Source organism: Anaerococcus sp. mt242, assembly GCF_016798225.1.
Classification (GTDB): domain Bacteria; phylum Bacillota; class Clostridia; order Tissierellales; family Peptoniphilaceae; genus Anaerococcus.
This window is the reverse complement of sequence record NZ_JAEUYX010000009.1, coordinates 1-56,828: the sequence shown is the minus strand read 5'-3', so window position 1 is coordinate 56,828 and position 56,828 is coordinate 1. Positions and strand designations below refer to the sequence as shown.

At 33.3% G+C, this 56,828-nt stretch carries 63 protein-coding genes and 1 other annotated feature (1 of these 64 running past the window's edge); of the genes, 12 read left to right on the top strand and 51 right to left on the bottom strand.

The window, feature by feature from the left end:
* The 3 genes in view from feoB to JNO63_RS05430 are tightly spaced (each overlapping or abutting the next) and all read right to left on the bottom strand, a layout consistent with a single transcriptional unit that may run on beyond the window.
* Positions 1–384, bottom strand: partial view of a ferrous iron transport protein B gene (feoB, locus tag JNO63_RS05440; protein WP_203127489.1) — the 5' portion only. Its footprint begins 1,773 nt before the window's first position; only the first 384 of its 2,157 coding nucleotides appear in the window; it begins with the start codon at positions 382–384; the stop codon falls past the left edge of the window.
* Positions 381–608, bottom strand: a complete 228-nt coding sequence (locus JNO63_RS05435; protein ID WP_203127488.1) for a FeoA family protein — start codon at positions 606–608, stop codon at positions 381–383. Before JNO63_RS05435 ends, feoB begins: the two co-directional genes overlap by 4 nt.
* Positions 608–829 carry a FeoA family protein gene (locus JNO63_RS05430; protein WP_115594801.1) on the bottom strand — a complete coding sequence of 74 codons (222 nt, stop codon included), beginning with the start codon at positions 827–829 and terminating at the stop codon, positions 608–610. Before JNO63_RS05430 ends, JNO63_RS05435 begins: the two co-directional genes overlap by 1 nt.
* Positions 830–1,157: 328 nt before the next feature.
* Between JNO63_RS05430 and JNO63_RS05425 the strand changes: the two genes are divergently transcribed.
* From JNO63_RS05425 to JNO63_RS05415, 3 genes are read left to right on the top strand one after another with little or no spacing between them, the layout of a single operon-like run.
* Positions 1,158–1,541 carry a hypothetical protein gene (locus tag JNO63_RS05425; protein ID WP_203127487.1) on the top strand — a complete coding sequence of 128 codons (384 nt, stop codon included), beginning with the start codon at positions 1,158–1,160 and terminating at the stop codon, positions 1,539–1,541.
* The gene (locus JNO63_RS05420) at positions 1,531–3,339 is read left to right on the top strand and encodes an acyltransferase family protein (RefSeq protein ID WP_203127486.1); all 1,809 of its coding nucleotides are present in this window, start codon (positions 1,531–1,533) and stop codon (positions 3,337–3,339) included. The genes JNO63_RS05425 and JNO63_RS05420 overlap by 11 nt, the downstream gene beginning before the upstream one ends.
* 1 nt (position 3,340) lies before the next feature.
* A complete protein-coding gene (locus JNO63_RS05415) occupies positions 3,341–4,354 on the top strand; it encodes a threonine aldolase family protein (RefSeq protein ID WP_203127485.1) in 1,014 nt (337 codons plus the stop codon).
* A 36-nt stretch (positions 4,355–4,390) separates the two neighbouring features.
* Here the strand turns inward: JNO63_RS05415 and JNO63_RS05410 are convergent, their stop codons facing one another.
* The 3 genes from JNO63_RS05410 to JNO63_RS05400 form a co-directional block, all read right to left on the bottom strand.
* On the bottom strand, positions 4,391–4,843 hold the full coding sequence (locus tag JNO63_RS05410) for a YtxH domain-containing protein (RefSeq protein WP_203127484.1): 453 nt from the start codon (positions 4,841–4,843) through the stop codon (positions 4,391–4,393).
* Between the two features lie 36 nt (positions 4,844–4,879).
* Positions 4,880–5,089: a hypothetical protein gene (locus JNO63_RS05405; protein WP_203127483.1), complete on the bottom strand. Its 210-nt coding sequence runs from the start codon at positions 5,087–5,089 to the stop codon at positions 4,880–4,882.
* Positions 5,090–5,183: 94 nt separating this feature from the next.
* Positions 5,184–5,642: a GyrI-like domain-containing protein gene (locus JNO63_RS05400; protein ID WP_203127482.1), complete on the bottom strand. Its 459-nt coding sequence runs from the start codon at positions 5,640–5,642 to the stop codon at positions 5,184–5,186.
* Positions 5,643–5,805: 163 nt separating this feature from the next.
* Between JNO63_RS05400 and JNO63_RS05395 the strand changes: the two genes are divergently transcribed.
* Complete coding sequence (locus tag JNO63_RS05395; RefSeq protein ID WP_203127481.1) at positions 5,806–7,032, top strand: peptidoglycan-binding protein; 1,227 nt, start codon at positions 5,806–5,808, stop codon at positions 7,030–7,032.
* 43 nt (positions 7,033–7,075) lie between these two features.
* Here JNO63_RS05395 and JNO63_RS05390 read toward each other — a convergent pair whose 3' ends face one another.
* The 6 genes from JNO63_RS05390 to JNO63_RS05365 form a co-directional block, all read right to left on the bottom strand.
* On the bottom strand, positions 7,076–7,405 hold the full coding sequence (locus tag JNO63_RS05390; RefSeq protein ID WP_203127480.1) for a hypothetical protein: 330 nt from the start codon (positions 7,403–7,405) through the stop codon (positions 7,076–7,078).
* Positions 7,406–7,492: 87 nt separating this feature from the next.
* A complete protein-coding gene (locus JNO63_RS05385; protein ID WP_203127479.1) occupies positions 7,493–7,927 on the bottom strand; it encodes an SH3 domain-containing protein in 435 nt (144 codons plus the stop codon).
* Complete coding sequence (locus JNO63_RS05380; protein ID WP_203127478.1) at positions 7,920–8,585, bottom strand: CpsD/CapB family tyrosine-protein kinase; 666 nt, start codon at positions 8,583–8,585, stop codon at positions 7,920–7,922. The genes JNO63_RS05385 and JNO63_RS05380 overlap by 8 nt, the downstream gene beginning before the upstream one ends.
* Complete coding sequence (locus JNO63_RS05375; RefSeq protein ID WP_203127477.1) at positions 8,578–9,402, bottom strand: chain-length determining protein; 825 nt, start codon at positions 9,400–9,402, stop codon at positions 8,578–8,580. The genes JNO63_RS05380 and JNO63_RS05375 overlap by 8 nt, the downstream gene beginning before the upstream one ends.
* The gene (locus JNO63_RS05370; protein WP_203127476.1) at positions 9,392–10,183 is read right to left on the bottom strand and encodes a glycosyltransferase family A protein; all 792 of its coding nucleotides are present in this window, start codon (positions 10,181–10,183) and stop codon (positions 9,392–9,394) included. The genes JNO63_RS05375 and JNO63_RS05370 overlap by 11 nt, the downstream gene beginning before the upstream one ends.
* A 1-nt stretch (position 10,184) precedes the next feature.
* Positions 10,185–11,333 (bottom strand): glycosyltransferase, encoded by a 1,149-nt coding sequence (locus JNO63_RS05365; RefSeq protein ID WP_203127475.1) that lies wholly within the window; start codon positions 11,331–11,333, stop codon positions 10,185–10,187.
* A gap of 97 nt (positions 11,334–11,430) precedes the next feature.
* Here JNO63_RS05365 and JNO63_RS05360 point away from each other — a divergent pair, with 97 nt between their 5' ends.
* On the top strand, positions 11,431–12,609 hold the full coding sequence (locus JNO63_RS05360; protein WP_203127474.1) for a sodium/glutamate symporter: 1,179 nt from the start codon (positions 11,431–11,433) through the stop codon (positions 12,607–12,609).
* An 87-nt stretch (positions 12,610–12,696) separates the two neighbouring features.
* Here JNO63_RS05360 and JNO63_RS05355 read toward each other — a convergent pair whose 3' ends face one another.
* From JNO63_RS05355 to JNO63_RS05345, 3 genes are read right to left on the bottom strand one after another with little or no spacing between them, the layout of a single operon-like run.
* Positions 12,697–13,413, bottom strand: a complete 717-nt coding sequence (locus JNO63_RS05355; protein WP_203127473.1) for an ABC transporter permease — start codon at positions 13,411–13,413, stop codon at positions 12,697–12,699.
* Between the two features lie 11 nt (positions 13,414–13,424).
* Entirely contained in the window at positions 13,425–14,180 is a 756-nt protein-coding gene (locus JNO63_RS05350; RefSeq protein WP_203127472.1) for a hypothetical protein, read from the bottom strand.
* 9 nt (positions 14,181–14,189) lie between these two features.
* The gene (locus JNO63_RS05345; RefSeq protein ID WP_203127471.1) at positions 14,190–15,080 is read right to left on the bottom strand and encodes an ABC transporter ATP-binding protein; all 891 of its coding nucleotides are present in this window, start codon (positions 15,078–15,080) and stop codon (positions 14,190–14,192) included.
* A gap of 135 nt (positions 15,081–15,215) precedes the next feature.
* Here JNO63_RS05345 and JNO63_RS05340 point away from each other — a divergent pair, with 135 nt between their 5' ends.
* Positions 15,216–15,911 (top strand): response regulator transcription factor, encoded by a 696-nt coding sequence (locus JNO63_RS05340; RefSeq protein WP_203127470.1) that lies wholly within the window; start codon positions 15,216–15,218, stop codon positions 15,909–15,911.
* Positions 15,908–17,203, top strand: a complete 1,296-nt coding sequence (locus JNO63_RS05335) for a HAMP domain-containing sensor histidine kinase (protein ID WP_203127469.1) — start codon at positions 15,908–15,910, stop codon at positions 17,201–17,203. Before JNO63_RS05340 ends, JNO63_RS05335 begins: the two co-directional genes overlap by 4 nt.
* 32 nt (positions 17,204–17,235) lie before the next feature.
* Here the strand turns inward: JNO63_RS05335 and JNO63_RS05330 are convergent, their stop codons facing one another.
* The 10 genes from JNO63_RS05330 to JNO63_RS05285 form a co-directional block, all read right to left on the bottom strand.
* Positions 17,236–18,117: an undecaprenyl-diphosphate phosphatase gene (locus tag JNO63_RS05330; protein WP_203127468.1), complete on the bottom strand. Its 882-nt coding sequence runs from the start codon at positions 18,115–18,117 to the stop codon at positions 17,236–17,238.
* Entirely contained in the window at positions 18,110–18,922 is an 813-nt protein-coding gene (locus JNO63_RS05325) for a tRNA 2-thiocytidine biosynthesis TtcA family protein (RefSeq protein ID WP_203127467.1), read from the bottom strand. The genes JNO63_RS05330 and JNO63_RS05325 overlap by 8 nt, the downstream gene beginning before the upstream one ends.
* Before the next feature lie 10 nt (positions 18,923–18,932).
* Positions 18,933–19,724, bottom strand: coding sequence for an MBL fold metallo-hydrolase (locus tag JNO63_RS05320; protein WP_203127466.1), 792 nt, complete (start codon positions 19,722–19,724; stop codon positions 18,933–18,935).
* Positions 19,725–19,732: 8 nt separating this feature from the next.
* The gene (locus tag JNO63_RS05315; protein WP_203127465.1) at positions 19,733–20,545 is read right to left on the bottom strand and encodes a Cof-type HAD-IIB family hydrolase; all 813 of its coding nucleotides are present in this window, start codon (positions 20,543–20,545) and stop codon (positions 19,733–19,735) included.
* Between the two features lie 102 nt (positions 20,546–20,647).
* Positions 20,648–21,799: an NAD(P)-dependent malic enzyme gene (locus JNO63_RS05310; protein WP_203127464.1), complete on the bottom strand. Its 1,152-nt coding sequence runs from the start codon at positions 21,797–21,799 to the stop codon at positions 20,648–20,650.
* 85 nt (positions 21,800–21,884) lie between these two features.
* On the bottom strand, positions 21,885–22,766 hold the full coding sequence (gene pepI, locus JNO63_RS05305; protein WP_203127463.1) for a proline iminopeptidase: 882 nt from the start codon (positions 22,764–22,766) through the stop codon (positions 21,885–21,887).
* Entirely contained in the window at positions 22,759–23,844 is a 1,086-nt protein-coding gene (locus tag JNO63_RS05300; protein WP_203127462.1) for a M24 family metallopeptidase, read from the bottom strand. The genes pepI and JNO63_RS05300 overlap by 8 nt, the downstream gene beginning before the upstream one ends.
* A gap of 11 nt (positions 23,845–23,855) precedes the next feature.
* Positions 23,856–25,298 carry a peptide MFS transporter gene (locus JNO63_RS05295; protein WP_203127461.1) on the bottom strand — a complete coding sequence of 481 codons (1,443 nt, stop codon included), beginning with the start codon at positions 25,296–25,298 and terminating at the stop codon, positions 23,856–23,858.
* Positions 25,299–25,867: 569 nt separating this feature from the next.
* A complete protein-coding gene (groL, locus tag JNO63_RS05290) occupies positions 25,868–27,481 on the bottom strand; it encodes a chaperonin GroEL (RefSeq protein WP_203127460.1) in 1,614 nt (537 codons plus the stop codon).
* A 21-nt stretch (positions 27,482–27,502) separates the two neighbouring features.
* Entirely contained in the window at positions 27,503–27,784 is a 282-nt protein-coding gene (locus tag JNO63_RS05285; protein WP_203127459.1) for a co-chaperone GroES, read from the bottom strand.
* A gap of 135 nt (positions 27,785–27,919) precedes the next feature.
* Here JNO63_RS05285 and msrB point away from each other — a divergent pair, with 135 nt between their 5' ends.
* Positions 27,920–28,360, top strand: a complete 441-nt coding sequence (gene msrB / locus JNO63_RS05280) for a peptide-methionine (R)-S-oxide reductase MsrB (RefSeq protein WP_203127458.1) — start codon at positions 27,920–27,922, stop codon at positions 28,358–28,360.
* 111 nt (positions 28,361–28,471) lie between these two features.
* Here msrB and JNO63_RS05275 read toward each other — a convergent pair whose 3' ends face one another.
* The 5 genes from JNO63_RS05275 to dinB form a co-directional block, all read right to left on the bottom strand.
* Positions 28,472–28,933, bottom strand: coding sequence for a flavodoxin (locus JNO63_RS05275; protein ID WP_203127457.1), 462 nt, complete (start codon positions 28,931–28,933; stop codon positions 28,472–28,474).
* Between the two features lie 404 nt (positions 28,934–29,337).
* Positions 29,338–29,820 (bottom strand): 23S rRNA (pseudouridine(1915)-N(3))-methyltransferase RlmH, encoded by a 483-nt coding sequence (gene rlmH / locus JNO63_RS05270; RefSeq protein ID WP_203127456.1) that lies wholly within the window; start codon positions 29,818–29,820, stop codon positions 29,338–29,340.
* Positions 29,821–29,856: 36 nt separating this feature from the next.
* Positions 29,857–30,264, bottom strand: coding sequence for an ATP cone domain-containing protein (locus JNO63_RS05265; protein ID WP_203127455.1), 408 nt, complete (start codon positions 30,262–30,264; stop codon positions 29,857–29,859).
* Positions 30,261–30,689, bottom strand: coding sequence for a DUF2188 domain-containing protein (locus JNO63_RS05260; protein ID WP_203127454.1), 429 nt, complete (start codon positions 30,687–30,689; stop codon positions 30,261–30,263). The genes JNO63_RS05265 and JNO63_RS05260 overlap by 4 nt, the downstream gene beginning before the upstream one ends.
* A gap of 41 nt (positions 30,690–30,730) precedes the next feature.
* The gene (dinB, locus tag JNO63_RS05255) at positions 30,731–31,972 is read right to left on the bottom strand and encodes a DNA polymerase IV (protein ID WP_203127453.1); all 1,242 of its coding nucleotides are present in this window, start codon (positions 31,970–31,972) and stop codon (positions 30,731–30,733) included.
* A 141-nt stretch (positions 31,973–32,113) separates the two neighbouring features.
* On the opposite strand from dinB, the gene JNO63_RS05250 reads away from it, so the two are divergent.
* From JNO63_RS05250 to JNO63_RS05240, 3 genes are read left to right on the top strand one after another with little or no spacing between them, the layout of a single operon-like run.
* The gene (locus JNO63_RS05250) at positions 32,114–32,515 is read left to right on the top strand and encodes a helix-turn-helix domain-containing protein (RefSeq protein WP_203127452.1); all 402 of its coding nucleotides are present in this window, start codon (positions 32,114–32,116) and stop codon (positions 32,513–32,515) included.
* Positions 32,515–33,063, top strand: a complete 549-nt coding sequence (locus JNO63_RS05245; protein WP_203127451.1) for an ImmA/IrrE family metallo-endopeptidase — start codon at positions 32,515–32,517, stop codon at positions 33,061–33,063. Before JNO63_RS05250 ends, JNO63_RS05245 begins: the two co-directional genes overlap by 1 nt.
* Complete coding sequence (locus JNO63_RS05240) at positions 33,060–33,605, top strand: tRNA (mnm(5)s(2)U34)-methyltransferase (protein ID WP_203127450.1); 546 nt, start codon at positions 33,060–33,062, stop codon at positions 33,603–33,605. Before JNO63_RS05245 ends, JNO63_RS05240 begins: the two co-directional genes overlap by 4 nt.
* Before the next feature lie 13 nt (positions 33,606–33,618).
* Here the strand turns inward: JNO63_RS05240 and JNO63_RS08700 are convergent, their stop codons facing one another.
* The 19 genes from JNO63_RS08700 to JNO63_RS05150 all read right to left on the bottom strand — a co-directional run bounded on the left by JNO63_RS08700 (position 33,619) and on the right by JNO63_RS05150 (position 54,628).
* Positions 33,619–33,744, bottom strand: coding sequence for a hypothetical protein (locus JNO63_RS08700; protein ID WP_274379864.1), 126 nt, complete (start codon positions 33,742–33,744; stop codon positions 33,619–33,621).
* 633 nt (positions 33,745–34,377) lie between these two features.
* The gene (locus JNO63_RS05235) at positions 34,378–35,607 is read right to left on the bottom strand and encodes a hypothetical protein (protein ID WP_203127449.1); all 1,230 of its coding nucleotides are present in this window, start codon (positions 35,605–35,607) and stop codon (positions 34,378–34,380) included.
* Positions 35,608–35,618: 11 nt separating this feature from the next.
* Positions 35,619–37,013 carry an ABC transporter permease gene (locus JNO63_RS05230; RefSeq protein ID WP_203127448.1) on the bottom strand — a complete coding sequence of 465 codons (1,395 nt, stop codon included), beginning with the start codon at positions 37,011–37,013 and terminating at the stop codon, positions 35,619–35,621.
* On the bottom strand, positions 37,000–38,034 hold the full coding sequence (locus JNO63_RS05225; RefSeq protein ID WP_203127447.1) for a COG1361 S-layer family protein: 1,035 nt from the start codon (positions 38,032–38,034) through the stop codon (positions 37,000–37,002). The genes JNO63_RS05230 and JNO63_RS05225 overlap by 14 nt, the downstream gene beginning before the upstream one ends.
* The gene (locus tag JNO63_RS05220) at positions 38,012–38,740 is read right to left on the bottom strand and encodes an ABC transporter ATP-binding protein (RefSeq protein WP_203127446.1); all 729 of its coding nucleotides are present in this window, start codon (positions 38,738–38,740) and stop codon (positions 38,012–38,014) included. Before JNO63_RS05220 ends, JNO63_RS05225 begins: the two co-directional genes overlap by 23 nt.
* Positions 38,741–38,927: 187 nt before the next feature.
* Positions 38,928–39,374 (bottom strand): 8-oxo-dGTP diphosphatase, encoded by a 447-nt coding sequence (locus JNO63_RS05215; protein WP_203127445.1) that lies wholly within the window; start codon positions 39,372–39,374, stop codon positions 38,928–38,930.
* Between the two features lie 66 nt (positions 39,375–39,440).
* Positions 39,441–42,554, bottom strand: a complete 3,114-nt coding sequence (ileS, locus tag JNO63_RS05210) for an isoleucine--tRNA ligase (RefSeq protein ID WP_203127444.1) — start codon at positions 42,552–42,554, stop codon at positions 39,441–39,443.
* A 251-nt stretch (positions 42,555–42,805) separates the two neighbouring features.
* Complete coding sequence (locus JNO63_RS05205) at positions 42,806–43,291, bottom strand: hypothetical protein (RefSeq protein WP_203127443.1); 486 nt, start codon at positions 43,289–43,291, stop codon at positions 42,806–42,808.
* Between the two features lies 1 nt (position 43,292).
* Positions 43,293–43,775, bottom strand: a complete 483-nt coding sequence (locus JNO63_RS05200) for a glutathione peroxidase (RefSeq protein WP_203127442.1) — start codon at positions 43,773–43,775, stop codon at positions 43,293–43,295.
* A 149-nt stretch (positions 43,776–43,924) separates the two neighbouring features.
* Entirely contained in the window at positions 43,925–44,809 is an 885-nt protein-coding gene (locus JNO63_RS05195; protein ID WP_203127441.1) for a MetQ/NlpA family ABC transporter substrate-binding protein, read from the bottom strand.
* A 27-nt stretch (positions 44,810–44,836) separates the two neighbouring features.
* On the bottom strand, positions 44,837–45,694 hold the full coding sequence (locus JNO63_RS05190; protein ID WP_203127440.1) for a MetQ/NlpA family ABC transporter substrate-binding protein: 858 nt from the start codon (positions 45,692–45,694) through the stop codon (positions 44,837–44,839).
* A 10-nt stretch (positions 45,695–45,704) separates the two neighbouring features.
* Positions 45,705–46,370, bottom strand: a complete 666-nt coding sequence (locus JNO63_RS05185) for a methionine ABC transporter permease (RefSeq protein WP_203127439.1) — start codon at positions 46,368–46,370, stop codon at positions 45,705–45,707.
* On the bottom strand, positions 46,357–47,385 hold the full coding sequence (locus tag JNO63_RS05180) for a methionine ABC transporter ATP-binding protein (RefSeq protein WP_203127438.1): 1,029 nt from the start codon (positions 47,383–47,385) through the stop codon (positions 46,357–46,359). The genes JNO63_RS05185 and JNO63_RS05180 overlap by 14 nt, the downstream gene beginning before the upstream one ends.
* Positions 47,378–48,583 carry a M20 metallopeptidase family protein gene (locus JNO63_RS05175; RefSeq protein WP_203127437.1) on the bottom strand — a complete coding sequence of 402 codons (1,206 nt, stop codon included), beginning with the start codon at positions 48,581–48,583 and terminating at the stop codon, positions 47,378–47,380. The genes JNO63_RS05180 and JNO63_RS05175 overlap by 8 nt, the downstream gene beginning before the upstream one ends.
* A 58-nt stretch (positions 48,584–48,641) precedes the next feature.
* Positions 48,642–48,875 (bottom strand) — a binding site (T-box leader).
* A gap of 190 nt (positions 48,876–49,065) precedes the next feature.
* On the bottom strand, positions 49,066–49,707 hold the full coding sequence (locus tag JNO63_RS05170) for an HD domain-containing protein (RefSeq protein WP_203127436.1): 642 nt from the start codon (positions 49,705–49,707) through the stop codon (positions 49,066–49,068).
* A complete protein-coding gene (locus JNO63_RS05165; protein WP_203127435.1) occupies positions 49,700–50,398 on the bottom strand; it encodes an acyl-[acyl-carrier-protein] thioesterase in 699 nt (232 codons plus the stop codon). Before JNO63_RS05165 ends, JNO63_RS05170 begins: the two co-directional genes overlap by 8 nt.
* 266 nt (positions 50,399–50,664) lie before the next feature.
* Positions 50,665–52,029 (bottom strand): magnesium transporter, encoded by a 1,365-nt coding sequence (mgtE, locus tag JNO63_RS05160; protein ID WP_203127434.1) that lies wholly within the window; start codon positions 52,027–52,029, stop codon positions 50,665–50,667.
* Positions 52,030–52,046: 17 nt separating this feature from the next.
* Positions 52,047–53,417 carry a magnesium transporter gene (gene mgtE, locus JNO63_RS05155; protein ID WP_203127433.1) on the bottom strand — a complete coding sequence of 457 codons (1,371 nt, stop codon included), beginning with the start codon at positions 53,415–53,417 and terminating at the stop codon, positions 52,047–52,049.
* 11 nt (positions 53,418–53,428) lie between these two features.
* Complete coding sequence (locus JNO63_RS05150) at positions 53,429–54,628, bottom strand: S41 family peptidase (RefSeq protein WP_203127432.1); 1,200 nt, start codon at positions 54,626–54,628, stop codon at positions 53,429–53,431.
* A gap of 259 nt (positions 54,629–54,887) precedes the next feature.
* On the opposite strand from JNO63_RS05150, the gene JNO63_RS05145 reads away from it, so the two are divergent.
* Complete coding sequence (locus JNO63_RS05145) at positions 54,888–55,400, top strand: sigma-70 family RNA polymerase sigma factor (protein WP_203127431.1); 513 nt, start codon at positions 54,888–54,890, stop codon at positions 55,398–55,400.
* 52 nt (positions 55,401–55,452) lie between these two features.
* On the opposite strand, the gene JNO63_RS05140 is transcribed toward JNO63_RS05145, so the two are convergent.
* Both JNO63_RS05140 and JNO63_RS05135 read right to left on the bottom strand, forming a co-directional pair.
* Positions 55,453–55,674, bottom strand: a complete 222-nt coding sequence (locus JNO63_RS05140; protein ID WP_203127430.1) for a DUF2922 domain-containing protein — start codon at positions 55,672–55,674, stop codon at positions 55,453–55,455.
* An 11-nt stretch (positions 55,675–55,685) separates the two neighbouring features.
* Positions 55,686–55,871, bottom strand: a complete 186-nt coding sequence (locus JNO63_RS05135; protein WP_203127429.1) for a DUF1659 domain-containing protein — start codon at positions 55,869–55,871, stop codon at positions 55,686–55,688.
* Positions 55,872–56,828: the final 957 nt, after the last annotated feature.

Sequence of the window (56,828 nt, the reverse complement as noted above, 5' to 3'; positions counted from 1 at the left end):
TTTATCTATTTCATCTCCCCTATCTCTTACAATATCCATCATATTTATAGCTAGAATTGTCGGAATACCTAGTTCTATTAATTGACTTGTTAAATATAAATTTCTAATTAAATTTGATCCATCTACTAAATTCACCAGTAAGTCTGGTCTCTCGTCTACTAGATAAGTTCTAGCAACTTTCTCCTCTAAAGTATAAGGAGAAAGTGAATATATTCCAGGCAAGTCCTGAAGGACAATATCATTATGTCCTTTTAAATTTCCTTCTTTTTTATCAACCGTTACCCCAGGCCAGTTTCCCACTCTTTGATTTGAGCCTGTCAGAGCATTAAAAAGTGTTGTTTTACCACTATTGGGGTTGCCCGCTAAAGCTACTTTAAAGCTCATACTTCCTCCACCATTATATTTTCAGCATCATGTTTTCTAATTGTAAGTTCATAACCCCTTAAATTTATTTGAATAGGATCACCAAGTGGAGCTACTTTTCTAACCAAAATTTCTGTACCTTTGGTAATACCCATATCCATAATTCTTCTCTTGGTTGGACCATCACCTAATATTTTTGCAATCCTTAAAGTTTCTCCAACTTCTGCATTTCTTAAAGTTTTCACTATGCAATCTCCTCTACCATTATTCTTTTTGCTATATCTTTTGATAATGCAAGCCTATTGCCATCTACTAAAAATATATAATTATTTCCATCAAATCTTTGGACAATCATTTCTCTACCTTTAGTAATACCGAGGTTAGACAAGTGTTTTCTTACCTCATCATTCCCTTTTAAGCTTATAACGCGGACTTTATCTCCTTGATTAAAAAAAGTAATTGGCATATAAACTCCTTTTCTAATGAATATTAAACATTCTTTTTTATAGTTTATTTTAATATTTCTACAAAACAAGTGTTTAATAACTGTAATATTAGTATAACATATTAAGTAATGATAATCAATATCAAATTTTATAATTTTTTTCGTCTTTAAAGGTCTAATTTTCAACCTTTTAAGATAAATCAACTAATAGTAATTATTATTTTTTCAATGTTTTATATCAAATTTAATTATGGAAGTAAAATTTTCAAGTAAATATTAATGATAAATCTGTCTATTTTTGAATAATATTTTGTTATAATTGTTATATATAGTTATATAGGAGATTAAAATGGATAATAAAAAGTTTACTTCTTATATGGGCATAGGCATTGCCATTTTAATGGTCATATCTTTAATTTATTTTATTTCAAATAGCAAAAGTAAAGATGTAGTAGATTATAAAATAGATGAAAATACCTATTACACAGGAACTATTTCTAAAAATAAATTAGAAGGTCAAGGCATCTTAAAAAGTCCATATGGAATTTATAAGGGAAATTTTAAAAAATCTCGTTTTGACGGACCAGGTGATTTTTCTAACGAAGATTTTACCTATAGTGCAAATTTTAATAATGAGTCTGGTAATAGTCAGATAAAAATAAAATTAAAAAACGGAAAAATTTATAAAAAAAATAGTAATGGTTTTGTTGAGGTAGAAGAAAATGAAAATTAAAGGTTTAGATTTTTTAAGGGTTTTTGCCATACTTTTAGTCTTAATCTACCACTATCTTCCAGCTATGATGCCTGCAGGATTTTTAGGTGTTAATATTCTTTTTGTCCTTTCTGGATTTTTGATAAGTTTTCATCTAATTGATGAATTGTTTAATAATAAAAAAATCGACTATCGAAAGTTTTTCACAAAGCGTTTTGTAAGAATTTTTCCAGGTCTATTGTTGATGCTTTTTTTGACTACTTTATTTGTTTTAACCATAAATCCTGATTATAGTGTAGGGTTTTTTGACCAGTTTTTAGCTGCAATAAGTTTTAATTATAATTTCTTTGAAATCCTACGCGGCGGATCATATGAGGGTCAATTTATAAGAGGGATTTTCATGCATACTTGGACCCTGGCTCTTGAAATCCATTTTTATTTGATCTGGCCATGGATTATGGGTTTTATTTACAAAAAATCACTTAAAAAAAGAGCCGTAAAGCGTAGATTTACTGATTTATTTTTGATGACTACTTTCTATCTTGCAATAATTGGTTTTGTTTTGATGCTAGTGCTTACAATTATAAAAAGTGTTGATACTGGTTTTGTCTACTTTTTTGATCTAACTCGTATGGGTGCCTTTATGCTAGGAAGTTTTTTGGCAGCCTTTGTAAAAAGATTTTCCTTTAAGAAAATTCCTTACAATAAGCCGACACTAGCAGGACTTGGTCTGATTTTACTAATGGCTTTTACTATGTCATATGATAGCAAAGTCACATATTTTGTAGGATTTTTGCTTACTGACTTGATAACAGGATTTTTAATCTTAGTTGCCTACTCCAATAAAAACTTAATGGAAGATAAGTTTACATCTAGGCTATCTGATTATTCCTATGGTTTTTATTTATTCCACTGGCCAGTTTGGGTAATTGTAAGCAATTTTGACAAAACTGCTAAGGGACTAATTTTAGCAATACTCATTACCATTGGCCTAGTCTTATTTAATTACCACGTTTTCGAGCCGATTTTTAGAGGAAAAAACATCCTGTCTTTAAAAGAAAATACTGCTAAATATAAGATAGACTATGAGAAAAACAGATTGATTTTTAGGTCAGTATTTATATTTATGATTATAACAAGCTTTAGCCTATCCTTTGCAATCTCAGAAAATGCTGGATCTATGATGAGCCTAGAAAAAGAAATTTTAAAAGAATCAGTAAATCAAGATATAGAAAAAATAAAACTTGATAAAAATAACCTTGACCAAACAATAAATAAAAATAATAGCGAATATATAAAATCATCTAAAAAAGAAAAATCTCTCACCCTTATCGGTGATAGCGTAATGTTGGGACCACGTGAGTATCTGACAAGTAATATAGAAAATTTATATATAAATGCTGAAGGCAATAGGCCTCTTGAAGATGGGGCTGGTATTATATCGCAAATGAATCAGACAAGTAACCTTGCTGATATAGTAATCATTGCCTTGGGAACAAATGCAGAAAAAATTCCAGGACCAAGCCTTGAAGAAATCGTAAAAGCTCTTCCAGATGGAAAAAGACTCATACTTGTAACCTGCTATGATAATAGATTTGACCAACCCCACCGAGTAAGTGTAGCAATGAAAGATATAGCTAAAAAATATGATTTTGTAACAGTCATGGACTGGGAGGATTATGCCATTAAGCATCCTGAATTTTATAATGGTACAGACGGTGTTCACTTCTACGGGCAAACACAAGCCTATGAAGCTTACCTAAAATTACTGAATGAAGCAATTGAAAAATCACTATTAAGTCCAGTGAAAGGAGAATAAAATGTATTTTTTCTTAAATGATTACAATGATATAGGAAGAGTTGAAGTCCTTGATGCCCTACTAAAGGCAAAAGATGAGTATAATTCCGGCTATGGTTTTGATGACCATAGTGAAAATGCTAGAAATTTAATAAAAAAAGCCCTTAAAAATGAAGATGTAGACATACATTTTGTACCAGGCGGAACTGCTGCCAATGTTTTGGGAGTTTCCTGTGGTATGCAACAAGAAAACTCTGTACTAGCAGTAAAAACTGGTCATATTGAAGACCATGAAGCAGGATCAATAGAGGCAACGGGTATTAAGATTGAAACCATTGAAAGCCCAACAGGTAAACTAAGCCGTGACCTCTTAGAAGAAAATTTGAAAGAATTTAATTCTGAGCTTGTAACTGTACCAAAAAAAGTTTATATTTCAAACACTACTGAGCTTGGTGAAGTCTACACTAAAAAAGAACTTACAGAAATTTATGATTTTTGTAAGGAAAATGATTTGTATTTGTTTATAGATGGGGCAAGGCTTGCTGCAGCCCTTGCCAGTGATAAATGCGATTATGAAATTTCAGACATTTGCAATTTGTGTGATATTTTCTACCTAGGTGGGACAAAAAATGGTCTTTTGCTAAGTGAAGCCATGGTTGTAGTAAATGATGAACTTAAGAAAAACTTTATCAACCTACAAAAACAAAAAGGCTATCTTTTAGCAAAATCTTTTGTAGTTGGCATCATGTATGAAACTGTATTTGCCAAAGAAGATGGCTATGTAAGTGGTGCAAGAATTGCCTTTGAAAAAGCAAAAGCTTTGGCAAAGGGAATATCTGATAAGGGCTATGAACTTGCCTATGACTTTGAATCCAACCAAGTTTTTGTAAAACTTTCAGATGATCAAGTTAATAAATTTAAAGAATTTTCTGTCTTTGATGTAGTTGGCAATGTCGATGGTAAAAATATTGCCCGTTTTGTGACAACCTATAGAACAAGTGATGAAGATGTGGATGGATTTTTATCTAATATATAAAAATAAACCCAAGGAATTAAATCCTTGGGTTTTGTTTTAATAATTGTCGTAAAAACTATTTTTTACTTCTTTTGCTTCAATAGATTTTTTGCCTTTATTTAATTTATCTTCTGCATCATCGGCAAGGTCTTCTACTTTTTCTTTTGCATCATGAGCTATTTCTTCGCCTTTTTTTGAAACATCTGATGCTAATTCTTTTGTTTTGCTTCTAGCATCATTTGCTGCATCTGCAATTTTATCTCTGTTTTTTGCTATTAGGTAAGCACCAGTACCAATTACAGCTGCTGCAAGAATAGCATTTCTTCTTTTTTCTTTTTCAATTTCTTCTCTTTCCCAGAAGTCAAGGTTGAAATCTGGTAGGTGATCTGTTGGATCGAATGTTTTTACTTTATAAGCTGTGCTTGCAAGTCCAATTAAGTCACCAACGTCTAATAATCCAAGTTTGTTATTCACTTTTAAAAGTGTTGTAAGTGTTTTTAATTTTCCCATAATTATCTCCTTTTGTTTAGATTATATATACCCACTTTAATAAATAATTTGACATTCTTCGCATTCCTCATCATCTTCCTCTGGAATATAGGTAAATGAAGAATTGACACGTTTTAAAGTAGGGATTTCACGAGTTTCGATAAGATTTTCCCCATAAATTATTTCTTGGTCAGAATATTTGTCTGGAAACATGGTGCATGAGCTAAGGCTTAGGCCTACTAGTCCAATTAATAAGATTTTTTTCATGTGATCCTCAGTTCGTATTTATAATAATTTGTACTTGTATGTCCTTAAAATAAATGGCAATAGATTTTTTATGATGTTTTTAAATTTTTATAACCTATGCGTTTGGATTTTCCCTAAGTAGTATAAAAAGCTTTACATTGCCTATATTATCAGTAGTTTCATCATACTGATAAAACTCTATATCAGCACCTAAACCATGGAAATACTTTTTATTTGGGAAATATTCCTCATAAGTATAGCGATAGCCTTCTTTTAAGCCACCCTCCCCCTCAACGGGCACTTCTAGATAGGAAGCTTCAGGAATTTCATATACTAAGAATTTATTTTTATCAATTGTTTCCTTATCTGATATTTCAAAACCTATAAAGTAATTGTAATCTTGCTCTAGGGCGTTGTATTCCATAAGTCCAAAGGCTGCCCCATGTTCTTTTAGTATATCTCTATAAGTTTTTAAAAAGTCATCTCTAATTTCTCCCGCATCTTCTCTGCTATCTATTTTAAAACTCTTGCCTGCTATTTTAAATGCGAGTTTTTTATCGACCTTAACTTGCATACTCTCTCCTTCAACTTAAAACTGTTCTTCTATGAAAGATTATACCCAAAATTGCTATTATTATTGACAAAAAATTTGCGAAAATTTTTCATATATATTATAATGATTCTAAATTAGTTATACAAATAACAATAATTTTTATACAATTAGCGGAGGATAATTTATGAACAAGAAATTTAATATTGCAACACTTATGCTGGTAACATCATTAGCATTTACAGGATGTGCAAACGATACTAATAAAGAAGCTGATAAGGCAAATGAAACAGCAGTTGAACAAAAGGCTAATGAAACTATCGAGCAAGCAGACCAAGCAGATAAAACAGAGGAAAAAACCGAAGAAAGCAAAGAAGGCGAAGTAAAAGAAGATAAAGCAGCTGAGGAAAATAAAGAAGAAGAAAAAACTGAAGATAAAAAGTCTGACGAAGAAAAAAATGAAGACACAGAAACTTCTGAAAACCCAGCTGTAGAGGGTAACATAGTACTTCACAGAGCTTATCCAGATGAAGCATCTAGATCATTTACAACAGTTGTTGTAGCAACAAGTGGAGATAAAATTGTAGATGCATTTATTGATGAATACCAATATTTTGGTGATGACGAAGGATATGAGGGTGTTCCAAACTCAGACAAAGAATTTGGTGATGGTGCTAAAGAAGGCAGAATCTTAGCATCAAAAATTGATAACAAAGAACCATATTCAGAAACTATGAAACAAGCTGGTGGAGAAGTCACACTTATGGACAACTACAATGCAGTTACTGACTTTGTAAAGGGAAAAACTATTGCAGAGCTTGAAGAAGTGTTAAATGATGATGATGAAAAAATCATGGATGCCATCTCTGGCGCAACATTCAAATCAACACCAAATCTTCTAAGATATATAGTAGATGCTGCAAAAGATAATTCATTTATAATTGGCGGACAAGCTGAAAATCCAGAAAATATTGAGCTAAGATATGTCCTAGGTGCCCCACATGGAGATAAGTCATTTGCAAATGCTGTTGTAGCAGTAGAAGATGAAAAAATAATAGCTGCAAGCATTGACGAATATCAATACATCGAAGAGGGTGTCACATCTCAAGGCGAAGGAAGTGATTTTGCAAATGACTATAAAAATAGCAAAACAGTACTTTCTAGTAAACTTGAAAACGACGACCTTTATTCTAAGCTAATGGCAGAAAAAGCAGGTTCAACAGTTACTATTAAAGAAAACTTTGAAGCAATCGAAAAATTTGTAGCTGGAAAAACTATAGATGAGATCAAAGAAACTATTGCCGGCGCAAAAGAAGGTGAAAAAGTTGAAGCAGTATCAGGAGCAACACTGGTAGATACAGCAGGCTACTTACAATTAATCGTAGATGCTTTTGAAAATCCAATAAATAAATAAGCAAAATAAAATGCTAGTACAAAATAGTACTAGCATTTTTTATTTATTCAATTAATGTATATCTTAAAAGCAATATTAACATGACTACCATAAGGATGATACCAATAATGGTAAAAGCATCTATTCTTTTCTTTAGGGCAAGGATTACAAGGGATAGGGATAATAAAAACATAAATAAGTACACTTGCAAAAACAAATATCCTATTGAGAAATATATAAAATATGCAAAAACTCCAAAACCAAAAGCTAGGAAAATAATTGCAATATTTCGGCTAGATTTTTTTCTATCTAGGATAAAGTCTAATAGACTTATAAAGCCAATATCTAGTAGTACAGGCCATATTAAATTTTTTAAAAGCGAAATTTGATCCATACTTGCCCCCTATTTTTACCATTATAACATAAAAAACCCCTGAGGAACATAAAAAACCCCTGAGGAAATCAAATCCCCATGGGTTAATTAATTTGCTTTTAATAAATCTGTTCTGATATAGCCTGTTTGTCCGTCAATAGAAATTCTTGACCAATTGTCAGATTCACCTAGTTTAAGGATATCATCACCAGGATTTACTGTTGTCATAACATTTGAATTTTCACTAGGAGCAACTCTCACATTTACAACATTTTCTACTGTGTAGTTAATCCCATCATCAGTAACTTCCTCATCAGCTTGATCTGTGTTTTGCTCTTCAGTATTTTCTGCTTGATTTTCTCCATTAGCTTGATCAGCTTTTTCAGTTTCTGTTGCTTGATCATTAGTGTTTTCTTCTAAGGACTCGTCAGTTACAGTTTGCGCCTCGCCCTCTGGGTGTCTAAGAGAAGTGTAATTATCATCGCTACATCCTGTTAGGGCAAGAGTAAGGGCTAGACCTGTTAATAGTTTTATCTTATTCATTTTCTCCTCCAAATAGCTCATCAATTTCCTCATCTGCGTACAAATAGTCTGTGATTATGATTCCAAGAATATTTGCATTTACTTTTTCAAGTTGTTTTAAGCTATCGCGGGTAACTGGGTTGTTGGATTTTTCATAGGTTGAAAATACAACAGCTGCATCTGCATTTGCAGCAAACATATTTGCTTCTGGTATATCGATGTTTGGTGAAAGATCGATAAATACATAATCATATCTATCACGCATTTGATCAAAAAATGATTTGATATCAGCTGGTTCTAGGAATTTATCAGCATAATCTCCTACCTCACCTGTGAAGATATATGATAAATCATCATGGCTGTTATCATGCATAATTGCATCATCTACTGAATAATCCCCTAGGATGATGTCTATAAATCCACGTTCTTTATCTTTTCCAGTTACACTTGGTAAGTGTGATTCTCTAAGATTTGCATCAACAATTAAAACTCTGTCTCCATCTTCTGCCAAATGTTTTGCTAGTGTATAAATATGATTAGTTTTATCTGTATCATGGCTTGAGGCAGTGAAAGCTAGGGTTACCAGTTGTGAGCCCATTTTTTCTGCAAGTCTATCCTCTAAATTATAAAAAGATTGGAGAAGAATTTCTCTTTTTTCGTTAGTTTTTTTTCTAAACATCTAATTCTCCTTTGTCATAGGAAGGAATTCTGCCTAAAACTTCGTATTTGCTAGATGAAGTTTCAGATAAATCAGCTGCTTTTTTTACTTCGCTGCCATCAATAACTTTTGTAGATCCACTTTCAAAACTTGTTGAGTCTACCTTGCTTGTTTTTTTTGTGGCTTCTTTTTTAGATGATCTAAATGTTTTTTTAGCTGGTTTTTCTTCTACTTCTCTAACTTCTCTTACTTCGCTAGTTTCGTTTTTATCATTTGTATAGTTTTTGGCAATTTTGTTATTATAAGAATTTATCATTATCATTCTTAAAACTGTCCAAAGGATAAATCCTATACCACCTGTCATAAGGGCATATCTTAGTGTATTATCAATGGTTGTAGCAGATCCATAAGAATATTCCATAACTTTTGCACCAGAATTATAAATATTATTGATAACTCTAACTGTATAATCAGCGTATTGGTCAGCTATGTCTTCTGCACGAAGTTTGTTTGTATCTGTAACAACAATATCAATTATAGATGTGTTTTCTATTGGTTTGATTTCTAGTTTTGAGTCAAGCTTGCCAACATTCCAATCAATGCCTAGTGTTTCAAGTGTTCTTTGTTTTATCTTTGGACTATTAATTGTTGCAGCATAGGTTGCAGCTGTGCCACTTGCTTCATTTAAATTTTCAATATTTGTAGTAACTACCTTTGATTGAGCTTGATATTCCTTATAGCCACCAAAATTTAGGCCAAAATAAGTAATCATGCCTATAATTATCCCAGCAATAATTGCAGATGGTATTGCTGAAAGTAATGATTTTTTATTTTCCATTTTCTCCTCCAAAATCTTTTGCTCCCGCAAGCATTAGTTTACGGGCTTTTTTTAAATCAATGACCTCTGTCATTTCCTTATGGCGTCTTAAAAATTGTTCTATATAAAGTCTATAAGTATTTGGGAAAAGAGCTTTTGAAAGTTTTCCCTTATCGTAGAAAAACTTCTCATCATATCCAGTAAACCAAGTTGATCCGTCATTGTAAACTTTTGCTATAAGTTTTTCACTTGTACGAACTTTCTTCCCAGCTCTTATAAAATCACTAATAAAAATACTATCCTCACCCGATCCATTTGGTGTGCCTGCCCCAAAATATGTCGAAATCCAAATATTTTCGCGTTTTTGCACTTCTTTTTTAAATGCAAAATGTACTGATCCATACCTTAATGAGTTATATATAGATAGATTTTTTTCATTTTTTACTTTTATAATTTCTTTGCCATCTTGATATATTATAGTTTTAAATACGAAAAAATCCACATCCGGATGGGCTTCAAATTCTGACAATATTTTATCTTTGTATCCATTTTCAAAGACTTCATCATCATCACAAAAAACTACAATGTCAGCATTTGAATTTAGCAAAGCAAGATTACGGCTTACTCCAAGTCCTCTTGTTGTAGTTGAAATCATTCTGATTTTTATACCATCTATACTTAACTCTTGATAATCATTATAATCAGTTTGATTTATTATAATTGTATCAGTTTCAAGGTTAAATTTCTTGTAGCAATCAATGGATTTTTCGTGCATAGTTGATATTAATACTTCAATATTCATTTTATATCCTAGTTGTCTCAGCCTTTTCCCAAGTAGGCTTGCTTTTTCCACTTGCTTCGTTATATGCTCCCTTTAGTTGAGCTAGCATCATCATTGAGTAATATCTTGGGAAATAAAATATTTTTGCTTTTGAATTAGTAAGTTTTCCAATAGCAGCAAGAGTGAAAAACGCTACTTGGCCCATAAAAAATATCCTATAAAACAATCCATGATTTAATAGGGCAAGGTTACTTACAACAAGCAAAATGTGGTTAAAGGCTTGCAAAAATCTTAAAGTCTTGTGGTTAAAGTGAAAGAAGCTAAACCAGCCGTATTCAAAAATATTTAAGCGGCGAAGATTTGTAAATAGATTTGTTAGAATCCTTCTTTGCATCCTAACTTTTCTCTTAAACTCATCTTTTGTAGTTGCCCCAGCCTTTTCAACTGCTATGGCAGCTGGATTATAAAGGGCTCTTTTGTGATTTAGTCCTGCTGCAAGTGGCATCTCATAATCGTGGCTTGATACAAGATCATAGTTTCTGTAATCTTTTTTTCTAACTGCATAAATAGCCCCATTGCCTGCTGCAATAGTAGAAATTTCTGACTCGATTTTTCTCATCAAAAGCTCCGCATCCCAGTAAGAATTTTCTGCCACAACCGATGCTATATCATCATCTTTGGCATAGATTAAAGATCCGCACACATATTCGATATCATCATCTGTGAAAAAACTTACTAGTTCATCAATGGCATCAGCTTTAAACATGGAGTTTGCATCTGAAAATACGATTATTTCGCCATTTGCAACTTCTACTGCCTCATCTTGGGCATTTGTTTTCCCCAAATGATTTCTAACTGTATTTAGCCTTATATTTTTATCCGGATGATTTTTTATAAAATCTTCGACAATTGGCACGGTCCTATCATTTGAAGCATCATTTGCAACTATCACCTCATAATTTGGATAGCTTGTTTGTATTATATTTTCTAGTTTTTTCTCTATTACTTTTTCTTCGTTGTAAGCAGAGATTATCACAGAAACAAATGGCTTTTTAGATAAGTCCTTGCCATTTTTCCTCTTTAAAATCTTTTCTAAAATCAAAAGAGTCAGTGGATAACCAATCATTGCATAAAAAATTGCAAATCCTGCTATATAAAATATTATTTTCATTTTTCTCCTCTATTCTGTGACAATTATATAAAAAATCTATGATTATAGCAATATTTCTTATATAATATGAGAGTATGATATTTTAAACGAGGTAATTATGGAAATACAATTAGATATTTTACAGTCACTAGGAGTGGCAATTATTGCCTTTATCCTAGGAGCTTTTATAAAAAATAAGATAAAATTTTTTCAAAAATTCTTTATCCCATCCCCCGTTATCGGTGGACTAATCATAAGCCTTATTAATTTAATTTTAAATCAAATAGGCTTTGGATTTTTTAAATTTGATGAAGTGATACAAGATTTCTTTATGAATATATTTTTCACTTGTATAGGGCTTGCTTGTAGCTTTAAGGTCCTTAAAAAAAGTGGCTGGCTTGGTATAAAACTTGCCTTTGCCATTATTTTGCTACTTCCACTCCAAAATCTTTTGGCAGTTGCCCTTACCCATATTTTTGGCATCAATCCCCTACTTGGAGTTGCCATGGGCTCTACTTCTATGACCGGAGGCATTGGCTCAGCGGTAAGTTTTGGTAAAATTATGGAAGGCTATGGATCGGTAAACAATACTTCTATAGGTGTGGCTGCTGCGACATTTGGTATTTTAGTAGGTTCTCTTGTAGGAGGCCCTGTTGCAAGTAGGCTAATCTCTCGCAACAATTTAAAGTCAATCGGCAAGAAAAATTTAGATGGGAATAGTAAAAAAATGCGACCTATCAATCAAAAAACTTTGATGAATGCCATTATAGTTATTGGCCTAGCTTCTTTTTTAGGGACATTTATAAATAAAATCTTGGCCATGACTTCCCTAAATTTTCCTTATTATGTAGGTTGCCAATTTGGAGGGCTAATCACCCGCAACATTTATGATCTGCTAAAAAAAGATTCTCACATAGATAATATAGAAATTTTGGGAAATATTTCCCTAAATTTATTTTTATCCTTGGCTCTTATAAACTTAAACATCAGTGCAATCTTAGGACTTGCCCTACCAATGCTTGTAATTATGATCGCCCAAGCAATATTTATTGGAATCTATACCTCCCTTGTCACATTTAATCTAACTGGCCGCGATTATGATGCTGCAGTTATGGTAGCAGGCCATTGCGGAGTAGGACTCGGCCAAACCCCAAATGCCATTGCAAATATGGAGGCCATTATAGAAAAAGAAGGCCCAGCAGATGTGGCAATGTTTGTACTTCCAATAGTATTAGCAATCGCCGTAAACTTATTTAACCCAATAGTGATTACATTTTTTATAAATTTCTTAAAATAAAAAAAACAAAAAGTACCTCATTTCCGAAAAATGAAATGAGGTACTTTTTAGTTATTAAGGCATTATTTTAGTATAGATGAATTAGACTTAGCCTTCATATTTTAAAAATTTTCTAGACATCTTTAAAAATACTATAATTTCAATTATACCTATTAGTAATATATAAAATACTTCATCTATATACATATAACTAAAATTATTCATTTTTAAAGCTAAATTACTAATTGCAATTATATTGTTCAAAAGGGGAAATATATTTTGAGCACATAGCATAAACCCTAAGATTGAAATCCCCACTGATATTAAAACTACTATAGATAGTGATTTTATTTTTATGCTAAGGGCTGACATAATAAAAATTATAGGAAGGGACAAAATTATACTAAATCCTACATAGTAAAAATAGAGTGTAAAATTTGTTGTTGGAAGATTACAGACAATTTTCCCAAAAAATATGAATAGTCCTAAAAAGTATAACTGAGCTATAGCAACAATTACAAAGGTAATAAAAGCCTTAGTGACAACAAAATTTATATTCTTTCTAGGGCTTGTTCTAATTAATTTTAATCCAGCCTTATGCTCTATGGACCATAAGCTAGACACAACTATTCCTATTAAAGGTATTAGAAAAAACATAAAGTAAAATAAAGATACTTGAGTCCAAAGACTTTGCCATTCATTAGTCAAAACATCGATATTACCTTTATAATTTATTACCCCAAATATATTTGCCAGTAGTGGAATAATAAGGATTGTTAGTAATAATCTTCTTAGTTTTAATTTTTTCATTTCTATATTTAACATATTTACTTCCTTTATAAATCCTTATTTAGCAAATAGCTATTAATATTTTTCAAAATCATAAATTCAACTATTATACATATTAAACTAATTATAAGAGTTAAGTAATTAATATCATTAACACTTTGAATAAATTCACCGCCTTGTTTTGTGTAAGATAGATTAAGTATACTTACAAACCAAGCAAATGGATTTATCTGTGATAAAACTTTAGAAGTTAGCATACAAATAATGCCAGACATTGCTCCTATTATTGAGAAAAACAAAGAGAAATAAACCTTATTACTCTTCATTTCTATTATCATAAATAAATTTAATAAAAATAAATTTATAGCGTATTCACTAAAAAAATAAATAACTAATCTTGTGATTGTACTGGTATCAAGAATTAAATTTGGATTTCGATTTGCTAAAAGCAAAATGATTCCCCACTCAATAATTTGTAAAATGCCAATTTTTATAGCTAGAATGGCAATTTTGTTCCCCAAAATATTTGAAATATCCTCACCAAGACTGGCCTGCAGCTGCCACATATTATTTTTTTCTTCCATCTCAATTACCTTTTTTGCAATTGTGGAGATAATAATAGGATTTATTAATAGGCAAGTCATAAAATAATTATCTAAAAGCATATATAAGGGATAGGAGCTTTTTCCAAAACTTTTTCCTAAAACTGCAACTAAAATAAATAACATGTGGATTGTAAATTCAATCAATAGCATAAAATTTAAGCCTAAACCCTTATTCTTTTTTATTTCTAAATTCTTCATATCAATTCCTTAATTTGTTTCACTTATAAATAGTTTTTCTAAGCTTTCTTTTTCTTCTTCCACCCTATATACATTTACATCATTTATAATGTGTTTTATGATTCTAGCAACTACTTCTTTATCTTTGTTACCAAGGACTAACTTATCATTTATAATGTTAGAATCATCTAGACCTAATAATTTAGCAGCTAATATGTTATCAGAAGTAACAATGGACATAACTGGTGGGTGGAGTTTCCTATAATCATCAAGTGATCCATTGTATACTAGTTTGCCATCTCTTAAGATACCTATGTGAGTAGATATTTTTTCAATCTCATCAAGGATATGTGAAGATATTAAAATACTTGTTTCACTATTTTTTACTATATTAGTAAATAAATTTCTCATCTCTTCTATACCATAAGGATCTAGACCATTAATAGGTTCATCAAGGATTAAAAGCTTTGGATTCCCTATAATAGCTATAGCAATTCCTAATCTTTGTTTCATCCCTAGTGAAAACTCTCTCACTTTTTTATTTGTGTGTTTACTCAAATTAACTAATTCTAATATTCTATTTATATCCTTTGTGCTTATGCCTTTTAATTTGCAAATAATTTCTAAGTTTTCATAAGCTGTAAGATGGTCATAAAATGAAGGATTTTCAATTAATGATCCAATACTTTTGTTTATTTCTTTTTGATTTTGTTCATTTATTTTTTTGCCATATAAGGATATAGATCCAGTATCCTTCTTTACTAAGCCTAAAATTGTCTTCATTAAGGTGGACTTTCCTGCACCATTTTTACCTATAAGACCATATATAGCTCCTTTTTCAATATCTAAATTAACATCATCTAATACAAGAACTTTATTATAAGATTTTTTTAAGTTCTCAATCTCCAATATATTTTTCATTTTATCTCCTTTTGTTTTACTAATATAAGTTTAAAATATTTAGATAAATCTAATATTTTACTCTCCTCACTTTTACATCACAAAATAACAAATTAAAATTTTATTTGATACAATTAATATGAAAAGAGGTAAATAATGAATTCATATGATAATGTATGTCTACTAATTGTAGATGATGAAATAGATCTTTTAGGAAGTATGTATAAATTTCTAGTTAAAAATAATTTTAAAAATGTACTTACAGCTAAAAATATAAAAGAGGCAAAATTTAAATTAGAAAATAACAAAGTCGATTTGCTTGTTTTAGATATAATGCTACCTGATGGAAGCGGTTTTGATTTGCTAAGTGAAGTTAGGAAAACTTCTAAATTACCTGTAATAGTACTTTCAGCCCTGGATGGTAGAGATGATATGAAATCCGGTTTTGACTTAGAAGCCGATGATTATATTATAAAACCATTATTGCCAGAAGACTTGCTTTGGAGAATAAGGGCTGTACTTAGAAGAAGTTATAAACAATATAATAAAGATAAAATTAATCTAAACGGAGTGATATTCGATAAAGAAAGAGCATTATTAATTAAAAAAACTACAGAAATACCACTTACAGCTAAACAATTTAAAATATTAGATTATATGTCTGAAAATTTAAACAAAATAGTATCCATTGATCAAATTATAGACCATTGTTGGGAAGATTCTTTTGGATATGAAAACACCCTTATAACTCACATTTATAGACTAAGAGAAAAATTAGAAGATGATCCATCTAATCCTAAAATACTAGTAACCATAAAGGGGCTAGGTTACAAACTTAAAGGTCAGCTATGATAAATTATTTATTAAAAGAATATAAGAAATTTATAAAACTGTGTATAGCTTTTATTTTGATTACTATTGTAACCATCAGCGCTATGTTATTTACTAGTTACAAACTATTTAAACAATATAATAATCCAGATCTAATATATGATTATATAATAGAAAATAAAAAAGATAATACCTATCTAACAAATGATAACCGCAAATATTTAAAAAACAAAGATATATGGGCTATACGATTAAATGAGAACGGAGAAGTTGTAGAAAGCTTTAATAAGCCATCAGAAGTAAAGAATAAATTTACTCTCTCCGATGTAGGACAATTTACACGATATTATCTAGATGATTATCCTGTCTTTACTTTTGTAGCTGGCGATGGTCTAATAATATTTGCTTATCCTAAGAAATCTTTAGATAAATTGCCCTTTAACTATTACAATTACGATGCATTTGTAAATAATTTCTATATAATCATATTTTCTGTAGTAATATTTTTACTTGTAATATACTTATTTTATATTTTTGAAATAAAGAAATTATATAAAAATTTAAACCCTCTCCTAGCTTCTATAAATAACTTATTTAAAGATGATTATGTAAAGTTAAATGAAAGTGGAGAATTAAAAGAGATTTCAAAGACTATAAATAAAGCTAATAAAAAATATATAAAAATTAAAAATAGTAGAGCAAATTGGTTAAGAGGTATAAGCCACGATATAAGAACACCTCTGACTAAATTAAGTTGGGGTCTAGAGGAAATAAAAAACAGTCAGAATCAAGATCAAATAGTAGTAATGAACAATCAAATTCAAAGTATAAGTAAAATCATAGAAGACCTCAACCTTACTGAAAGACTAGATATTATGAATAAGGAACACTTTGTTTATTCAGACCCCTTAGTTATTATAAGAAAGTTAATAGTTGATGAGTTAAATGAACATCAAAATAAAGATTTAAACTTTGAAAATTTGATAGACGACTCTATCAAATTAAAAATGGATGAACACCTATTTTATAGAATGCTTTTTAATATTGTGGAAAATAGTTTAAAATATTCTAAAGGTGAAGTGGCAATACTCGTTAAAAACAATGAAGAGAAATTTATAGTTGAAGTAACAAATCAAGATGGTTATATGTCTGATGAAATAATACAAAGATTATTTAAGTCCGATATCTCAAATATCGAAACTCATGGTCTTGGCTTATTCATTTCTAAGCAAATTTGCGAGCTTCACAATGGAACAATGGATATTGAAAATCTTTATCCAGGAGTTTTGGTTAGATTTACTTTTTCAATTTAAAAAAGAGCCTAGATTTTCAAGGCTCTTTTTTTCTATTTTATAATGCCAAAGTATAAAAATACTACGGCTGATAGGATTATCCTATATATTCCAAATGGAATAAAGTTGTGCTTGCTGATGTATTCCATAAATTTTTTAATAACTACATAGGCTACTACAAAGCTTAAAACCATACCAGCTAGAATTAATAGCCATTGAGACCCTGTAAAGCCATGGACATTTTTAACTACTTTTAACAAAGTTGCACCAAGCATGGTTGGAATTGCTAAAAAGAATGAAAATTCTGCAGCAGCTTCACGGCTTAGGCCTAAAATCATAGCTCCCATAATGGTTGCAGCTGACCTAGATGTACCAGGAATCATTGCTAAGGCTTGGAAGAATCCAATAGCAATGACAGTTTTATAAGAAACATTTGCAATATTATCATTTACAAAACCATCTCTATTTTTATTTCTTTTTTCTACAAAAATAATAATTAAACCCCAAATAAGAAGCATAGTTGCAACAACCATTGGGTTAAATAAATGTTCATCTATAAAATCATCAAAAAGTAGTCCCAAAACTCCAGCTGGCAGTACTCCAACAATAACCCTTTTCCAAAGTTCGATTGTTCTTTCATCTGGGTGGGTTAATCTATAATAAAATCTGGATTGACCATTTAATTTTTTGTAGTTTTTTGGAAAATATTTGTCTGTTTTTTCATAATCCCAAGGATTTAGCTTTCTAAAATATAAAACTACAACTGCCATTATAGCACCTAATTGGATGATGACATTAAAGGCATTTGAAAATTCTGGCGGGTCTAGTTTTACAAATTCATTTACCAAAATAAGGTGGCCAGTAGATGATACTGGCAAAAATTCTGTAATACCTTCAACAATGGATAAGATTAATACTTTTAAAAACTCAATCATTAAATTCCTCCAAGAACGAATGTTTTTGTCCGTGGAGTTGGTAGCCTACGACCATATCGCAATTTACATTTTCTCCAGACCTTAATATAGACATTTCAACTTCAGGATTTTTTTCCTTCATTTGCGCTATCATTTGTTTTATCATTTTTCTTGTGTAAGCTTCTTGGGATTTTGTTACTGTGCAGGCACAGTTTAGGGCAAAAAGCTCTACATAATCACGCCATTTAATAATATCTTCTTCCTTTACATAATAAAATGGGCGAATTAGTTCCATATTTTCAAAGTTTTGCGCCTTGAGTTTTGGTTTCATTGTGTTAAATTTGCCAGCATAAAGAACATTTAACATAATTGTTTCAATAACATCGTTCATATGATGGCCTAGGGCAATTTTATTACAACCTAGCTCTTTGGCCTTGGAGTATAAACTTCCCCTACGCATTCTAGCGCACATATAGCAAGGATATTCGCCTTTTGAGACTTCTTCGGCTATTTTGAAAACCTCGGTTTCAAAGATTTGCCCGTCAATTCCCAGATAATTTAGGTTTTTTTCTAGTTGTTCACGGTTTCTTGGGTCATAGCCAGGGTCCATTGATATGTAAACCACATCAAAGTCTACCTTACTGTGTTTATGTAGTTCTTCTATAACTTTTGCAAGTAAAAGCGAATCCTTCCCCCCAGAGATTGCAACAGCAACCTTGTCTCCATCATTTATCAGTTCAAATTCTTTGATTGCTTTGATAAAGGGGGACCAAATTTGCTTTCTATATTTTTTTATAATTGATCTTTCAATATCTATTAGTTCCATAATTTACTTTCTATAATTCTACAATACCAGATGGGATGTACCTATCTGCTACTTCTAAGTGTATATCTTTTCTTGTATCTAAGCCAAGACTTGTCAGATAGTTATCTACTGTAAGCCTTGATAATTCTGGTGTGTTGTTGGTTTCTGATAAGTGGCCTAAAAAAACTTTTTCTTCCTTACCCTCCAGGGCATCGGCCAAAACTTCTGCTGATTGATCATTTGATAAATGACCCATATTGCTCATTACTCTAAGTTTTAGAGGATAAGGATATGGTCCGCGTTTTAAGGCCTCTAGGTCATGGTTGGCCTCCATATAATAAATATCAGAGCCCTTTATCTCATAGGACATGTTTTCATCGACTATGCCTGTATCTGTCAATAGAGATATTTTTTTATTGCCCAAATATAGGATAAAACCCACTGGCTCATTTGCATCGTGGTGGACTTTTATGGGCATAATATCCATAGATCCAAAAGATAAAAATTTACCACTATCAAAAACTCTTATATTTTCTTCTTTTAGCTTTCCAACACAATTTTCTATGCCCTTCCATGTGCCTGCATTTGCAAAGATCGGGACATTATAGCGGCGGGATAAAGTTCCTGCCCCCTTTGTGTGGTCGGCATGCTCATGAGTTAGGAAAATACCGTCCAAGTCATTTGCAGTTTTTCCTATTTCATTAAGCAGTGTTTCTATTCTACGTGCTGAAAATCCTGCATCCACCAAGATTTTACTGCCCTTATATTCGATAAATAAGCAGTTTCCTGACGATCCTGATGAAAGGATTGCAAATTTATCCATTAAAACCTCTAATCAAATAATTTTTCTAAAAATTTTGCTACTCCTGCCTCATCATTTGAGCTTGTAACATAGTCTGCAGCTTCTTTAGTCTCTTCTTTTGCATTTGCCATAGCTATACCAAGTCCTGCTAGCTTTATAGATTCTATATCATTTGCCCCGTCGCCAAAGTAGGCTACATTTTCAAGATCTATATCTAAAAATTCGCAAAGTTTTTTAAGACTGTTGGCTTTTCCTGAAGATTTTTTAAGGATTTCTAGAGAATAAGTTTCATTTCTCATAGTCATATAGTCTTTTTCTAAAGCTTCTTTGTTTTTTTCATAAAACTTATCAAGCTCAGCTTCATCTCCCATAAAGTTGATACGAGCTACTTTTTCTTCTATATCATCAAAGTCTTTAAACTTCTGACGAGGAAGACGCATTACTTCTTGATCTGTTTTAAAACCATTATTTACTACTTCTTCATTGTTGTAAAGAACATCTTTAGTAAAAATCCCCACTTGCAAATCATAATCTTTCAAATATGAGGTGATTTTTTCATAATCCGATTTATCTAGTGGATTTTCTACAATAGCTTTCCCCGTCGCATTGCATCTTATAAAGGCGCCTGTATTACAAATTGAGTAGTCATCAAATCCTTCTAGTCCTAGGGCTTGGCGCACCCACCAAAAACCGTTAAAGCATCTGCCAGTTGCAATTACAACTTTAATGCCCTTATCATGAATTTTCTTTATAGCATCTATATTTTTTTCTACTACTTCCCTATCAGATCCCAAAAGTGTACCATCTAGGTCAATAGCAACTAATTTTATATCTTTATTCATAATTCCTCATTTGATTTTACATACAAAAAAGACTGATTGTAGTAATCAGTCTTTTAACTTTCTTTTCTATTTTTACTTTACTATTTTTAAGGCCTTTTTCAATTATCTTAATGTCTTTACAGCATCACTTACAGCATCTGCGATTCCTTCTTCAAAAGCTGATGGGATGATGTATTCTTCGTTTAGCTCATCATCTTTTACAAAGGCTGCTAGTGCTTTTGCTGCGGCCATTTTCATTTGATCTGTGATTTGTGGTGCACGAGCTTCTAAGGCTCCCTTAAATATTCCTGGAAAAGCTAGGACATTATTAATTTGATTTGGAAAATCAGAACGCCCTGTAGCTACAATCCTTGCCCCAGCTTTTTTTGCCACATGGTAGTCAATTTCTGGAATAGGATTTGCCATAGCAAAAACAATAGCATCATCATTCATATTTTTAATATCTTCTTCACCTAGTATATCCGGTGCAGAAACTCCAACAAAAACATCTGCTCCCATTATTACATCACTTATAGAGCCCTCTACATCATCTGGATTAAAGATTTCTGCTATTTGAGCCTTTACCGGGTTACCAGAATTTAGCATCATTTTGTTAATAGCCCCTCGGGAATCACATACTATAATGTTTTTTACTCCCAAATCACGGATAAGTTTTGCACAAGAAAATCCAGCTGCTCCTGCCCCACTCATTACAAGTTTGATATCTTCTGGCTTTTTATCTACAAGTTTTAAAGCATTTATCAAAGCTGCAACTGTTACGATGGCTGTACCATGTTGATCGTCGTGAAATACTGGTATATCAAGGATTTCTTTTAATTTCTCCTCTATATAAACACATCTTGGAGATGAAATATCCTCTAAATTTATGCCACCAAAGCCCGGGGCAATATTTTTTATTGTTTTTATGATTTCATCAGGATCTTGGGTATCTAGGACAATTGGCACTGCGTTTACTCCGCCAAATTCTTTAAATAAAACTGCTTTTCCCTCCATAACTGGCATAGCAGCCTTTGGGCCAATGTTTCCAAGACCTAAAACTGCAGATCCATCGGAAATAACTGCAATTGTATTTGCCTTTGAAGTATATTCGTAAGCCTTACTATCATCTTTAGCAATTTCCCTGCATGGCTCAGCAACTCCTGGTGTATAGGCATATGTTAATTCTTCAGCATTTGTTACCTTTGCTTTTACATCGGTGCCAACTTTTCCCTGCCATTCTCTGTGTTTTTCTAGAGCTTTTTCATAAACGTCCATAATTTTCTCCTTAAATTTTAAGCATCCTTTTTTACGATTATAACACAAAAAAGCAGGCAATATTAGAAATTGCCTGCTTGATATTTTATTTATTGTCTTCTATCTCCAGCCATTTTTCTAAAACCATTACATATTTTTCATGTTGATCTACAAAAGGCATGTGTCTGGAATTGGCAAAAAGCTCCCATTTTGACTTTTTAATATTATCATTCATAGTTTTTGCAATGACAGGTGATGATAAATCTTTGGCTCCACTTGTAATCAAAGTTGGGATCTCTATTTCATTTAATCTATCAGTCACTTCAAAACCAACTAGAGTTCCTGTTGGGGAGAATTCATTTTCACCCCAACCTACTACATAGGATTTTGATCCAGCTTTCTTTTCTCTTGTTAAACATTCTGGGTCATTTTCATCATATGGGCCTGCTGAATATCTTTCCATGAAAACATCCAGGGCTTTTTGATATTCTTTTGAATCATAGTCACAAGTTTTTTCTGCCTCTAGAAGTGGGATTCTATACTCATCATCCATATAGGTTATTCTTCTAATTTGCTCGCTTCTCCAAAGTTTTGCAGAAGATAAGGTTGATGATAAAATAATTGATTTTACACCATCTGGCTTGCTTAAGGCGTAAAGAATTAAAAGCATCCCGCCCCAAGATTGGCCTAGGATATGAACTTCATCTAATTTTAGATAATCTCTTAGAGATATTAATTCCTCCATCCAAACATCTGCATTAAATAAATCTTCATCACCATCTACAAATGAATTGCCACATCCAATTTGATCGTACATTACTATTGGCCTGTCATTTTTATAGGCAAAGTCATCAAAAACTTCAAAGTAATTGTGGGTTGATCCTGGTCCTCCGTGGATTAAAATCAGTGGGGTTTTTCTGCCTTCTGGATTTACAATTCTATAATAAGTTTTGTAATCCTTAAAAGGCATATAGCCTTCATTAATCATCTATATCTACCACTATTAAATCTTTTGTATAGTGATTTATTACTTCATTGCCATCTTCTGTAATGATGACTAAATCTTCTATTCTGACACCTATACCTTCATCCATTAGATAAATGCCTGGTTCTACTGAGAAAATTTGTCCTGGTTTTATTATTGCATCATTTACACTAGAAACATCGCCATATTCATGGTCTTCAAGACCTATTGAGTGGCCTGTTCTATGAGTAAAATATTTGCCATAACCTTTTTCTTCTATATAATCACGACATGCTTTATCCACATCACTCATCTTATTGCCTGGTTTTGCAGCTGCAATTCCTCGTAGATTTGCTTCTTTTACGATTTCATAAACTTCACGTGCCTTATCTGAAGCTTCTCCTATAAAAACTGTTCTTGTCATATCTGATGCATAGCCTTTATAAAAGCCACCAATATCTAAAACTACGCTATCACCTAGTTTTCCTTTAGAATTATCTGTTTCATGGTGAGGGTCAGCTCCACCTTTGCCGTAGGCTGTGATTGGCTCAAAGGAAACTTCTCCTATGCCATGGCTTTTATAAATTTCTTTTACCTTATCTGATAGTTCTTTTTCTGTAAGTCCCTTTGTAACCCAAGGAATGACTTCATCCATAACTTCATCATTGATTCTAGAAGATTCTCTCATAAGGTCGATTTCTTCTTTATCTTTTATCATTCTGACTTCATCGATTAATAGTGATGAGTTTACATATTTTTTGTCTGGGAATCTTTCTTGAAGTCTTAGCAAAAATCCAGATGGCCAAGTTTTATCAATCCCTATTTTGTCATAGTCTTTTATTTCTTTTGACAAATATTCGATAGGATCTTCGATATCGTTATACCAGATTAAATCTACTCCAAGATCGCCCTCTTGTGGGAAAAGCTCGTTTATAACAAGTTTTCTATCTCCATCTGTATTTAAATATAGGGCAAGCATTCTTTCACCAGGATTGATTTTTTTGCCGATTAAATAATAAATTGCAATTGGATCTGTAACGATAATTTGCTTAAGGTCTTCTGATTCCATCTTGTCTAAAACTCTTTTAAATCTATCAGTCATTGTATAACTCCTTAGTTATTTTCATCATCTGATTCAAAGGTGATTGTTTCTTCAGTTTTAATACTTTTCTTATTTATATTTTCTTTTTTTTCTATATTATGAAGTTTTTCATACTCTGCTCTATCAGCCGCGTCTGGTTCTACAAGTCTTTGTAATTTACCACTAAAAAACCATAAGATGGCTGCAGATATAATTGCAATTGCAGCAATAGTAAACATTACTTTATCAAATGGGAATTGTTGAGTAAAGTCATAAATTGCCCCATAAGATTTTCCTGAGAAGAATACTGCTAGAACCCAAACACTCATCATAGTTGTTATAAGTTGAGGTGGAGCATATTTTGCTATAAATGAGTTACCAAGTGGTGAAAATACCATTTCTCCAAGTGTTAGTAAGATACCAAATAAAATTATCCATATCAATGATGCTTGACCTGTTCCACGAGCGATTTCTGCTGAACCGAAAACAATGTAGGATAAACCTAGTAAAAATATACCAAGTGCTGTTTTTTGGAACATATTAAAGTCTCCTTTTGGAGAATTTGCTTTTTTTGTCCAATACGCACCTAAAATTGGTCCAAGGATAATACATAAAATAGCATTTAGAGAGTCAAACCATGCAGTTGGTACTTCAAATGATCCTATTGTCCAATCTGCTGCCGCAGTTTCTCCAGCCCAGTGAAATAGTACTGGTAGAGATGCTAAGTACCAGAATATCCAGAAAATAATTGAGAAAAATGAAACTAAAATTATAGCAAAGATTCTATTTTTCTCAAGTTTTGTAAGAGGTACTTTTTCCTCATTTTTAACTTCATTTGGATCCGCATTTTCATTGATTTTAAATGGTTTTTTACCAGCATTTCCAAAGTTTTTGTAGTTTGCAATATACCAAATAGCATCTATAAATACTATAATAGCACAAACTAAAAAGCAAAATCTGTAACCATATTTAGCTGCCAATATCCCAATAATTGTTGTTCCTATAAATGAACCTATATTTACAAATGAATACTGGGTTGAATATGCTGCATCAAGCTGAGTTTTGTCTTTAAAAAGTCTACCAATAATTGCATTATTTTGAGATTTAAAAAGACCTGTACCAATTGAAACTAAAATCACCATAGCATTTATAGCTCCAGCTGACTCAGCTTTCCAGGCTAATAAATATCCCACTCCCATTAAGGCTAAGCCAATTGGTATTAGATACCTAGCTCCAATCAAATAATCTGAAATATACCCACCAAATAAAGGCAGTAAGTATGTAAAAGCAACCAAATTTGCACTCATTCTAGCAGCTTCACCAGTGCTAAGCCCCAGACCCCCATCCATAATAGTTGCGGCCACAAAAACTGTCATCAGCCATTTTGCTGCATAAAAGGCAAAACGTTCAAATGAAAAGGCAATACAAGCTGCATAAAAACCAGCCGGTCTTTTGTTAGTAACATTTTTTTGCATAAATTCCTCCTATAAAATATTTTATTACTATTATCAACAAAGAAAACGTTTCTCATTGTATAGTAATAGTATAAAGCAATAAATAAATATGTCATAATACTTATCGCTTATATGTACTACTTTATTATAGCATATTATAAATAAATATAAAATATCAATGTTTTATATATGCCATACTTTATATTTATAGTATTTTACTATAGAAAAAAACACCCTTGGTCAGGGTGTTTTTTTACTTAGTCGTTTTTAAAAGACTGAGATTGTGTATTCTTTTGGTCCTCGCTTCGCTGCAGTTTTCCGTGCTGTGGCACGGGTGCTCTATTAGCCGCACGGGCTTGTCTCCTCGCTTCGCTGCGGTTATTTCGTGCTAATCCCAGAATTTGGGTGGAAAATACAAATTATTTTTCATTTCTGAGATGAGCTTTGCGAATCCAGAAAACTCGCGGGTGCTCTAGGGAAGCCGGGTCGGATTTTAATCGCTCAAACGCCGCTTGGCTTTTTGTCCTCGCTTCGCTGCGGTTATTTCGTGCTTAAGGCACGAGGCCTCTAGGGAAGCCGGCCAGGCTTTCCTAATACATAGGCATTTGTGGTGGCATTTCTGGTTCTTCTTTTGGTATATCTGCTACTGCTGCTTCTGTTGTTAGGATCATTCCTGATACGCTTACTGCGTTTTGTAATGCGCTTCTTGTTACTTTTGTTGGTTCTACTATGCCTGCTTCAAACATATTTACATATTGGTCGTTATAAGCATCGTATCCTTGGTCTTTGTCGGATTCTTTTACTGTTTGGACAATTACTGATCCGTCCATTCCAGCGTTTTCTACTATTTGTCTTAGTGGTGCTTCTAGGGCTTTTTCTATGATTGTTGCACCTGTTTTTTCGTCACCTTCAAGTGTTTCTTTTAGGTCTGCAACTTTTTTAATGGCTCCGATTAGTACTACACCACCACCTGCTACAATCCCTTCTTCTACTGCAGCTCTTGTTGCTGATAGGGCGTCTTCGATTCTATATTTTTTCTCTTGCATTTCTGTTTCTGTTGCTGCACCTACGTTGATTACTGCAACTCCACCTGCAAGTTTTGCTACTCTTTCTTGAAGTTTTTCTGTTTCGTATGTGCTTTCTTCTGCTTCGATTTGTTGGCGGATTAGGCTTACTCTTTCTTCTAGTGCATTTTTGTCGCCTTTTCCTTCTACAATTGTTGTATTGTCTTTATCAACTTTTACTTTTTTAGCAGATCCTAGCATAGAAATTTCTGTTTCTTTTAGGTCCATGTTTAAATCTTCAGAAATTACTGTCGCACCTGTTAGAATTGCAATATCTTCAATCATTGCTTTTCTTCTATCACCGTATCCTGGTGCTTTTACTGCTACAACATTAAATGTTCCTCTAAGTTTGTTTAAGATAAGTGTTGTAAGCGCTTCGCCATCTACATCATCTGCAATGATTAGTAGTGGACGTGATTCTTGAACGATTTGCTCTAATAATGGTAGTAGGTCTTGGATATTTGAGATTTTTTTATCTGTTAATAGGATATATGGATCATCAAGCTCTGCAACCATTTTTTCGTTGTCTGTTGCCATATATGGTGATAGGTATCCTTTGTCAAATTGCATACCTTCTACAACATCTAGGTAAGTATCAGTTGTTCTTGATTCTTCAACTGTAATTACCCCATCATTGCCTACTTTTTCCATAGCATCTGCAATAAATTTACCAATTTCTGGGTCAGCAGATGAAATTGTACCTACATTTTCGATAGCTTGTTTATCTACAATGTCGCGGCTATTTTCTTTGATATAATCAACTGTAACATCTGTAGCTTTTTTAAGACCTTTATTCAAAACAATTGGATTTGCACCTGCTGCTAAGTTTTTAAGACCTTCTTTGATGATTGCTTGAGCAAGTACTGTAGCTGTTGTTGTACCATCACCTGCCACGTCATTTGTTTTTGTAGCAACTTCTTTTACAAGTTGAGCTCCCATATTTTCAAATCTATCTTCAAGTTCAATTTCTTGGGCAATAGTTACACCATCATTTGTAATAGTTGGTGCACCATAAGATTTATCTAGAACAACATTACGTCCTTTTGGTCCAAGAGTAACTTTTACAGCATTTGCTAGTTTATCAATACCACGTTCTAAACCGTCACGGGCATCTTTTCCATAATTAATTTCTTTTGCCATAATTAATATTCCTTTCAAAAACTATTTTACAACTGCTAAAATATCAATGTATTTTACAACTATATAATCTGTATCATTAAGTTTTACTTCTGTTCCTGAGTATTGAGAATAAATAACCTTATCCCCTACAGAAAGAGAATCTTTTTTCTTATCATCATTTAAAATATCATCACTGATAGCTACAACTTCTGCATAAACAGGTTTTTCTTGCGCACTTTCTGGAAGCACGATACCTGATTGAGTTGTCTTTTCAGCTTCAGCTTTTTTAATAACTACTCTATCTCCGATAGGTTTTAATTGCATATTTTACTCCTTAGGTATAATAATTTAGCACTCACGTGTGCTAATTGCTAATTACATTTATAATGTACTACCTTTAGATAAAAAATCAAATCAATAAATTCGGGTAAAAATACTAAAAAGATTAAGGAGATTAAAATGTACAAAAAACCAAGTGATGACGAATTAAGAAAAAATCTTACAGAATTAGAATACGAAGTAACCCAAAATGCAGGTACAGAAAGACCTTTCTCATCAGAATATGATGACTTTTATGAAGAAGGAATCTATGTAGATAAAGTATCCGGCGAACCACTTTTTTCAAGCAAGGACAAATTTAATGCAGGATGCGGCTGGCCAAGTTTTTCAAAGCCAGTTGAAGGAACAGAAATAAATGAAAAAGAAGACCTTTCCCATGGCATGGTTAGAACAGAAGTAAGAAGCAAAAACGCCGACAGCCACCTAGGCCACGTTTTCCCAGACGGTCCACAAGAATTAGGCGGACTAAGATATTGCATAAACGGTGCTGCCTTAAGATTTGTTCCTAAAGAAGATTTGGAAAAAGAAGGATATGTGGAGTATTTGAGGATTTTTGAGTAGAAAAGGCAAAAAAAACTAGGAATAGCAAGTCCTAGTTTTTTTAATGTGGTCATTTTCATTTTTTCTCGAAAATAGCATTTATTTGCTTGTTTCAGTTTGATAAACTGGTATCTATAAATTATTATCTAGCCATATTTTTAGTTCATCGAAGCTGTAATCTCCTTTTAACGCTATTCCATCTTTAATAATTGAATTTGTACATTCCTTTTTGTAATCTTCAATCATTCTTCCAAATCCTCCTCCACCGTGTGTGCAAAAGGGAATGATTTTCTTTCCGCTTAAGTCAACTGTTCTTAAAAAAGACAGCACTGGTGGGGCAAAAGTCTTAAGCCAGTTAGGAGAACCAACAAAAACTACCTCTTCATTTTCAATCGCCTCCGCCCCTCGTATAAGAGGAGGGCAATATCCTCTTTCGATTTCTTCTCTCACTTCTTTTACAGCTGTATTAGATGAGAACGAATAAGGCTTTTGTGGTTCCAGTTCTCTTAAATTTCCATCAGTAATCAACGCAATATCTTCTGCTAGTCTTCTTGTTAATCCTGAGTATGAATAATATACAACCAAAGGACTCATTAAAATCACCTCCTTAACTTATAATTTTTTCCTCTAATATATTAGTACATTATAATATTTTAAATGTATTTTCTAAATAAATGTGTAGCTTTTTATTTACTCTTCTTTTATATCCTCTCAGAGATGAAATATCTTTCATATTTTTCACCCACAGAAAAGGTAGTGTGCTCGGCTTTAGACCTCGCTTAGTTCTGCGGACTCACTTGAAGCAAAGCTTCTACGTTCATCTCGCAGATGGCCGAGTCCAGGAGTTCGGACACAACTTCAATCAGCCACCCATGATTCTGTCCTCTCAGAAAGCTTAAAAGCTTTCTTCGCTTAGTTCTGCGGACTCACTTGAAGCAAAGCTTCTACATTCATCTCGCAGATGGCCGATTACAAATCGGCCACCCAAGATGATGGGACTATTTATGATAAGGATGCCCATTTATTATCCTAAATCCCCTATAAATTTGCTCAAGAAGGATCACCCTCATCAGCTGATGGGGGAAGGTCATTTTTGAGAAGGATAGTTTATAATTTGAGCGATTGCTTACTTCTTTTGCTAGCCCATTTGATCCGCCTATTACAAATACTAAGTTTCTGCCAAAGCCTTCTCTCATTTCATTTTCTATAAAGTTTGCAAATCCTATACTATCCAACTGCTTACCTAGGATTTCGAGGCTTACTACGTAGTCGCCATCATCGATTTTACCTAGTATTCTCTCGCCTTCTTTTTCTTTTACTTGTTCTATTTCTTTATCTGATAAGCTTTCCGGGGCTTGTTCGTCGTTTACTTCTATTATTTCTATTTTGTTGTAGGCTTGCATTCTTTTTAGGTACTCATCTATGGCTTCTTTATAAAATTTTTCCTTTATTTTGCCTACTGCTATTATTTTTATATCCATTTTTCTCCTTAAAAAAACTCAATCTTTTGATTGAGTTTAGTTTTGGTCTTGTACATATGATACGTATGAATCGTAAATTTGGCTATAGCCTTCGTTTACAAGGGCATCTTTTACATATTCTTTGATTTCATCTGTTCTAAACACTTTTCTTTTCATATTTTTCATATTTTTTTCTACATCTTTTAGTAAAATTTCTACATCTGATGTATTAATCTGTTTGCCATTTCTATCTGAAGCATTTTTTATAGATCTTATGACCTTATCTGCATTGTATTCTTCAAGATTTCCCCTTCTTTTTATTACATAAACCTTATCATCATTTGCTTTATTTAGAAAGTCTCTTACTACATCGATTTTTAGATTATCAATTTCTGTTACTATTTCGTTTATTCCGTATCCTTCTTTTTCGAAATACTCTAACACTTTTCTGCTTAGCTCACTCATTTTGACTCCTCCTTGGTTTTTGTAATTACTTTGCTTTCTCTATTTTCAGCAATTTTCTCTGCTCTATCCTTGGCTTCTTTTTTTGTGTCATAAAAGCCTTCTGCTTGGCTGGCTCCCTTGGATTTTACCTGCCATTTTTGCTCATCATAGTTAAAAGAAACTTCTACATCCGCATCTTGGAGCCTTGCTCCTGATTTATTTTTACTTTTTTTGTGGTTTTTTAAATCTTTTTTGCGGATTTCTTTTAATTCTTCATTGCTGGCATCATTTGCCCATTCTTTGGCCTGAGAAATGGCAATTGGAATTGCATTATCCTCATCATATCCTTCTTTTAGCATGGCATTGGTAATGTCAATCGCTTTGTCACGGACTTCTTTGTCCAGATTTTTCATGGAATTTGGGTAATTTCTTCTATCAAAGGGCATAGCCTCACCTCTTTTTTTGTATTTTTATATTTTTACCCATTTTACATATTATAATGGCGGCTTGGGAGGGTGACTACTTCTGTAATATCACTTGAAAGTCCTATATCACGCTTTAAGGCTGCAAAGGTTATGGAGTCTTTGCCATATTTTTTTCTAATATTATAAAGGGCAGTATCCACATCCTCATTTTTCTTAAATTTTTCGTGGTTTAAAAACACATCCATTTGGCTGCCTCCACCCTCATTGCGCAAATTAATTGCCCTAATGCCTACTGCCCTAACTGGAAATGACCAATTATATTTTTTCTTAAAGATTTCCATAGCACGTCTTACTAAAATAATGGAACTTTGGCTGGCCATTTCTAGGAGAATGGCAAAATTCCAGCTTTGAAGTTCATTATTTCTTACAAAAACTTCTACACCGCGGGCTTCAAGTTTGGCTTCTCTTAGCCTTCTTGAAACAGAAAATGAAAGTTCTTGCATAACATTAAAAACTTCCTCATCGCTATGTAAATCTCTTTTGCAAGTGGAACTATTGCCAATTGATTTGATGGACTCAGTATGATCTCTGTCCACAATTGGGCGAATATCTAGGCCATTTGCATATTGCCAAAGGTAAACACCATTTATACCCAAAAGACTTTTAAGCGTTTTTACTGGTGCATGGGCTAGATCACCTAGACTAAAAATCCCAATTTTATTTAGTTTTTTTTCTGTAGCTCGGCCTATGCCTACCATTTCACGGACTCCCAGTGGCCAAACTTTTTGCTTGAAATTGTCCTCAGTAATTACAGTCACTGCGTCAGGTTTTTTCATATCGCTGCCTAGTTTTGCAAAAATTTTGCAAAAACTTACCCCAATGCTGACTGTAAGCCCAAGCTCTTCTTTCATACGATTTCTAATTTCATGAGCGATTTCCTCTCCAGAACCAAATAAATACAAATACCCTGTTACATCTAAGTAGCACTCATCAAGTCCAAAGGGCTCAACTTGGTTGGTGTACTCATAATACAAAGAACGGGCCATTTTTGAATGTTTTAAATATTCTTCATAATGGGGTGGGACTAGGGTTAGATTTGGACATTTGCCTTTAGCCTGCCAAATTGGCTCTCCGGTTTTAACTCCCATTTTTTTTGCTTCTTCACTTTTTGCAAGGATAATTCCGTGATGATTTTCTGGATTACCGGCCACCGCCATTGGAATCCCCTTTAGCTTTGGATTTAGTTTTGCTTCTATAGAGGCATAGCAAGCATTCATATCTGAATGTAAAATTATTCTTTTCATAAAAACTCCTATTGATTTTAGATGACTATTACTGTATAATTAAGACATTAAATGACTTTTGTATTATTATAAGACATTAGAAGTCTTGTGTCAACTTAATTTTTAAAATTAACAGTCACTTAGCGACTATAAGGAGAGATAATGGCATTTGCTAACAAACTACGCGACCTAAGAGAAGCGAAAAACCTAACCCAAGAAGAGCTTGCAAAACTTTGCAACGTGTCCCTAAAAACCATATCCCGTTACGAAGCTGGCCAATCTAAGCCAAGATATAGGAAAACTTACGATGCCTTGGCAGAAGCACTTGATACCAGTCACGATTATTTGGTGACTGATGAAGAAGATTTTATCCTATCTGCTAGAGAAAGATACGGAAATGCTGCAGCCCGCGATGCTGAAGAAATGGTCCAAGGAGTCATAGGGCTTATGGCTGGTGGAGATTTGCCAGAAAAAGACAAAAAAGCAATACTTGATGCAATCAGCGAGGCCTACTATATTGCCAAAAGCGAAAATAAAAAATACGGACTAAATAAGGAAAAATAATGGTATCCACCTATGACAAAATCTACGAGGATACACAAAAATTAATAAAAAAATACAAAAGCCGAGATCCAAAGGATATTTTAGAAAGCCGCGGGGTTTTTCTAATCCCCTTTGAAACTCCCACCACCCTTTTGGGCATGTATAAGATAATTAAGCGCAACCGTTTTGTATTTTACAATCCTTTCGTAGATGAAAGAATAATAAATATGGTCTTAGCCCATGAGCTAGGCCATGACATATATCACAAAAATGAAGCCAAAAATGGTTTTGCTGAGTACGAGCTTTTTGACATCAACACCGAAATGGAAATTGAGGCAAATATTTTTGCGGCTCATTTGCTTTTAGATGAGAAAAAACTAATGGCTGACATCGAAGAAGGCTACACTTACCAGCAATTAGCTAGCCTTTATGACGTAAATGCAAATCTTATGATCTTTAAGCTAAACGAAATGCACAGGATGGGATTGCCTATAAATAAAAATATTGCCGATTCTAAATTTTTCACCAAAATAGACGGAACTGACGAATTTTACAGGAACTTAGAATGATAGACCATGCAACTGAAATAATAAAAGAATTGCTAATAAGAGAAAAAAATGTAAATATAGCAGTAGATATGACTGCAGGCAATGGCCATGATAGCAAATTTATTTTGGAAAATAATAATCCTAAAAAACTTTTTGCCTTTGACATCCAAGAATTGGCCAAGGAAAATACTTTAGCCTTGATAGGTGATAATCCAAATTTTTCCTTTATCCTAGACAGCCATGCAAATATCGATAAGTATATTAAAGAAAAGATTGACCTAGTAGTCTTTAACCTGGGATATTTACCAAAGGGTGATAAAAATATTACTACAAATTGGCAATCCACAATAATTGCCATAAAAAAATCCCTAGAACTTTTAAGTCCTAGGGGAAAGATTTTTATAACCGTTTATCCTGGCCATCCAGCTGGAGAAATCGAGTCTGAAAAAATAACTGAATTTTTTGAAAATTTGGATTATAAAAAATATACAGTTTTAAAACTTGCTTTTGTAAACAAAATCAACAAGCCACCCTATGTGTTGGCTATCGGCCACAAAAATTAATTTGTGGCCTTTTTTAATACTTGCTTGCTCCATTTTTAGTCGCCACCACTATGGTGTCATTTTCAAAACGTATGCCAAGGACATCATCAATTTCATTTACCTTTTCGCGTCTTCTTTTTTCGATAAAAATAATTCTCATTGTCCCATCAGGATTTTTGTTGATGCCAATGACTGTGCTTGGTTTAAAATAATTTGCCTGATATTTATCCCAGGATTCATCCTTGGAATATATCCTGTCCTTATCCGATGCATATAGACTAATGATTTCTTTTTCGTTTTTAAAATCTTTTGAAAAATAAAGTTCTGGAGTTTGATATCCTACACTTATTAGCTCCGCTGCTTCTCCTTTTTTGCCTGCTCTATGGACTTTCTATAAAGTTCATAATAATTATTTTCATTATTGAAAGTTGTGCAATAAATAGGGTTTCTATATTTTCTCCATCTATTTTTATCAATTTGTACTTATGATTAGTGCTATCTCCTATAACAAAAACATTGTCAGCATTATTGACATCATAGGCTATATCAGTAGGATTTGGGTTTAATATCTCACTTTAGTTACCATTTGGATTAAACTTTATTAATTTTTTATCGATTGGATAATAGTAAATTTACATTTTGTTGGTACCCATGGGATTTCCTGTAAGTGTGGATTTGGAGCTCCCGCCCTACATATAACTAAAAAACCAATAAAATCTTAAATCTTTTCATAAATCCATTATACTATGGAAAAGAAAAAAAGGACCACAATTGTGATCCTAATTTTTATTTATTAAAGCTCGATGTCAACTGACTCTAGTTCATTTTCAGTATTTAGATAGTAAAGTTTATTTCCAGATATTTTCATACCCCTAATTTGGGTATCAAGCACTGTTTCACCACTGGACATATTGATAACTTTAAGCGGTTTTGATAATTTATCATCTATCTTTTGTGTTTCATAATAGAAAATATTATTTCCTATGATTTCTTGAGAACCTTCCTCTGACCATAGGAATGGGAATTTTTGATCATTGGCATAGAAATTGTCATTATCTGCCCTATATATTTTCCAAACTGGCTTCCCATTTTCAAATCTTTTTTGTCCAAATAGATATTGGAGGTTAAAGTTTTTTTCTAATAATTCTGCTTCTTGATCATCTCCTTTGGATAAATCTAGTTTATATAGGTCAAAATTATAAGCGTTTTGATCCTCATTATCCCCAGGCTTTGTAAATTGTAATTCTCCATCGATTACTACGGCATCACCAGTTATATCTTCTGCTGTTGCCTTGAAGTCATGAACTTCGCCAGTATCAAGATCTACATATCCAATGGCTGATTTTTCTTTATCTAGTGTTGGTGTTCCATTTATCTCAGCCTTGCTTTGTTGATCATGAAAACCATATACCCTATTGCCAATCATACCAAGCGGCCTGAAATCGTCGACTCCTGGGAATTCAAATAATGTTTCAACATTTTTATCATTCATTCTGACAATTGATACTTGATCATAAATATCTTTTTTTGATTTTACAAAAACATTGTTGGTGTATTTTACATATGTATAATATTCAACATCTGTATCCGCTATTGCATTTCCATTTTGATCTACAAGTTCACCGTTTTCATTTACACTTGAAAATGGACCAAATGGATTGTAAAATAAATCATCTTTGCTTACTTCTTGGCTAGAATCTTGATCTTCTGATTGGTCTTCTTCTTTTGATTTTTCCTCTTTACTATCATCAGCGCTTTCTTTTTCTTCTGTTTCTGCTTGCTCTTTTTTATCATCATCGCTAGATTCTTCTGGTTGTTCTTTTTTATCACTTGTATCGGCAGATCCATCAGCTTCGCTATTTTCTTTATTATCTTCTGCTTTTCCTACTTCAATTACTTGAGTGTCATCTGTTTTTTCGCTTACTTGACTTTCCTTGTTATTTACATCACTTTTTGGTGCATCTTGGTTCGCACATCCTACTAAAGCCAGTGAAAGAGCCATTATTGGTATAATTTTTTTCATAATTTCCTCCTTTAATTTGCTCTTAGGGCATCAATTGCAGATAATTTTGTAGCGCGTCTTGCTGGTAGGTATCCTGCTAGCACTCCTACTAGGGCCGAAAATCCAACCCCCACTAAGGCCAGCCAAATTGGAATAATGATTAACTGACCACCCTGTGCTATTGCATCATTCATACCCGAAAAAGCATTATTAATAACTTTACTTACTAAAAGTGAAATCAAAAGCCCAAGGACACCTCCAAATAATCCTATAAATCCAGATTCTATTAAAAACATGGTTTGGATATCTGAAACGGAGGCTCCTATAACTTTCATAACCCCAATTTCCTTTTGGCGTTCGTAAATACTCATCAGCATTGTGTTTATAATACCAATTGCAGAAACTATAAAGGCAATGGATCCTATCCCTCCAAGTATTAGCATAATTGTCCTGGTTTGATTTTGAATCTCTTCATTGGCCTCAGCCATAGAGTTTGTTTGATAACCTAATTGCTTAATTTCTTTTTCTGTTTGTTCTACATTTTTGGCATCATCTACTATTACTTGCAGATTTTCATAATTGATTTTCTCATCACTTTCTGGAATAGGATTGCCTTTTTCATCAAAAGATTGGTTTAATGATGGAGCTGATATTTTGCTATCTTCTTCTTTTAGCTTTTTATAAGTGGATTCAGAAATATATGAACCCCATCCACTTAAAAATGAGTTGTTATTTAGCTTACCTGCTATTTCTATGGGCACATCTATGGAGTCTGGTTTATTTTCTTCGACTCCTTCCACTCCATCTTCATCGTTGGGATTTCCAAAATTAACTCCATCATCTTCTTGATCTTCCATCACCCAACCTAATCTTACAAAATATTGGTGGGATGCATAATCAAAATCTTCTACTGGCTCCATTGGCTCCATCATGTAGCCCCCATCTCCCGTATCAGTTTTTTTGTTTGCTGCTGCGTTTTGTCCAAGAAGGATTTTGTTATCTTCATTTGGACTTGGTGGATTACCAAATTCTAGCATATCTTTTTTTATCATTGAAAAAACATTGTCAGGGATTATATCTAATGACCCGTCTATCTCATAATCGTCGCTATCAGATATCAGTAGTTGGACATATATATTTTTACTTGGAACAACTGCTTTTACGTGGCTAACTCTTTTTAAATCATTCAAAACTTTATCAGTAACTTGTAAAGATCCATCTCCAGACCCATCCATTACATTTATGGTGGTTAGTCCTTGAAAGGATTCAATCATTTCTTTTTGTGAATTGCTTATCCCCTCTGCAAAGGCTAGCATCAAAATAATTGAGGTTGAGCCGATTATTACAGATAAAATTGTAAGAATTGTCCTAGATTTACGACGCCAAAGATTTCTAAGGGCCATGATAAATCTATCAGATATCTTCATCGTCGATTATTAACTCCTCATTTTTTTTATCTTTTTTGCGTTTTCTAATTAAAAGTCCTACTAGGGCAAGAATTATTATTAGCCCAATCCACAAAAATGGAGATGTAAGTAAGCTGCCACCTGCATCCATATTTTCTTCCATTCCTTGATCAACTGGTATCATTTCTCCAGTTTGAGGATCCTCTATCATACCTTCTTCCATGCCTTCATTTCCCATGCTAGTCACATCTGTATAAAAATCTTTGGTATCAGTGTGGACATTTCCTGCTGAGTCTTCATAGCTTAGCATAATTTTTCCCTCTACTGGCCCTTCACTGTCTGGCGTTACATTAAATGTAAAAGTTTCCGTAGATCCTGAATTAAAATTACCTATAAAACGTCTATCATTGTCAATTGTAAATCCCTTACCGATTACATCGCACATAAAGGTATTTAAATTGTCCTTGCCGGTGTTGTAAATATTTACACTTACTTGAGTTTGGCTACCCACCATCAAGTCCTCGTGTTTTACCTCACCAATAGTTACATTTGCTCTTTGAACAACTGGGATACCAATTGATTCCTTAGTTTGGTATTGGTTTCCCAGATAATCTTCATATTCTAAAGTAAGACCAATCACATAATTTCCTGCTACGGCATTTGGATTTACCCTCATATTTGCATACTTAGTTGTAGAATTCCAAGGATAGAGGGCCGAAACATAAAAACTATTTGAAGTATTTACCGGGGTGAAAACAGATCCGTCGCTTACAAGGGCATTATTTTCTCCACTTGCTTGAGGTTGGGATTGAAGTTGCTGGTCTATGCTCACTTTTAAGTTATAAATAGAGTTTTTGTTGTTTGTGTTATAAAGGGTAAAGGCAAGATTAAATTCACCACCTGCCTCCACAGTTTTTGGGCTAATATTGTAATCAGAAATTATTAGCTTTGGTTGATTTTTCATTTGCACTGGAGCATTTTCACTTTCAGTGGCTTGGTCACTTGCATTTTCGCTGCCATTAATTTGTTGGTAGTATGTCATCTTCTAAAACCTCATCAATAGTTAAATTTTTGTGGATGTTTTGGATTTTTCCATCCCTCATAAATAGTGTTCTGTCGGCAAATTCTGTCATTTCATCATCGTGAGTTACCATGATAAAAGTTTGATTATTTTCCCTAGTAATATTTTTTATAAGCTGCATGACTTCAAAACTTGTTTTGGTATCTAAGTTTCCAGTAGGTTCATCAGCAAAAATTATTTTTGGAGTACCAACAAAGGCACGGGCAATGGATACCCTTTGCTGTTGCCCACCAGATAGTTCATTTGGCTTATTATTCATTCTATTTTCAAGGCCAACTTCCTTTAGTATCTTGTAGGCCTCTTCCTTACGTCTTTCAACATCTACTCCCTTAAAAGTTAAAGGAAGTGATACATTTTCCCAGGCAGTTAGATACGGCAAGAGATTATAAGACTGAAAAACAAATCCAATATTTAAATTACGAAATTTTGTAATATCTGTTTCTCTTAGCTCATTTAAAATGATATTGCCATACTTTATTGTGCCTTTTGTAGGATATTCAAGGCCTGCTAGCATATTTAAAAGGGTGGATTTTCCAGAACCACTGGTTCCTAAAAGGGCGATAAATTCTCCCTTATTGATATCTAGATTTATTCCATCCAAAGCCTTTATAATATTGCCGCCAACCTTATAATATTTTTTTAAATCGCGTACTTCAATAAGCGCCATATTGTCTCCAAAGTTTTATGTATATTTGTGTACTTAAAAATAAATTATAAAGTAGTGTAGTGTTAATCACCACACAGTATTTGCAAAGATTATATCATCATAGTTTTTAAAAAGCAATTAATTTTATATTTCATATATATTTATTAGCTAAATAAAAAAGCAGATATAAATCTGCTCAAAGTTTAAATTATTTAATATAGGATATTTCATCAGTTCTTACATCCCAAAATATTTCTGAATACTCTCCCTCATATATTTTTAAAATCTTATCCATAGATAGGCTCATTCCATCCATTTTTTTAAATTTTTCATAGTCAACCCAAGAAAGATTGCCCTCGCGATTTTCTGCTACTAATTTGCCATAAAAATCTGTGGTTTGGTACAAAAGCCCCACGTCCTTAAATTCTTCTCCAAGCCAAGTGATAAATCCTACAAATTTTAAGTTTTTTATATCAAGGTCTGTTTCTTCTTTTGCTTCGCGAATTGCAGCGGCCATTAAGGATTCATTTTCTTCTATCTTGCCTCCGGGAAAGGTTAGTCCTTCCCAACCTTCTTTTTTGACCTTGTCTAAAACTACTACTTCATTAGTATTAGGATTTATAATTTTTATCATATTCATTAGTCTAGTTTTCATTTGTTATCCTTTAATTAAATTTACCTATTAAAAAAGAGTAAATATTTCTATCTACTCTTTTTTATACTATATTCTTTTTACTTTTACACTTATAGTTTTATCATTTAATTCGATTGGATCAGCTTTTACACTTTCTTTTGATAATTTATCTGCTAATGTTTCTGCTTTTATTTCTTCTGCAAATTTCTCGATAGCCTTGCTTAAGTCATCATCTGAATCATAGGCAATCTCTATGTGATCTGTTACTTCAAAACCGCTATCTTTTCTTAGATTTTGGATTTTTGAGATAAATTCTCTAGCATATCCTTCTGCTAGTAGGTCTTCTGTTATGTCTGTATCAAGGATTACAAAAACATTTCCATCCATTTCAACATCATAGCCTTCTTTTGCAGAAATCCTGATATCTAAGTAATCTTTTGAAACTTCGTATTTTTCGCCATCCAGGTCGATTTCTACTGGACCATCTTCTACACTTGCTACAAAATCTTTTGCATCTACATTTGCAAGATATTTTCCAAAGTCATTTACCTTTGATTGGAAAATGCGACCTACAACCCTAAAGTCTGGTTTTAGGAAGTAGTCCATAAATTCTGAAAGGTCAGCTGCAAATTCGATTTCTTTTACATTTAGCTCTTCTTTGATAAGACCTATTAAATCAGAAATCCTATCTTCATAACCACCATCAACGATGATTTTTGCAAGTGGTTGACGCACTTTGATTGATTCTTTTTCACGAGAAGCACGACCTAAGTTAACTATTTTTCTTACTAGTTCCATATCAGCTTCAAGATTTTCATCTATCATTGCTTCGTTTACTTCTGGTAGTAATTCTGTGTGGACAGTTTTTGCACCAGTTAGGTTTCTATAAACTTCTTCTGCAATAAATGGTGTAATTGGAGCGATTAATTTTGCAATTGTTGTTAGTACATCATAAGTTGTTTTATAAACAGCTTTTTTAGAGTCTGTAAGATCACTATTCCAGAATCTTTTTCTGTTACGACGGATGTACCAGTTTGATAAATCTTCTACTACAAAATCAGAAATTAAGTGAACAACTTTGTTGTATTCAAATACTTCCATTTCTTCATAGTAATTTTTAATTAGGGTATTGAGTCTTGAATATAACCATTTATCGATTTTTTCAAGTTTTACATCGCCGATATTTTGTAAATCTTCTACGCTTAATCCATCTGTATTTGCATATAAAGTAAAGAAGTTATACACATTTTCATAGGTTCTAAAGAAGTTATTTCTTACTTCTACAAGGCCTGCTTCATCAAATTTTGTTTGCATCCAAGCTGGTGATACGAAAAGAGAATAAAATCTTACTGCATCAGCTCCGTATTTATCAAATAGAGCAAATGGATCTAGGGTATTACCACGAGATTTACTCATTTTTTGACCATTTTTATCTACTACTAGGTCATTTACAAGTACGTTTTTGTATGGGGCCTTTCCCATTGTAATTGTAGAAATAGCCATAAGTGAGTAGAACCATCCACGGGTTTGGTCAATTCCCTCACAAATAAAGTCAGCTGGATAATAGTTTTCAAATAATTCTTTATTTTCAAATGGATAGTGGAGTTGGGCAAATGGCATAGCTCCTGAGTCAAACCAAACGTCAATTACATCTGGAACCCTGTGCATGGTTCCACCACATTTATCACATTTTATAGATACATTATCTACATATGGTCTGTGAAGCTCAATATTTTCGTCTATATCTTCAATAGCAAGTTCTGCAAGTTCTTTTCTAGAGCCAACTGAAAGTGTGTGGTCACAATCATCACATCTCCAGATATTTAGTGGAGTTCCCCAGTAACGGCTTCTAGAAATTGCCCAGTCTTTTACATTGGCTATCCAGTTTCCGAAGCGTTTTTCCCCTATTGTTTCTGGGAACCAATTTACTTTATCATTATTTTCTACCATTTGGTCAGAAAATTTGCTCATTTCTATATACCAAGATGGTGTAGCATAGTAAACTAATGGTGTTTTACATCTCCAGCAGTGTGGGTAATTATGCTCAATTGTTTGTTTTTTAAATACTTTGCCTTCATTTGCTAGGTGGTGCCAAATATCTTCGTTTGAATCAAAGATAAATTGACCTTCCCAAGGAGTTTCTGTAAAGTTACCCTTTAAATCTACTGGTTGGATGAAAGCTAGATCGTATTTTCTACCGATTTGATAGTCATCCTCACCAAAGGCTGGTGCAGAGTGAACAATACCTGTACCATCTTCTGCAGAAACATAATCAGCCAGTGTGATTATAAAGGCATGGTCAGGGTCAACTTCAACAAAAGGTAGTAATTGCTCATATTTCATATATTCCATATCAGCACCCTTTAGGGTTTCTACTACTTCATAATCATGCTCTTCCATAAGTCTTTCGCATAGAGATTTTGCCATGTAATAGTAGCAATCATCTGTTTTATCATATACTTTTACATAGTCAAGATCTGGATTTACAGATAAAGCAACGTTTGATGGAAGTGTCCAAGGTGTTGTGGTCCATGCTAGGAAATATTCATTGTCTGTGTCTTTTTTCTTAAATTTAACTGTAAGAGTAATGGTTTTATCCATTTGGTAACCTTGAGCTACCTCGTGGCTTGCAAGACCTGTTCCACATCTTGGGCAATATGGCATAACTTTTGCACCCTCATAGATATATCCTTTTTTAAAGGCATTATCTAAAAGCCACCACTCAGTTTCAACGTAATCATTATCCATAGTTACATATGGATGGTCCATATCATATAAAAAGCCCATGCGATCTGACATGTCACGCCACATATCAGAATATTTCCAAACTGATTCCTTACATAATTTATTAAATTTTTCTATACCAAATTCTTCGATGTCATTTTTGTCATGGAAGTCTAATTGTTTTTCTACTTCGATCTCTACTGGCAAGCCGTGGGTATCCCAACCAGCTTTTTTAAGGACCTTATAGCCCTTCATATTTTTATAACGGCTGGTCATATCCTTTAAAGTTCTTGCAATTACGTGGTGGATACCTGGTTTACCATTTGCTGTTGGCGGTCCATCATAGATTATGTATTCCTCGGCATCTTCACGTGTTTTAAAAGTTTGATCTAATAGGTCAATCTCTTGCCAATATTTTTCTACCTTAGCCTCACGATTTCTGGTGTCGCTGGTATTTAAAGATTTAAACTCACTCATATTCTTCTCCTTACAAAAAAAGACCGTCCATATAGACGGTCCACTTATTTCCAAAATTTACTCTTAACGATTGGTTTTCGTAGCAAACTACTAATTTCACTTGCTAAACTAAAAGATGATATTCACTTCTACTTTCACTAGCACATCCCACCAACCGTGCCTCTCTAAAGCTTCTATAAAAGCTACTGGTCTTTATAACATTTGTATAATATTTCTATTTTTATAATACTTATTAAAAATTTTAAGTCAAGCTATAAATGCTTGTGGACCTTAAATTTCTCTATGGTAAATACATCATGGCTATCTACATTTGCAATTTTTATAGCATCTTCAAACATTTGATAGTCTGATTCGTAATCATCCCTAAAAACTAGAGCAGAATTGTTATTGTATTTTAAAAACAATCCATGATACATACCAAACTCTTCCATATATTGAATTTGCTTAATTTTTGTAACTTCATAAACTGAAATGTATAAATTATCGATGTCTATATCAGACAGATCGATTGCATTGTTAAATACAGCTACATTTACAGCCTCATGGATTACATCAAGACCTATATCAGATCTGGTTGGATAAATAGACCCGCTTTTTTCGTGTCTGCCATCTTTATGAACAATTACAATTACTCCATTGTTATTATTTTTTAAACTTTCATCATATTCTGTTAGGTATTTGCCAGTCTCCAAATAGTATTTTATTGACTCTTTGGCAAGTTTTACTAAATCACTCATTTTACTTTTCCAATAACTTTTCTATTTCTTTTGATATATTTTCTGGTTTCTTTTGGGAAGAGAAACGCTCTACTACATTTCCATTTCTATCTATTAAAAATTTTGTAAAATTCCACTTAATTTTATCTCCCAAAAGCCCTCCTTGGGATTTTTTAAGATAAGTATAAAGTGGGTCTTCATTTTCTCCATTTACATCTATTTTTGCAAATCTATCAAAGGTCGTGCCAAATCTTGCTGTGCAAAAATTTTGTATTTCTGCATCTGTACCAGGAGCTTGTCCTCCAAATTGATTGCTAGGAAAATCTAGAATTTCAAATCCTTGATCCTTATATTTTTTATAAAGTTCTTCTAGCCCCTGATATTGAGGTGTAAAGCCGCATTCTGTTGCAGTATTTACTATTAAAAGAACTTTTCCCTTGTATTTATTAAGGCTGAGATCATTTCCTTGATTGTCTTTTACTGTAAAATCATAAATTGTAGTCATTTAAAACTCCTTTTATTACGTATCTATTATACGTTATTTTTATAACATTTAAAGAAAAACTTTCTAATATTAATCAATGAAAAAGCAGGAGAATTTGACTCCTGCTTATATATATTTATTATAAGGATAAGTAGTATGAAATTTGATTTTTACCAAACACCAAATTCTGAACCTTTTGAAGATTCTTCAATGACTTTTTTAGTTTGGTCGGTATGGTAGTAGTTATCTATAAGATCTTTTAAAACTGCACTATCTTTTTTATCTTGGGTTGTTGCGATAACATTTACATAGATTTGTTTATCTAGATCATCTTTATCTTCTAGGAAAACCGCATCTTCTGATGGTACTAGGTCAGCATCTACTGCCATTCCTGAGTTTATACAAGCAGCATCTACATCATCAAGGCTTCTTGCTGTTTGTGATGATCCTAGTAGGATAATTTCAAGGTTTTTTGGGTTTTCTGTAATATCATCTGTTGTAATATTATCCCCATCTTTACCATTTACTTTGATTAGTCCTGCACTTTGAAGTAAGAATAGTGATCTAGCTGAGTTTGATGGGTCATCTGGAATTGCAATTCTTGCCCCATCTTCTAATTCATTTATATCTTTAATTTTTGAAGAGTATATCCCTAGTGGAGCGATTACAGTATCTGCTATTGCTTCTATATCTGATCCGCTTTCTTCATTAAATTGATTTAAGAATTTGTAGTGTTGGAAAGCGTTGATATCAATATCACCTGATAAAAGTGCTTCATTTGGCTCTCTATATTCAGAGAATTTTACTAATTCTAGTTTTCTATCGCTATTATCAGCATTATATCTTTCGACAACATCATCCCAAACTTCGTTGTGTTCTCCAACTACACCAACTTTTATTGTATCTTTGTCTTCTAATGGATCTGTGCTTGATACTTCTGTTTGTGATTTATTTTCTGCTGGTTCTGTTTTTGCTGTTTCGTTGTTGTTTGCTCCGCACGAGCTTAGGCCTAAAATTAAAGCTAGTCCTAAAGAAATTTTGCTAAGTGTTTTCATTTATATTCTCCTATTATTTTTATTATTTTACCAAGCTGGTACCCAAGCACCCTTTGTATATTTGTCGTAGTCTGCTTTTGTTTCGTCTGTTTGATAGTATTTTACAAGCTCTTTATAAGCTTCGTTGTCTTTATCTTCTTTTCTAGATGCAATTACATTTACATAAATTTTTGCATCTGGATCTTCTGGATCTTCAAGATAAATTGCATCTTGTTTTGGACTTAGGCCAGAGTCTAGGGCAAAGTTATCATTTATAGCTGCTGCTACAACATCATCTAGGGCTCTTGCAGTTTGTGCTGGGTCCATTTCTATAAATTCAAGATTTTTTGGATTTTCTGTAATGTCATCTAGTGTAATTGATTCACCTGGTTTACCATTTACTTTTATGATTCCTGCACTTTGAAGTAAGAATAAAGCTCTTGGTCCATTTGATGGATCATTTGAAATTGCAACTCTATCACCATCTTTTAGCTCATCTAGGTTTGCAATTTGATTTGAATAAAATCCTAGAGGAGCAAGCATAGTATCTCCAATTGAAACAATTTTTTCTTCACCTTGTTGGTCGTTAAATTCGTTTAAGAATTTGTAGTGTTGGTAACTGTTTACATCTATATCTCCGCTTAATAATGCTTCGTTTGGTTGTGTATAGTCAGAAAATTTCACTAGTTCTGCTTTTTTGCCAGTACCTTCTTCATATCTTTTGATAACTTCATCCCAAACTTCGTTTTTCTCACCAACTACACCTATTTTTATTGTATCAGATGTTTCAGTTTGCGCTTTTTGATCTGTATTTGTGTCTGCACTTTCATTTGCATTATTTGCTCCACATGAGCTTAGGCCAAGTGCTAGAGCCAATCCTAAAGTTAATTTTCCTAATTTTTTCATTATTACCTCCTTAATGACTTGTCTTTCTTATAAGAAAATTTGCAATTCCTTGTATGATAAATACGACTATTAATATTAAAACAACACTTACAATTACAACATCGTCCTTGTAACGTTGGTAACCTACGGCAATGGCCAAATCACCAATACCACCGCCTCCTACAATTCCTGCCATAGCTGTTAAACTAAGTAGTGAAATAAGAGTAATAGATGAAGCGCGTATCAAGCTTGGCAGACCTTCTCTAAGATATACGCTTGTTATAATTTCAAATGGTGATTTTCCCATTGCTTCTGCAGCTTCAATTTTTCCTGGTTCTACACTTGCTAGCGCTTGTTCAACTTGCCTTGCAAAAAATGGCACACAGGAAAATACAAGTGGTACTATTGCAGCAGTTGGTCCAATTCTTGTATTTACAATTTGTTTTGTAATTGGTGCAACTAAAGCTAGCAAAATGATAAATGGTATTGACCTAAAAATATTTGTAAGCTTATCTAAAATGCTATAAACTACTTTATTTTCTAAAATCCTGCCACGGTCTGTAACAACCATTATTACTCCAAGTATAAGTCCAAATATCCCTGCAAATATTGCTGAGACAACTAACATATATAAGGTTGTTTTAAAATCTGCAGCTATTCTATCGCGGATTGACCATGAATAATCAAAAAATCCCATCTTTACCTCCTAAAACTTCTACATCAACATTTTTTTCTGCTAGATAATCTCCAATTTTACCTAAATTGTCCTTATCACCTGATAAGCTTACTATCAGATTTCCAACTGGGATGCCACTTATAAACTCGATATTTCCAGCCAAAACATTTGTTTTTACAGCAAATTTTTCAAAAAGATCATTGATTAGTGGCTCTGTTGTAGAAGCTCCAACATAATTAAGTTTAACTAAAATCTCATTTTCTTTTAAGATACCTATGTTTTGTTTTACTTCTTCTATAGTTTCAGCAACATTTGTAGAAGTTTCAACAAACTCACGGGTAAGCGGGTCTTTTGGATGGGCGAAAATTTCTAAGGTTGGTCCATTTTCTACAACTTTTCCTGCTTGCATAACTGCACATTTGTTGCAAAGATCTTTTACAACCTCCATTTGGTGGGTGATTATTACTATTGTAAGTCCCAATTTTGCATTTAATTCTTTAAGTAGTTTTAAAATTTGCTTAGTTGTTTTTGGGTCTAGGGCACTTGTTGCCTCATCACAAAGTAAGATTTCTGGATCTGAGGCAAGCGCTCTTGCAATTGCGCATCTTTGTTGCTGACCTCCAGATAGTTCTCTTGGATAGTTATCAGCCTTATCGCCAATGCCTACAACTTCTAAAAGTTCTCTTGCTTTTCTTTCTTTTTCTTCCTTTGGGATATTTAATTTTCTGATAGGATATATTACATTGTCCAAAACTGTAATGTTATTTAAAAGGTTAAAGTGTTGGAAGATCATCCCTATATTTTTTCTTTTTTCCCTTAATTCTTTGTTAGATAAGTTTAGGAGATTTTCTCCATTTATAAGAACTTCTCCAGCACTTGGTCTTTGAAGGAGGTTTATTGTCCTAACTAAGGTTGATTTTCCAGCACCGGAAAATCCTACTATGCCGTAGATGTCGTTTTTCTCAACCTTTAAATTTACATCATCTACTGCCTTAAATCCGTCAAAATCGACGGTTATATTTTTTAAATCAATCATTAGCCCCTCCTAAAAAATCAGTGGCAAATTTTACTTGTAAGCCTACTGCATATTTGATGCCTTCTGGATTTAGATCAAATTCTGGTGTGTGCGCCCCAGCTGTAATTCCGTTTTCCTCATCTCTTACACCAAATTTGGTATAAACTGATGGGCAAAGTCTAGAGTATCCAAAAAATGACTCTGATCCAAAGGTTGGATTTCCATCTCTATAAGAACCTGGATAAATATCATTTAAAGATTTTATAACTTCATCTGCAAGTTCTGGATCATTTATTGTTGGATAGGCAACGATGCGAGTATAGTCTGAAAATTCAACTTCGCACTTATGGGCCTTTGCAGTTGCTTGTGTAACTTCCTTTAAGACTTCCAGAGCATCTTCTCCTGCCTTGTCATCAAAAAATCTTAAAGTTCCCTTTACATTACATTTATCAGGAATTACGTTTGAAGCAGCTCCACCGTTTATAGATCCAAGGCCAAAAGTAACTTTTTCGTTTACATCTAATTGGTTAACCCAAGCTGTTGTAAGGGCTGTCACAATATTTGCTGTTGCAGTTAATGGATTGATGCATTTATCTGGACGAGACCCGTGCCCGCCTTTGCCAATTACATCAAACTCAACTCCTGCACATCCAGCGTGTGATGGGCCTTTGATAACTCTGATTTCTCCAACTTCTAAAAATGAAGCTTGGTGGTTGCCGTAGCAAGCGTCTAATCCTTTATCTCTTAGATGCTCAACCATAGCCTCAATGCCGCCCCCAGTTTCTTCTCCCTCTTCAAAGATAAAATAAATTTTGCCGTCTATTTCATCCCTTAAATCAGTTAAGATTTTTGCAGTAGTTAAAAGTGTTGCCATATGAGAGTCATGACCACAAGCATGGCTTACACCTTCATTTTTTGAAATAACTGATTTTTTAAATTTTTCATTATATTCACTTTCTTGTATTGGCAGTGCGTCAATGTCTGTTCTAATTCCTAAAGTTTTTCCAGGTCTACCTGTATCAAGTAGGGCTGTAAAACCAGTTGTATTTGCAGCATCTTCGACTATCAGTCCAAGTTTTTCGCATTCATTTTTTAAATATTTTGCTGTTTGGTATTCCTTATCGCTTACCTCTGGATTTTCGTGTAAGTAATTTCTCCAAGCAACAGTTTGATCAAAATATTGATCAATTTTTGATTTTATAATTTCATTATTGCTCATTTCTTATCCTTTCCTAAAATAGGCCATAAAAAAACGCCCCTAAATTCTAATCTTAGAATTTAAGGACGATATAATTCGCGTTACCACCTTAATTTATGTATACTCACGCATACATACACTCATCAAGTACTATCATACTCTACTTCTGTAACGGGAAGTCCCGTGTGAATCTAACTATCGACTCACCCCAAGAAAAGGCCATCTTCATCTAAACTTTTATCCACCCATCTCACCAAAACTGGGCTCTCTGTAGAATGTCCATCTAGACTACTCTTCTTCTCATATGGTTTTGTAAAACTATTTGATAAGTAAATATTACCACGCCTTAAAATGTTTGTCAAATATTTTTTTAAAATTTATTTAAAAAAATGTATTATATTCATTTTTCAATAGCTAAAAAAAATGTTGGAGGCTAGGCTGCCTCCAACGGGTGGTAAAATAAATTCACTTATAATATACACCTACAGAGTCCATTTGCAAGTTTATAGCCCACTTCCCCTAAAGTACTTATAAGGAAATTTATACCATCTTGGATTTGGCAAATATTTTTCGACAGGATTTGATAATTTTTTGCTAAAATAATCTTCTAATTGGTAAAGTTTTTCTTTGCGTTGGTCAAAATATGGATTTGACCCATGATTTTCTAAAACGCCAGCTACACGTTTTTCAATTCCTAGATATTCAGTTTTAATAACCCCATCTAAATATTGGATTAATAGGTCATAGTCATTGTATTCATTAAATTTTAGAAAATCACGTATAAATTCTTTTTTATCATCAGAAATATTCCAATCTCCCACATAGGCATCCACATTTTTTATTTGAAAGCTATGGGTTAGAGCAATACGGGCTGGGAAAAAATATGAATCGGCCCTTAAAATCTTATAGCCCTCATAAAAATGCTCAGCATCCTTTGCTCCAGTAGATTTTCCAATATCATGAAGGGCCCCACAAGCAAAGGCAATGTCTGGATCAAGTCCTAGTTCGGGAGCCATTTTTTGAGCGGTTTTGCCAATGGTCCACAAGTGTAAGACCCATTTTCCTGGATTTTTTTCATATCCTTCTTCTAAATATGCTATTATTTTGTCCTTGTTTGGAATATTTCCATATCCATCTTTATACATTTTTTATAATCTTCCCATAAGTGTAAATTTTATTATCATCAGCAGATCTTAGCCTATAATCTATGACATCATCATATGTAATATATTCGCCAATAACTGAATTTTTATTCCTAATCTCATGTTTATAGACTATATTCAAAAACTTAATATCCCTTGTATCTAGCTTGCACAAGTCGTATATATAATCAAAATATACGGCATTGTTTACATGAAAATTGCTATCAATATCTGTATATCTTACCATGATTTCCTTTGTATTTTCAAAATCTTTTTTGTAGGTCAAATCTGGCTTTTCATATATCAATTCTTCTTTTTCGTTGGCTTCATTATGCTTAGGGCTCATCTTTACCGGACGCATCCTATCTATATCTATTAGCAAAAATACTCCATAGGCCCTAGCAACTATTTCTCCCTTGCACCTTACTTCTACATTTCTGTGGGCATAAAATTTATTTATATCTACGATTTGAGTAGTAACTTCTATCTCCTGGTTATAAGTTACAGGGCTTATAAGTTCAATATCCCAAGAGTAAACAATCCACCTATATTTTTGCTCATCCAAATCTTTATCTAGAATATAAGAATGAGTCAGAGAAACATCTCCCATAATGCTGACCAAGTTTCTTAAAGATAAATTTTCATATCTATCGCATAACATATATGGTATTTTTATTTTTTTACTATAAGACATATAATCCTTCTTTCTAAAGCTACTATATTTTAAAGCTATTTTTTTGCAAAATAAAATCACACCAGTTTTGGTGTGATTCTTATATTTTAATAATAAGTAAATCAAAAAGTAAGTGAACTGTTCGGAAAAAATTTCAATAATTTCAATTTGAAGATTTTCGTCACAAAATCGCTCTGTCTGAGCGCAAGCGAGTTTGCGATTTTAGAAAATTGAGAATATGAAATTATAAATTTTTGTAGTCAGTTTAGCGTCTTTTGATTTATATACTATATCCCAGGAATAATCATCTGAGCAATAGTAAAGTAGACAATTAGTGATAGGGAGTCAACTATTGTAGAAATAAGTGGACTTGCCATTATTGCTGGGTCAAATCCTAGTTTTTCTGCACCCATTGGTAAAAGTGAACCAACTGCTTTTGCTAAAACTACTATAAATACAATTGTAAGTCCTACAATAAGCGATACATCCATAGCAACCTTATCAAAGAAATAACATTTTAAAAAGGCTACAAGACCAAGAGCCAGTCCACAAATAAATCCAACTGTGATTTCTTTTAAAACAACTTTTGCCCAGTCTTTTGGCTCTACATCATCAGTTGCCATAGCACGAATTACTAGGGTTGATGCCTGGCTACCAGCATTACCACCACTGTCTGTAAGCATTGGCACAAACATATTTAGGGCAATAACTGCTTGGACAATGTGTTGGTAGCCTTTTAGGATTGTTGATGTAAATGTTGCTGATATCATAAGAAACATTAGCCAAGGAATCCTGTTTTTGGCTAGAGAAAGTGGTGTTCTTTTTGAATAATCTTCCTCATCTGGTGTGGTAGCAGCAATACGTTGGAAGTCCTCTGTTGCCTCTTGTTCAATGATCCACATAATATCATCAACTGTAATTAGTCCTACTAATCGGTTTGTGTGATCCACTACTGGTAAGGCTGTAAAACCGTATTTTTGGAAGGCACGAGCTACATCCTCTTGGTCATCAGTAGTTGCTACTGTTATAACATCTTGATACATCAAATCATCTATAAGAGTATCAGGTTTATTGGTTACAATTGATCTTAAAGATACATATCCCAAAATTTCCTTGGTAGGACTTGTAACATAGCAAGTATAAAGAGTAACCATGTCATGTCCTACTTTTTTGATATGGGCTAGAGCATCCTTAACAGTCATATATGGTTTTAGTTCCACAAACTCTGTTGTCATAAGTCTACCTGCAGAGTCTTCTGGGAATTTTAGGTATTCATTTACCAAATCACGTGTATGTTTGTCTGATGATTTTAAGATTCTTTGAACCATAGCCGCTGGCATTTCTTCCAAAGTATCAATCATATCATCAAAGTTTAGCTCCTCTAAAAGCTCTTTAAACTCACGTTCTTGTAAACCATTTTGAAGTTTTTCCTTCTCTTCACTTTCTAGTTCGGCAAAAACTTCGACTGCATCATCTTTTTTAAGGAGTCTGAAGACAACTAGGGCTTGTTCAGCTGATAATTCTTCGATAAATTCTACTATATCAACTGGATTTGTACGCCTTAAAAGTTCTGCAAGTTCGTTTGGTCTTTTCTTTTCTAATAGATATCTAAGCTCAGTTAGCCTATTTTCTGTAGATTTGTATGTGTACATATTATATGCCTCCCTTCTTAGATATTTAGTCCTGGTAATATGGCTTGGGCAATATTAAAGTAAACAATTAGTCCAAGTGAGTCTACTATTGTTGTAATCAAAGGACTAGCCATTATTGCTGGATCTGCTCCTAGTTTTTCTGCAACAATTGGTAAAAGCGAACCAATAGCCTTTGCTAGAACAACAATTGCAAGGATTGTAAAAGCAACAACTAGGGCTACATTCATAGCAACTTTATCAAAGAAATAACATTTTAAAAAGGCTACAAGACCAAGGGCTAGACCACAGATAAGTCCAACTATGATTTCTTTTACAACAACCTTTGACCAATCACTTGGCTCTATGTCATGAGTTGCCATAGCACGGATTACAAGAGTTGATGCCTGACTACCAGCATTACCACCAGAACCAGTAAGCATTGGTATAAACATATTTAGGGCAATTACCGTTTGGATTACATCTTCATATCTTTTAAGGATGGTTGATGTAAATGCTCCTGATATCATAAGAAACATTAGCCATGGGATCCTGTTTTTTGCAAGAGCCCAAGCAGAAGTTTTAGAATAATCAGCCTCATCTGGTGTAGTACCGGCTATACGTTGGAAGTCTTCTGTATCCTCTTGTTCGATAATCCACATTATATCGTCAACGGTTATAATTCCTACTAATCTATTTGTATTATCAACAACTGGTAGAGCCGTAAACCCATATTTTTGGAAGGTGTGGGCTACGTCCTCTTGATCATCTGTGGTATAAACATAGATGACATCTTCAAACATAAGCTCAGATATTTTTGTATCAAGATCACGTGTTACAATCATCCTAAGTGACACATAACCTAAAAGTTTGTGAGTTTCATCTGTTACATAACAAGTGTAGACTGTTACCTTATCCTTGCCCACTTCTTCGAGCATAGCCAAGGTTTCTCCTACTGTCATATCAGCTCTAACTTCAACAAACTCAGTTGTCATCAAAGTTCCGGCTGAGTCTTCTGGAAACTGAAGGTACTCATTTACCAAATCACGAGTTTCATTATCAGAAGTCTTTAGGATTTCTTGGACCATAGTCGCTGGCATTTCTTCCAAGGTATCAATCATATCATCAAAGTTTAATTCATCAAGAAGTTCCTTAAACTCATCATCGTTTAGGCCTTCTTGAAGTTTTTCCTTATCGTCTTGGTCAAGCTCAGCAAAAACTTCTACTGCATCTTCTTTTTTAAGCAGCCTATATAAAACTAGGGCTTCCTCTGAGGATAATTCCTCGATAAAATCTACGATATCAACAGGGTTTGTTCTACTAAGGAGTTCTGAAAGTTCTGTTAAATTTTTGTGCTCTAAAAGATAGCTAAGCTCAGCTTTTCTTTCTTCGCTTGATTTGTATTGATCCATAGACCACCTCCCTATTCTATTTCTTTAAGTAGCTCGTTTAAGGCACTTACAAATTGTTTATCATTTTTAAAGTCCATTTTGTTAATATCTAACTTATCATCAGCTTTTACTTCAATATCGGGAGTCACTCCAACCTTATTTATTTGTGTGCCATTTGGTGTGAAATATTCGCTTATAGTGATTTTTGCACCAGCTCCATTATCTAATGTAAATACTTTTTGAACAACTCCCTTACCAAATGATTGGGTACCCACAACCTTTGCTCGACCGCGGTCTTTCATTGCACCTGCCAAAATTTCACTTGCAGAAGCAGAGTTTTCGTTTTGAAGCATAACCAATGGGATGTCGCTAGCATTTGCATCAGACTTTTCTGTTACAACATTTCCTTTTTTATCTTTTGTACTTACAATGACACCTTCATCTAGGAAATTATCAGCAATATTTATAACTACATCTAAGGCCCCACCTGGATTGTTTCTTACATCTAGGATAAGTCCGTCGATATTTTGAGCCATTAGTTTACTATAAGTATCTGAGAAATCTTGCCAAGTAATATCATCAAAGGCCTTAATATGGATGTAGCCTATTTTTTTGCCACGCACTTCTAGGATATCATCATCGATAGTGTCCACATTTACATCCCTACGAGCAACTTTTACATCAAATTCCTTGCTGTTTGTTTTGCCCTCTTCTGTTCTTAATATTGTAAGGGTCACCTCGCTGCCAGCCTCTCCTTTGATTTCAGCAACGGCTTCTTCAAGTTGATTAGCTCCATAGGCTTTTCCATTTACTTTTGTAATATAGTCTCCAGACTCAAGACCAGCTTCCTTTGCAGGAGAATCATCAAAAACAGAAACCGCCTTGATGTACCCTTCCTTGCTGGCTTGAACAGAAACACCTATGCCAGTGTAGCGCCCATTAAGTGTTTCCATAAGCTTTTTAAACTCATCTGGTGTGTAATAAGCTGTGTATGGATCGCCAAGGTTTGCAAACATTCCCTTTAATGACCCTTCATAAATTTGGTCTTCCTTATAATCAAAAAGAAAATTCTGATCTAGTAAGCTCTTTAATCCCTCCATTTCGGCAATGTGCTCAACATCACGATTGCTTGATGTAGAAGTAAGACTTGCGTTTTTTCCTAGGGTAAAACCAGTAAATCCAACACCTGCCACCAAAATAAGGGCAAGCAGAAATTTTCCAAATTTTTTCATAAATCCTCCTTGAATTTTTTTCTAAGAATAAATCCTTAAAAAAGGCAATAATAATAAAATTATACTATTTTTTAAAGCTAACATAAAGCTTTTTCCCATTTACTTTCTACCCTATATTTGCCCCTATACAAAATCTTTTTCCCATATTTTTTCCCTATATTAAGCCATTTATCCAATTAAACTTTTTCGTAAATTTGTTTTATTATATCCTTGTCGACAAAATATAAAAAAATAAGCGCGCGCTTTGAAAGGTTTTAATATGAAGATAAATTTAGACAATTCAAAGCAAGTAATGGATGCTTATATGCCATTAATCGTTACCAATGCTAGGAGATTTTCAGTATTTGAGTTTGATGAAGCTATCGATGAATCAAAAATGATATTAATAGATGCTATACTAGAATATGACGAAAAAAAGGGAACTTTTGGAAACTTCTTAAAGCAAAAACTTTACTACCATTTCCTAGATAAGACCAAGAAAATAAAGCTAAGATCACTTGATGATTTTGATAATGATGGTAATCCAATAATAGAAAGTGTGGTTGATGATTACGATATCGAAAATGATTTGATAGAAGCAGAAACAAATAATATGCTATATCAAAAAATAAATAATCTACCATTAGATTTAAAATCCATAATTTGGGATAAATATTTCAAACATATGACTAATAGGCAAATAGCTGATAAAATGAACTTATCCTATAAAACTATTGCTAATAAATCAAGCCTTGCTTTAAAGATATTAAAAGATGAATTGAGCAAAGAGTAATTTAATTAAAAATAACCCCAAGATTCACAAGGAATTTTGGGGTTATATATTATTAAGCGATTTCTAATTCTCTTTTTGTAACAGTCTCAAGCTCAGCCTTATCTTTTATTGATACAGGACCATATTTTGTGACAAGGACAGTTGAAGCAAGCATCCTATCCATAGCAGCCTTTAGATCACTAGGACTGTAGTCAGCTCTAGGATAGTCAATAGAAACTGATTTTTGATTTTGAGATGAATCTTTAAAGTATAATTTTAATTTTCTATTAGCCATTTATATCCTCCTTATAATCTATCCGCTCTTAATAGATATATTTCAACATCATCAGCCTCAGAAAGTGATATATATGCAAGTGCAAAATCTTTTAATTGTTCATCTGAGGCAGCTTCGTTAATTCTAGAAAAAGTCTTAGTAACTTTTCTCTCAGATCCATCGGCAGATACTGCCTTAAACTTAATTTGTAATTTCATATTTCCTCCATTTATTATAAATACATTGTGTAGTGGCCCTACACTTATATATAGAAAAATATAGAGATTTTTCCCGAGGAAATTTTATAAGAATAAAATAAAAAGCTTGATAGTGCATATAAGCTCAAAAAAATGATTTAAAAAAGCTTAGAAGACCTTTATAACAGACTTATCCCCAATAGGATACTAATGCAAGCACATACAGACATAACTGTGCGCCGTAAATGCATATAGCAAATTAATAACGGTTATAATCCAGGTAAATTTGCCTTTATTCGTCATACTTGCCCCGAAAACTTAGCACAGGAGTGTGAAAGAGCTTAAAAAGAATCGTTTTTCGAAAGGCTCATAACCAGAATGTGGATTTCACATATTAAGTATATAAAGAAAAGCACCATCAAAGATGGCGCGAATCTAGTGGGCCTCCAGGGGCCCGAACCCTGTGACCTGATAAAAGCCCTAAAATGGGCTTTTATCCCAAAAATTAAGTGCAGAACACGTAAAAGCTTCGATAGAAGCGAGCTTTTGTGTCCCCTGTGGGGTGGAAAGTCTGAAAGACTTTTCATTTTCGTGATGAATGTAGTGATCCCGAAAAACTGTTATGAGTTATTCATAACCGGTATGTGGATTCCTGATATTATGTATATATAAAGAAAAGCACCATCAAAGATGGTGCTAGTCTGGTGGGCCTCCAGGGGCTCGAATCCTGTGACCTAGTCCCGGTAGGGTTTTAAATGCTTGCATTTGAAATCTTTGAGATGAGCGAGAGCGAATCCAAAGAACTGTTATGAGTCGATAGGCTTATAACCGGTAATTCAAACAAAGTATATATGTAGATAATAAGAAAGGCACCCATAAAGGGTGCCAAACTTGGTGGGCCTCCAGGGGCTCGAATCCTGTGGCCTAGTCCCGGTAGGGTTTTAAATGCTTGCATTTGAAATCTTTGAGATGAGCGAG

Excerpts from the sequence above, each read along its gene's own strand:
- JNO63_RS05430 (WP_115594801.1), bottom strand. The coding sequence starts at position 829 with ATGCCAATTACTTTTTTTAATCAAGGAGATAAAGTCCGCGTTATAAGC.
- JNO63_RS05425 (WP_203127487.1), top strand. The coding sequence starts at position 1,158 with ATGGATAATAAAAAGTTTACTTCTTATATGGGCATAGGCATTGCCATT.
- JNO63_RS05420 (WP_203127486.1), top strand. The coding sequence starts at position 1,531 with ATGAAAATTAAAGGTTTAGATTTTTTAAGGGTTTTTGCCATACTTTTA.
- JNO63_RS05415 (WP_203127485.1), top strand. The coding sequence starts at position 3,341 with ATGTATTTTTTCTTAAATGATTACAATGATATAGGAAGAGTTGAAGTC.
- JNO63_RS05410 (WP_203127484.1), bottom strand. The coding sequence starts at position 4,843 with ATGGGAAAATTAAAAACACTTACAACACTTTTAAAAGTGAATAACAAA.
- JNO63_RS05405 (WP_203127483.1), bottom strand. The coding sequence starts at position 5,089 with ATGAAAAAAATCTTATTAATTGGACTAGTAGGCCTAAGCCTTAGCTCA.
- JNO63_RS05400 (WP_203127482.1), bottom strand. The coding sequence starts at position 5,642 with ATGCAAGTTAAGGTCGATAAAAAACTCGCATTTAAAATAGCAGGCAAG.
- JNO63_RS05395 (WP_203127481.1), top strand. The coding sequence starts at position 5,806 with ATGAACAAGAAATTTAATATTGCAACACTTATGCTGGTAACATCATTA.
- JNO63_RS05390 (WP_203127480.1), bottom strand. The coding sequence starts at position 7,405 with ATGGATCAAATTTCGCTTTTAAAAAATTTAATATGGCCTGTACTACTA.
- JNO63_RS05385 (WP_203127479.1), bottom strand. The coding sequence starts at position 7,927 with ATGAATAAGATAAAACTATTAACAGGTCTAGCCCTTACTCTTGCCCTA.
- JNO63_RS05380 (WP_203127478.1), bottom strand. The coding sequence starts at position 8,585 with ATGTTTAGAAAAAAAACTAACGAAAAAAGAGAAATTCTTCTCCAATCT.
- JNO63_RS05375 (WP_203127477.1), bottom strand. The coding sequence starts at position 9,402 with ATGGAAAATAAAAAATCATTACTTTCAGCAATACCATCTGCAATTATT.
- JNO63_RS05370 (WP_203127476.1), bottom strand. The coding sequence starts at position 10,183 with ATGAATATTGAAGTATTAATATCAACTATGCACGAAAAATCCATTGAT.
- JNO63_RS05365 (WP_203127475.1), bottom strand. The coding sequence starts at position 11,333 with ATGAAAATAATATTTTATATAGCAGGATTTGCAATTTTTTATGCAATG.
- JNO63_RS05360 (WP_203127474.1), top strand. The coding sequence starts at position 11,431 with ATGGAAATACAATTAGATATTTTACAGTCACTAGGAGTGGCAATTATT.
- JNO63_RS05355 (WP_203127473.1), bottom strand. The coding sequence starts at position 13,413 with ATGTTAAATATAGAAATGAAAAAATTAAAACTAAGAAGATTATTACTA.
- JNO63_RS05350 (WP_203127472.1), bottom strand. The coding sequence starts at position 14,180 with ATGAAGAATTTAGAAATAAAAAAGAATAAGGGTTTAGGCTTAAATTTT.
- JNO63_RS05345 (WP_203127471.1), bottom strand. The coding sequence starts at position 15,080 with ATGAAAAATATATTGGAGATTGAGAACTTAAAAAAATCTTATAATAAA.
- JNO63_RS05340 (WP_203127470.1), top strand. The coding sequence starts at position 15,216 with ATGAATTCATATGATAATGTATGTCTACTAATTGTAGATGATGAAATA.
- JNO63_RS05335 (WP_203127469.1), top strand. The coding sequence starts at position 15,908 with ATGATAAATTATTTATTAAAAGAATATAAGAAATTTATAAAACTGTGT.
- JNO63_RS05330 (WP_203127468.1), bottom strand. The coding sequence starts at position 18,117 with ATGATTGAGTTTTTAAAAGTATTAATCTTATCCATTGTTGAAGGTATT.
- JNO63_RS05325 (WP_203127467.1), bottom strand. The coding sequence starts at position 18,922 with ATGGAACTAATAGATATTGAAAGATCAATTATAAAAAAATATAGAAAG.
- JNO63_RS05320 (WP_203127466.1), bottom strand. The coding sequence starts at position 19,724 with ATGGATAAATTTGCAATCCTTTCATCAGGATCGTCAGGAAACTGCTTA.
- JNO63_RS05315 (WP_203127465.1), bottom strand. The coding sequence starts at position 20,545 with ATGAATAAAGATATAAAATTAGTTGCTATTGACCTAGATGGTACACTT.
- JNO63_RS05310 (WP_203127464.1), bottom strand. The coding sequence starts at position 21,799 with ATGGACGTTTATGAAAAAGCTCTAGAAAAACACAGAGAATGGCAGGGA.
- pepI (WP_203127463.1), bottom strand. The coding sequence starts at position 22,766 with ATGATTAATGAAGGCTATATGCCTTTTAAGGATTACAAAACTTATTAT.
- JNO63_RS05300 (WP_203127462.1), bottom strand. The coding sequence starts at position 23,844 with ATGACTGATAGATTTAAAAGAGTTTTAGACAAGATGGAATCAGAAGAC.
- JNO63_RS05295 (WP_203127461.1), bottom strand. The coding sequence starts at position 25,298 with ATGCAAAAAAATGTTACTAACAAAAGACCGGCTGGTTTTTATGCAGCT.
- groL (WP_203127460.1), bottom strand. The coding sequence starts at position 27,481 with ATGGCAAAAGAAATTAATTATGGAAAAGATGCCCGTGACGGTTTAGAA.
- JNO63_RS05285 (WP_203127459.1), bottom strand. The coding sequence starts at position 27,784 with ATGCAATTAAAACCTATCGGAGATAGAGTAGTTATTAAAAAAGCTGAA.
- msrB (WP_203127458.1), top strand. The coding sequence starts at position 27,920 with ATGTACAAAAAACCAAGTGATGACGAATTAAGAAAAAATCTTACAGAA.
- JNO63_RS05275 (WP_203127457.1), bottom strand. The coding sequence starts at position 28,933 with ATGAGTCCTTTGGTTGTATATTATTCATACTCAGGATTAACAAGAAGA.
- rlmH (WP_203127456.1), bottom strand. The coding sequence starts at position 29,820 with ATGGATATAAAAATAATAGCAGTAGGCAAAATAAAGGAAAAATTTTAT.
- JNO63_RS05265 (WP_203127455.1), bottom strand. The coding sequence starts at position 30,264 with ATGAGTGAGCTAAGCAGAAAAGTGTTAGAGTATTTCGAAAAAGAAGGA.
- JNO63_RS05260 (WP_203127454.1), bottom strand. The coding sequence starts at position 30,689 with ATGCCCTTTGATAGAAGAAATTACCCAAATTCCATGAAAAATCTGGAC.
- dinB (WP_203127453.1), bottom strand. The coding sequence starts at position 31,972 with ATGAAAAGAATAATTTTACATTCAGATATGAATGCTTGCTATGCCTCT.
- JNO63_RS05250 (WP_203127452.1), top strand. The coding sequence starts at position 32,114 with ATGGCATTTGCTAACAAACTACGCGACCTAAGAGAAGCGAAAAACCTA.
- JNO63_RS05245 (WP_203127451.1), top strand. The coding sequence starts at position 32,515 with ATGGTATCCACCTATGACAAAATCTACGAGGATACACAAAAATTAATA.
- JNO63_RS05240 (WP_203127450.1), top strand. The coding sequence starts at position 33,060 with ATGATAGACCATGCAACTGAAATAATAAAAGAATTGCTAATAAGAGAA.
- JNO63_RS08700 (WP_274379864.1), bottom strand. The coding sequence starts at position 33,744 with ATGAGAATTATTTTTATCGAAAAAAGAAGACGCGAAAAGGTAAATGAA.
- JNO63_RS05235 (WP_203127449.1), bottom strand. The coding sequence starts at position 35,607 with ATGAAAAAAATTATACCAATAATGGCTCTTTCACTGGCTTTAGTAGGA.
- JNO63_RS05230 (WP_203127448.1), bottom strand. The coding sequence starts at position 37,013 with ATGAAGATATCTGATAGATTTATCATGGCCCTTAGAAATCTTTGGCGT.
- JNO63_RS05225 (WP_203127447.1), bottom strand. The coding sequence starts at position 38,034 with ATGACATACTACCAACAAATTAATGGCAGCGAAAATGCAAGTGACCAA.
- JNO63_RS05220 (WP_203127446.1), bottom strand. The coding sequence starts at position 38,740 with ATGGCGCTTATTGAAGTACGCGATTTAAAAAAATATTATAAGGTTGGC.
- JNO63_RS05215 (WP_203127445.1), bottom strand. The coding sequence starts at position 39,374 with ATGAAAACTAGACTAATGAATATGATAAAAATTATAAATCCTAATACT.
- ileS (WP_203127444.1), bottom strand. The coding sequence starts at position 42,554 with ATGAGTGAGTTTAAATCTTTAAATACCAGCGACACCAGAAATCGTGAG.
- JNO63_RS05205 (WP_203127443.1), bottom strand. The coding sequence starts at position 43,291 with ATGAGTGATTTAGTAAAACTTGCCAAAGAGTCAATAAAATACTATTTG.
- JNO63_RS05200 (WP_203127442.1), bottom strand. The coding sequence starts at position 43,775 with ATGACTACAATTTATGATTTTACAGTAAAAGACAATCAAGGAAATGAT.
- JNO63_RS05195 (WP_203127441.1), bottom strand. The coding sequence starts at position 44,809 with ATGAAAACACTTAGCAAAATTTCTTTAGGACTAGCTTTAATTTTAGGC.
- JNO63_RS05190 (WP_203127440.1), bottom strand. The coding sequence starts at position 45,694 with ATGAAAAAATTAGGAAAATTAACTTTAGGATTGGCTCTAGCACTTGGC.
- JNO63_RS05185 (WP_203127439.1), bottom strand. The coding sequence starts at position 46,370 with ATGGGATTTTTTGATTATTCATGGTCAATCCGCGATAGAATAGCTGCA.
- JNO63_RS05180 (WP_203127438.1), bottom strand. The coding sequence starts at position 47,385 with ATGATTGATTTAAAAAATATAACCGTCGATTTTGACGGATTTAAGGCA.
- JNO63_RS05175 (WP_203127437.1), bottom strand. The coding sequence starts at position 48,583 with ATGAGCAATAATGAAATTATAAAATCAAAAATTGATCAATATTTTGAT.
- JNO63_RS05170 (WP_203127436.1), bottom strand. The coding sequence starts at position 49,707 with ATGTATAAAGATGGATATGGAAATATTCCAAACAAGGACAAAATAATA.
- JNO63_RS05165 (WP_203127435.1), bottom strand. The coding sequence starts at position 50,398 with ATGTCTTATAGTAAAAAAATAAAAATACCATATATGTTATGCGATAGA.
- mgtE (WP_203127434.1), bottom strand. The coding sequence starts at position 52,029 with ATGTACACATACAAATCTACAGAAAATAGGCTAACTGAGCTTAGATAT.
- mgtE (WP_203127433.1), bottom strand. The coding sequence starts at position 53,417 with ATGGATCAATACAAATCAAGCGAAGAAAGAAAAGCTGAGCTTAGCTAT.
- JNO63_RS05150 (WP_203127432.1), bottom strand. The coding sequence starts at position 54,628 with ATGAAAAAATTTGGAAAATTTCTGCTTGCCCTTATTTTGGTGGCAGGT.
- JNO63_RS05145 (WP_203127431.1), top strand. The coding sequence starts at position 54,888 with ATGAAGATAAATTTAGACAATTCAAAGCAAGTAATGGATGCTTATATG.
- JNO63_RS05140 (WP_203127430.1), bottom strand. The coding sequence starts at position 55,674 with ATGGCTAATAGAAAATTAAAATTATACTTTAAAGATTCATCTCAAAAT.
- JNO63_RS05135 (WP_203127429.1), bottom strand. The coding sequence starts at position 55,871 with ATGAAATTACAAATTAAGTTTAAGGCAGTATCTGCCGATGGATCTGAG.